This is a genomic window from Aureimonas pseudogalii, assembly GCF_014196835.1.
In the GTDB taxonomy this organism is placed as follows: domain Bacteria; phylum Pseudomonadota; class Alphaproteobacteria; order Rhizobiales; family Rhizobiaceae; genus Aureimonas; species Aureimonas pseudogalii.
On sequence record NZ_JACIEK010000001.1, the window covers coordinates 1,033,979 to 1,087,840 of the forward strand.

Genomic DNA, 53,862 nt, shown 5'->3' on the forward strand with positions numbered 1-53,862 from the left:
GCTCGCGCCCCAGTCGGACGTGCGCGGCGTCGCGGGCGACGTCGGCACGGCGGAGGGCTGCGACGCGATCGTCGCCGCGCTTCCGGCGGTCGACATCCTCGTCAACAATGCCGGCATCTTCGGCCCGCAGGACTTCTTCGAGACGCCCGATGCCGAATGGGAGCGCTTCTTCGCGGTCAACGTGATGTCCGGCGTGCGCCTGTCGCGCGCCTATCTGCCGGGTATGCGGGAGAAGGGCTGGGGCCGCGTGCTCTTCCTGTCTTCGGAGTCGGGTCTCAACATCCCGGCCGACATGATCCACTACGGCGTGACGAAGACCGCCGATCTCGCGCTCTCGCGGGGTCTCGCCAAGCGCATGGCGAGAACGGGCGTGACGGTGAACGCGATCCTCCCCGGTCCGACCCTGTCGGACGGCGTCGCCGAAATGCTGGCGGGCGAAGTCGCGAAATCCGGCCAACCTCTGGAGACGGTCGCGGCCGACTTCGTGAAGGCGCATCGCTCGACCTCGATCATCCAGCGTGCCGCCACCGTCGAGGAGGTCGCCAACCTCTGCGTCTACGTCGCCTCGCCACAGGCGTCCGCCACGACAGGTGCGGCGCTGCGCGTCGATGGCGGCGTGGTCGACACGATCGCCTGACGATCGGTCTCGGGCATCGGCGTGGTGATCACGCCGCATGCCGTTCGGCAGCCGCCTCCGGCTCGTCGGGCGTTGCCACGGCGACTCGGCAAGATCGCATGCGCCACGGCCGGGGCCATATCCGGCATGCCCGCCAAATGCGCTCAACTCGAAACGATGGCTCTGTCCGCTTGCCCCGTTGCGACGGTGCTCGCATCAATCACCGGGAGCCCGTGCTCGGGCGTGTCTCGTGACCAGCCATCGACGACCTTTCCGAACCACGTCGTCCGATCGCGGCCCGGCCATCTTCAGATGCCCGATCCCGACCGGCCGATCAGCGGGCCGAAAGCGGCGCCGGCATCGCCAGAGCGTTGACGGCCATCGCGGCAACCACGCCGCCGAGGTCGGGCGCGAGGATGCCGGCCCGCTCGGCAAAGGCGGCGAAGCGCTCACGGGCCGCCTCGGCGTCGCCTTCGCCGGCCAGCGCGCGCTCGCAAGCGAGAAGCGCCTGCCCGTGCGCCACGCCGCGGCTGCGCGGCGACCAGTCCTGCAGCAGGGAATAGGCCTGCGACACCGTCTCGATCTCCCGGCCGACATTCAGCCCGACATAGATCCCGACGGGATTCACGAAGGTGTTCGCGCTCATATCCAACCCTTTCACGAGAGCCGGTCGCGATCTCGCGTCGGCATGAAACCGAATTTGGAGCGGGAATTCGGCTTTCAAGCGGATCGGTAAGGCGGCCAAATGTTTCAATCGGTTCGCAACCGGGTCGGCCGTCAACCGATGGACGCGGCGTTCTCGTGAACAAGAAAAAGCCCGCTCGGGGGAGGACCGAGCGGGCGAGTCTAAAGCATCAATCTGGGAGGAAACGATGCTAGGACTGTATGCCATGCTGCACCGCCGAAGGCGATGGCCAATTCTGCATAGGAGCTATGCAGGATCGGGCAAACGGCCTTCCGGCCTGCCGTCGGTCGAGCGCTTCGCGCGGTCGATCTCGTCGTCCATCGCGGGATCGTCCGCCTGCTCGTCGGCGACGAGGTCCGGCTTTTCATCGCAGTGGCGAATCTCCTCGATGTCGGGCGTGATCGGGCTGATGCCGGGAATGCTGCTCACGAAGACCTCCTGCGCGCTCGGTGAAATCGCAGGAAGAAGGCTTCGCCCGTCGTCATGGTTCCTCTCCCCCACGCCGACCGAGGCTCAACCCGCGGGCAGCCGCACCCGCCAGAGGAACGCGGCGCTCGCGCCCGGCGCCAGATGCACGAGACCGGGCTTCTCGGTGAAGGGGCCGTCCCAGCCGCGCGGGCTCGCCATGCCGCGCCAGGGCTCGATGCACAGAAAGTCGGCGCCCGTCGGCTTCGACCAGACGCCGAGATCGCCGTAGCCCTCGAACGCGAAATCGAGCGCCGCCACCGATTCGCCGTCCTCACCGAGCGCCTCGTAGCGTAGCGAGCGGCTGGCGAGGGCCGGCATCACCAGCGCGTCGTCGGCGAACAGCGCGGGGTCGAGCGGCAGCACGCGCCCCTCGAACGGCAGGGGCGCGGGATCGCCGAGCAGGCCCTCGACGACCGGGCGCCGGGAACCCCGCTCCGGCCTCTCGAAGACGATGCGGTGCCGCGTCTTCGGCGTGCCGGGTTCGAGCGGCCAGCGAAAGGCCGGGTGGGCGCCGATCGAGAAGGGCAGCACCGCCTCGCCGGGATTGGCGATCGTGGCGCTCACCGTCAGCGTTCCCGGCGCCTCCACCGTGTAGGTCATCTCCAGCCGAAACGGGAAGGGATAGAGCGTGCGCGTCGCCGCGTCGTCCTCCAGCCGCAGCACGGCGCGCGCCGGCGACCGCTCCACCCACTCGAACCGGCGGTCGCGGGCGAATCCGTGCTGGGTCAGCCGGTAATCCTGGCCCTCATGGTGCAGCCGGTCGCCGGCGAGGCGCCCGACGATCGGGAAGAGCACGGGCGCGTGGCGAGGCCATTCGGGGCCGGCCTGCCAGAGGAACTCCTCGTCCGCGCCGTTGCGCAGGCCGACGAGTTCGGCGCCCTCCGTCGAGATCGTCGCCGAGATACCCTCCGCTTCGATGCGGTGGGCTTCGATGTGATGAGCGTCCGTCATGCCTCGTCCCTTCGTCGCCGCCGGCTCGAACCGTTCGCCCGGCGCGCTCGCCGGCTCGGGAACCGGACGTTCCGACCCTTCTCGCGACCACCGCGACGAGACGGTTTGACAGATCCCGCCGCATTCGCGAAGTCGCGGCGCCGGCGATGCGTCATGGCCGGAACTCTCTCGGCCGCCCGACCTTCTCCCTCCATCACGAAGGAGGCGACCCATGTCGAACATCGAGAACCCGGAACTCGATCAGGCCAAGACCGGCGGCGGCATCGGCGACATCAGCCGGCAGCCGCTCGATCCCTCGTCCGAGAACGCCGGCAACGCCGATCCGGTCATCGAGCCGGACGGCGATGAGGACGATGCGCAGCCCTCGGACGGCGGTCTCGCGGTGGACGACGAACCGGCGCCGTCCGGCGAAGACCCGGACGACGAGGCCGACGAGACGCTGGGCACGATCGTCTGAGCTCCGATCTCGGTGCGGGGCGGCCGCGTGCCGATCCCGCACCGCAGGTCTGAACCGCACCGAGCGGGATCGACGCCGAGGCACCATCGCGGCGGCAAAACGGCATGGCTGTCATGCATCGCCAGGCCTGCCTCGGGTCAGCCTCTCGTGACATAAAGCTTCTGCATCGTTTCCTCCCAGATTGATGCTTGAGACTTGCCCGCTCGGTCCTCCCCCGAGCGGGCTTTTTCGTGTCGGCTCAGCCCGCCAGAGCGTAGTCGAACGACAGCTGCTTGCCGGTGCGCCGGCCGTGCCCGAGGGCGGACGCCAGGGTCTCGTCGATCGACAGATCGCCGCGGATCAGGCCATGCGACCAGCGTTGGCGCGACCGGGGCCGGTTCCACGGCGGGCAATCGACGATCGGGTACCAGCAGACTCCGACGATGTCGGCGCCCTTCGAGCGGGCGGTCTCGACTTCGGCGAGGACGTGGCGAAGCCAGTCCCTCTTGTTCCAGCCGGGATATCGACGAGCCTGTTCGCGGTGGCCGTCGTGCCAGCTCGTCTCCGCGACGAGGACGGGCAGCCGGTAGCGCCGGGCCGTCTTCAGCAGCACCTTCGACAGCGTCGTCCGCGCCGTATGCGGGTAGTAGTTGACGCCGATCAGATCGACGCCGCCGCGGGCGACCAGCGCGTCCGTGGCCTCGAACTGGCGCTCGCCGATCCCCGTCAGCGGATCGGTCGTCAGCACGCGAACGTCCGGGTGATGATCGCGGGCGACCTCGATCATCGTCCAGGCCAGCCCGACCGCATCGTCGCGGCTCGTTCCGGCCAGGGCCGGGTAGAGGGAGGGCTCGTTGACGGGACAGATCCACAACGGCCGGTCCCGACGGGCCGCGAGGGCGACGCCGCGTGCATGCCCGACCGGGTCGTGCGGCGGGTCGAAATGGTTGAGGTCCCAGATCACGTCCGCCCGAACGGTCTCCGCGCTGCGCAGGCGTGCCGCCGCGTCGTGCCGCCACGGGAGGCCGTCGCGCACCCGTGTCAGCCCGTGGGCCGCGGCGATCGCGTAATGTTCGACCATCCGATCGGCCGGCATGTGCCGCGTCGTCACGAGGAGATCGTGCCCGTTCCAGCCGAGCCGTCCGCATTCGAAACCTGCGAGGAGTGGGATCATTCCGCCTTATTGCCGCGGACGCTGCAGGGAACAAGAGGCGAACGGCTGCACCCCGCAGATCGAGCGAACCTCTCTCGCCGGGCCCCGAAGCGACGACGCTCGCGCATCTCGGGGATCGTCGTCTCGCGGCGGCAGGTCACGGCAGGCGCGCCTTGCCGCAGCGATCGGGCGCCGGACATCCGATCCGCCTCCAGACAGACCGCTCCTTAACCGATGGTTGACGCCCTTCCCCTACGACATGGCCAGCGTTCAAGGGGGGATGACCGGTGCTTTCGATCGACATCAGCGTGCTCGCCGTACCGTCCTTCGTGATCGACGTGGGCCCGGGCGGATCGCTGACGATCGCCGCGATGAACCGACCGTCGGAAGTCGCGACGGGTCTTTCGGCGACGACGACGGTCGGGCGATCTCCGGCCCAATGCCTGCCGGCGCCGATTGCCGCCTCGCTCGAAGCCCGATACCGGCGATGCATCGAGGCCAAGACCCTTCAGGAATACGACGAGACCTTCGACCAGTCGGCGCCGCAGCGGTGGTGGCGCACGACGCTGACGCCCGTCCTCGATCCGAGGACCGGTGCCGTCGCTCACATCGTCGGCGTCAGCGTCGAGATCACCGAGCGCAAATGCGACGAGGATCGGCTGCGCATCCTGGCGCTGACCGACGGGCTGACGGCACTCGCCAACCGCCGAGGCTTCGAGCGCGCGTTCGCGGACGCGACGTCCCGTCCCCATGACCCGCGCAAGGGGGTCGGCCTCGTCCTCATCGATCTCGACGGCTTCAAGGCGATCAACGACACGTTCGGGCACCGGCGGGGCGACGACGTGCTTCGGCTCGTCGGCCTGCTCCTCGCGCGCTCGGCCGGGCGCCCGCAGAGCGTCGCGCGCATCGGCGGCGACGAGTTCGCGCTCCTGACGTCGTCGTCGAGCGAAGCCGAACTCGCGCGATCCGTCGCCGCCCTGCGCCGGTTCCTCGATCGCCATCTCGCCGACCTCCACGTCTCCACCGGCTTCGGCGCCAGCGTCGGGGCAGCCCTCTGGTCGCGCGGCCAGGCCTTCGAGGACCTCCTCGCCTCGGCGGATGCGGCGATGTATCGCCAGAAGGCGTCGCGCAAGGCGGTGGCAGCCTGAACCGTGCCGGCCCCACGCGGCTCATACGGGAGCGGCAATGCTCGGCGGCTCCAAGTGGATGGCGAGGCTCAGCGAAAGGCCGGACTCCTCAAGCCGACGGCACGAGACGGACGCGACGCCTCCCCCGTCGTCCAGCCCGGGCATGCGCATAGCGCCGCGCCAGCTTCGGCTTATACGGGCTACGCGCAGGAGTGGTGAAGGGGTGCGGAATGGGTGCAAAGCCGGCTGAGGGTATCGTTCGTGGCGCGCCTCTCATCGAGATCTTCCAGGCGGATCGACCGGATCTCTCCATGGTCGCTCCGCTCGTCGGGACGTACGGGGGAACGCGCCCTTCCCCGTTGACGATCGCGCTCTTCGAGCTCGGCACGGATGCAGACCCGGACGTCTTGCCCGATCTGGAGCATGCCACGCCGCTGGCGCGCGCGACGCGAGAGGGCGACACGCTGCTCGACAACATGCCGTTGACCCTGTCGTTCCCGCCCATCGCCGACTCGGCCGGACGCCTCTTCGCCATCCAGGTTTCGTCCGCCGACGAGGCCGTGGGGGCGCCGACGGTCTGGTTGAGCGACGCGGACGAGCGGACGGCCGGGCATCGGCGGTGTTTCGTCGGAACTGAGCCGCAGGGTGCCTTCGGCGCCCATGCGCAGATCGGCTACGCGCCGAAGCTGTCTCGCGATCCGGTTCCGCGTCATCTCCTCTACAGCCCCATCACGCAATGCAATCTGAACTGCGTCCATTGCATCTCGCGCGACACGCGCAAGACCGTCTCCCGGCTGGCGGACGGCATCAAGAACGAGATCGCCGCCTGGGCCGGCAAGGGCTGGATCCGCTCGATCACCACCGACTACAGCGGCGACATCCTGTGGGCGGAAGCCCGGTACGGCGGTGAACTCGACTTCCTCTTCGCCCTCGACGTCCCGCTTTCCATCGATACCAACGGCGCCTACCTTACGCCGGAGGTCAGCCGGCGGCTCATGGACTCGCGCCTGACGACGCTGAACGTCTCGCTCGATACGCCCGACCCCGAGACCTACAAGTGGATCCGCAAGGGTGCCCCGCCCCTTCCCGCCGTCATCGAGAACGTGCGCGCGCTCATAGCGGCGCGCGACGAGGCCGGAGCCCGGGGCCGTGTTCGCCTGTCGCTCAGCTTCACGATCATGCGGAGCACGCTCGACCAGTGGGACGACTTCATTCGGCTGGCGGCCGATCTCGGCATCGAGGTCGTGTGGTCGCGCCACCTGGAAGTCTACACCGGCGATCTCGACGCCCAGTCCCTCTGGCACGATCAGGCCCGGCACAACGCGGCGCAGGCCAAGGCCCAAGCGCTCGCCGCCGACCTCGGCGTGCAGTTGTTCATGCAAGGTCCGTTCGAGACCGTCGCGGCAGCGCCGGGCAAGCGTTGGTGCGACGCCCCGTGGACATCGGCGGTGATCCTCGGCAATGGCGACGTGCAGGTCTGCTGCATGCCCAAGACGAAGATCGGCAATCTGAACGAGACGCCGATGGAGGAACTCTGGGCCGGTCCGCGCTACCAGGCGTTTCGCGGCGCGGTCAACTCGGTGGCGCCGCCGACGGTCTGCCAGGTCTGCCCGATGTTCCGGCAACCGAACAACGAGGACAGCTATTTCCCCTATCGCCGGCTGGCCGATGCGAAGGCGCCCGTGGAATGGGCACTGTAGAGCACTTCCAATGAAAGCCGAGCAGCTTTCACGTCCGGACAATGCGGCAAACGAGGAACTCGTGTCGGCGAGATCGGCGGTGCCGTGACAGGTTCTCTCGATGCTCGATGTCGCGGCAGGCGTGAGCGGATTCGTCGAAGCCGAGAACGCCAGCGAGAGAGACGAGCCGTTGCGCCCCGACTAGCCGCCGGGCCGACCGCGGCGCCAGTAGGCGACGGCGAGGTGTCGGTCGCGGGCCCAGCCCAGCTCGCTTCGAAGATGGCGGCGGATTGCCTTGAAGTCCGCGAACTCGCAACCGGACCAGACGAACGGGTCGGCGCCGACGGCCGGCCAGTCGATGGCGCGCAGGGCGCGGGGAAGAGCGCCGAACGTGCCGGGCTCGGCGCCGAGCCGATGGTGGAAGCGAAGGTCCAGCCCCGCGCGGGAGGTCAGTTCGATCTCGTCCTGAGGTCCGTCCACCTCGGCGATCACGGTGGCGCGGGCGCCTGCCGGCAGCGTTTCGAGGATGCGCGCGATGGCCGGCAGGGCCGTGTCGTCGCCGAGGAAGACGAAGTTGGTCCCGGCCGGCACCTCGCCGCCTCCCGGCCCGGTGATGCCGACCCGGTCGCCCGGCCGAGCGTTGAGAGCGAAGTCGGAGCCCGGCGTCGCCTCGCCGGAATGCACGACGATGTCGATGTCGAGTTCGCCCGCGGCGGGATCGACCCGCCGGATCGTGTAGACGCGCCGCGTCAACGCGTCCTCGCCCGCGGGCCAGACGGGAAGCCCGCTCTCGCCCATCACCGGCCAGACGGGCTCGCGCCCCGCCGGCGGAAAGATCAGGTAGACGTGATGGCCGCCCACGGCGAAATGCCCGAGGTTCTCGCCGCGCATCCGCACGCGGCGCATGTGCGGCGTCAGCGCCAGGGTGTCGAGAACCTCGAGCTCCCGGAACCAGGGCAGCGCGCTTCCCGCCGGCAGGCCGTCGCCGCGCCAGGCGATGTCGAGCGGTTCGCCCTCGTGGAATTCGGCGAGATGCTCGGCGATGCCGATCTTGAGATAGTCGAGATGGATCGGATCGTGCGAGGCGACCTCGACGTGCAGCGCGTCGTCGTGGAGCATGAGGCTTGCGGTTCCGTGCTCGAACGTCACCCGCCCGCGGCCGGGCTCGGAAACGACCTCGCCATGCTCGGCGAAATGCTCGCACAGGAGGCCCAGGAGCCGCTCGGCCCCTCGCACGGAAATGGTGGACTGCGCCTGGAGCATGGGGAGCCTTTTGCCTGCCGTCGGGTCGATCGCGTCATTCCCACAACACCCGGCGAGAGACACGCTACGGCTGCCATAGGATTGTTGACGAATCCGATCAAGTTTGAGACGAGGCCAAGGCGTTCGCTGCGTTTCGAAAGGCCCCGATCATGCTGTCCTCTACCACCGACCGGCTGCGGCTCGTGCGCTCCCTGCTTCTCGGCGGCTCCTGTCTCATGGCGGCCGCGCCGGCGCTGGCGCAGGATACGGTCGTCCTCGACACGGTGACGGTGGACGGCGCCGGCGGCTCGTCCGACCCCGGCACCGGCGAAGGCGGCGGCATCAGGTCGGAAGGGTATGTCGGCCGCGAGGCCCGTGTCGGCACCAAGACCGACACCGATCTGCGCAAGGTTCCGCAGGCGGTCGCGGTGGTGACGCGCCAGGAGCTGGAGGACCGCAACGTCCAGACGCTGGTCGAGGCGGCGCGCTACACGTCGGGCGTTCGCGCCGGGGCCTTCGGCTTCGATCCGGCCTTCGACACGCTGTTCGTGCGCGGCTTCAACGTCGCCAACACCGGCTATTACCGCGACGGTCTGCGCTCGCTCGGCGGCTCCTTCGCCGTCTTCCGCAACGAGCCCTACGGGCTCGAGGGCGTGTCGATCCTCAAGGGGCCGAGTTCGGTGCTCTACGGTTCGTCCGCGCCCGGCGGCATCGTCAATCTCGTCACCAAGCGCCCGACCGACGCGCCGTTCCGCGAGGTCGTCGGCCAGATCGGTACCGACAGCCACTATCAGGCGAATTTCGACGCCTCCGGTCCGCTGGCGGGCAACGACAACGTCCTCTACCGCATCACCGGGATCAAGCGCTCAGCCGACACCGAGTTCGTCGCGGCGCGCGACGACCGCACTTATATCGCCCCCGCCTTCACGCTGCGCTCGGACGACCGCAACACCCAGATCACCGTTCTCGGCGAATACACCGATACGAAGTCGGGCGGCGGGCGCGGCTTCTTCACGACGCCGGATGCGCGCATCACCGACATCGAGCAGGGCGATCCGCGCTTCCGCGACCTCGACCAGGAACAGGGCCGCGTCGGCTACGAGTTCGAGCACCGCTTCGACGAGCATGTGACGGTGCGCCAGAACGTGCGCTACCAGTCGATCGACACCGACATGCGCTTCACCTCGGTGCTTGGGATCAATCCCGACGGCATCTCGGCCAGTCGCAGCGCCGGCGAGATTCTCGACGAGGCCCGGGGCATCGCCGTCGACAACCAGATTCAGGGCAATTTCGACACCGGGGCGGTGGCCCACACGCTGCTCGGCGGCCTCGACTACACCTATTTCGACGGCCAGTATCGCTACGGCGGCACCACCGCGCCCGACCTGAACCTCATCACGCGCAATTACGGGCGCCAGCCGATTCCCGGCCCGACCTCGCACTCGATCGTCAACACCACGACGCATCAGCAGCAGATCGGTCTCTATCTGCAGGATCAGGCCGAGATCGAGCGTTTCGTGCTGACGGTCGGCGGGCGCTACGATTGGCTCGACACCGACACGCTGAACAACAACGACGCCTCCGCCAGCGTGCGCGCAGAGGACCGCAACTTCTCCGGCCGCGTCGGGCTCTCGTATCTCTTCGACAACGGCATCACGCCCTATGCCAACTACTCGACCTCCTTCGCCCCGACGGTCGGCACCGCCTTCGGCGGCACGCCGTTCGACCCGACGGAGGGAGAGCAGGTCGAGGTCGGCGTGAAATACGCGCCGGATTGGATCGGTCTGACGATCGACGCCGCGCTCTTCCGGATCGACCAGAACAACCTTCTCGTCACCGATCCCGTGAACACTGCCGGCTTCTTCCAGGTGCAGACGGGCGCGGTGCGCTCGCAGGGCTTCGAGTTCCAGGCCAACGCCTCGCTGACGGAGGGGCTCAGCCTCGTCGCCGCCTATTCCTATACCGACCTGTCCTTCACCGACGGCGACAATGTCGGCAATCAGGTGGCGGGCATTCCCGAGCATCAGGTGTCGCTCTGGGCCAATTACGAGGTGCAGTCGGGCGCAGCGGAAGGCCTCGGGATCGGCGTCGGCAGCCGCTTCCTCGGTCGCACCGCGGCCGACGACGCCAACACGCGCGAGAACGACGGCCGCATCCTGATCGATGCCGCGCTGTCCTACGAATTCGGCGCGGTGAACCCCAAGCTCGAGGGCGTGCGCGCGCAGATCAACGCCAACAACCTCTTCGACAACCGGGCCTCGCTCTGCAACAACGGCTACTGCTACCGCGAACAGGGGCGCGACGTGATCGGCTCCCTGCGGTTCCGGTTCTGACGCGGATGGGGTCCGGCACGATGAGGGGGCGCCTTGTGGCCCCGACGCGGCGCGGCGTCCTGACGGCGCTCGGGGGCGGCCTGTTCGCGGCCTGCCTCGGCGCGGGCCCGGCGCGCGCCGAGGGCGAGATCCGCATCACCCACGCCTTCGGCGAGACGGTGCTTCCCGGCGCCGCGCGGCGGGTCGTCTCGCTCGGCTTCACCACGCAGGACACGCTTCTGGCGCTTGGCGTCGTTCCGCTCGCCGTGCGCGGCTGGTTCGGCGACCAACCCCACTCGGTCTGGCCCTGGGCGCAGCCCCTCCTCGGCGGCGCCGAGCCGCAGGTGATCTTGGGCGAGGTGGCGATGGAGACCGTCGCCGCGCTGCGGCCCGATCTCGTCGTCGCCATCGGCTCGGGCGTCTCGGAGGCCGAATATGCAGTCCTGTCACAGATCGCGCCGACCCTGATGCACGACGCCCGCCATTCCGGCTACGGCACGCCCTGGGACGAGATGACCCGGACGATCGCACGGGCCGTCGGCCGCGAGGCGCTCGGCGAGGAGCGGATCGCGAGCACAAGCGGGGCGTTTGCAGAGGCGCGGGCCCGCCATCCCGAATGGGCGGCGCGCACGGGCGTCGCGGCCTATCATTTCGGGGGCGACACCGGCGCCTTCGCCAGCGGCGACACGCGCGGCCGCTTCCTCGCCGAGCTCGGCTTCCGCTCGCCCGCGACCATCGAGACGCTCGCCGCCGGCAATTTCTTCGCCGCGCTCTCGCCCGAGGATCTCGCGCCGCTCGACGTCGATCTTCTCGTCTGGGTGTCCTCGCAGGACGCCGTTCCCGATCTCGCGGCGCTGCCGATGCGCAAGCTCCTGACGGCGCATCGCGAGGGGCGCGAGGTGATGGCGGGATCGCTCGTCGCCGCTGCCATGTCCTTTGGCAGCGTCCTCTCGCTGCCCTTCGCCCTTCGCGAACTGGAGGCCGACATCGCGGCGGCTCTCGACGGTACGCCCGCGACGCCGGTCGCCTCGGCCGTTCGGGCCGGCCTCGCGCCTTGAAGGGGGCGATCGCCGCCGCGCTCCTCCTCGCCGCGGCGATGCTCCTGTCGCTCTGCGTCGGCGTGCGCCCGGCGACGCCGCTCGACCTCTGGTGCGCCTTCGCCGCGTTCGACCCCACGGACCCCCTTCACACCGCGATCCGGCTGATCCGCTGGCCCCGGCTCTGCGCCGGGCTCATTGCCGGCGCGGGGCTGGGCATGGCCGGTTCGGTGATGCAGAGCCTGACGCGCAACCCGTTGGCCGATCCCGGGCTCCTTGGCGTCGGGGCGGGCGCCGCGCTTTCGGTGGTCGCCGGCTCGCTCCTCTTCCTGCGGGCCGACAGCGGTTTCCTGTCGCTTCTCGCCTTTCCGGGCGCGGCAATCGCCTCGGTCGCGGTCTTCGCGCTCGGCGGGGGCTTGCGCGGCGACGTCGGCCCGGTGCGGCTCGTGCTGGCGGGGGCCGCCCTCAACGCGTTGCTGCTCTCGGTCGTCTCGGCCGTGGTGCTGACGCGCTCGGACTCGCTCGAGATCTTCCGCTTCTGGGTCAACGGCTCGCTCGCGCAGGCCGGCGAGCGCCCGCTCGGGCCCATGGCGCTCGTCGCGCTCTGCGGCGCGGCGCTCGCCTTCGCGGCCGCGCCGCGGCTGGAGACGCTGGCGCTCGGAAACGCGCTCGCTCGGGGCTTGGGAACGCGCGTTCTCTCCGTTCAGGCAACGGCGCTCGCGGTGGTGACGCTGACGACCGGCGCGGCCGTCGCCGTGGCGGGGCCGATCGCCTTTCTCGGCCTCATGGTGCCCCCGATCGCCCGGCGCCTCGCCGGCCATTCGCTGCGCGGCGAGCTCGCCGTCTCCGCGCTGGTCGGAGGCGGCATCCTCCTCGTCGCCGACACGGCCGGTCGCTTGGTGATCGCGCCGGCGGAGGTGCGCGTCGGGCTGATGACGGCGCTGGTCGGCGGCCCGGTCTTCGTCCTCATCGCGCGCCGCCTGCGCATGGGGCCGCAGACGTGAGAGGGGCCGTCCCGCTCGCCGTGCTCCTCGTCGTCGCGACGCTCCTGTCGCTGGCGGTGGGCGAGGTCGTGCTCGGGCCGCAAGTGCTGTGGCAGGGGCTCTGGAGCGGCGAGGGGCCGGGCGCGCTGACGATCCGCGTCCTCCGGGGGCCGCGCCTCGCCACCGCGCTCGGCGCCGGCGCGGTGCTCGGCCTGTCCGGCGCGATCCTCCAGACCCTCCTGCGCAACCCGCTCGCCGCCCCCGACATTCTCGGCTTCAACGCCGGCGCGGGCCTCGCGGTGGTGGCGGCGATCGCCGCGGGCGCCACCCTGCCGCTTCCGCTCGCGGCGGCCGCGGGCGGCGTCGCCGCAGCGCTTCTCGTGGCCGCGCTGGCGCATCGCCCCGGCCAGCCCGGCTCGACGCTGACGCTGGTGCTCGTCGGGCTCGGCGTCGGCTTCACCGTCGCCGCCGTCGCCTCCTACCTGTCTCTGACCCTGCCGACGAACCAGGCGAGCGAGGCGCAGCGCTGGGTGTCGGGCTCGCTCGCCGCGCGCAACTGGGGCCATGCCGCGCAGGTCTGGTCTCTTGGCGCGGCACTCACGCTGCTTCTGGCGCTCCAGGTTCCCGCCCTGACGCTCCTCGAACTCGGCCGCGACCTCGCCGCCGGGCTTGGTCTCCATGTCGACCGGGCGCGCTGGGGCCTGATGGGAACGGCGGTGCTCCTGGCGGCGACGGGCGTCGCCGTGGCCGGACCCGTCGCCTTCGTGGCGCTGATGGCGATGCCGCTCGGCGTCCGGCTGACGGGCGCGCGCGGCGCCGCCGGCCGCCTCGCCTCCGCCGCCGGGGCCGGGTCGCTGGTGATGGTGCTCGCCGACCTCGCGGCGCGCGCCGCGCTGCCCGGCGTGCAACTGCCGGTCGGCGTCACCGCCGGACTCCTCGGCGCGCCCTACCTTCTCTGGCGGCTGTCGCGCGAAATGGAAAAGGGCGAATTGTGAGCGACCTGACCCTGCGCGCCGAGCGCCTGACGCTCGGCTATCGCGACCGCCGCGTTCTACAGGACCTGACGCTGACCCTGCCGCCGGGCCAGGTGACGACGATCCTCGGGCCCAACGGCTGCGGCAAGTCCACGCTGCTGCGAGCGCTCGCGCGCCTTCTCGCGCCGCTCGCCGGCCGCGTCACGCTCGGCGGCGAGGACGTTCGCACGCAGAACACCCGCGCGCTCGCGCGCCGGCTCGCCATCCTGCCGCAGGCGCCGCTCGCGCCGGACGGCATCACCGTCGGCGAACTCGTCCGGCGCGGCCGCGCACCCTGGCGCGGCGTCCTCGCGGCCTGGAACGCGGCCGACGAGAGGGCCTGCGCCCGCGCGCTCGATGCCGTCGCCATGACGGCGCTCGCGGACCGCCCGCTCGGCGAACTCTCGGGCGGCCAGCGCCAGCGCGCCTGGATCGCCCTCGTGCTGGCGCAGGACACGCCCGTGCTGCTTCTCGACGAGCCGACGACCTGGCTCGACCTGCCGCACCAGATCGAGGTGCTGCGCCTGCTGCGTCGTCGCAACCGGGAGGCGGGCACCACCATCGTCTGCGTGCTCCATGACCTCAACCTCGCCGCGCGCTTTTCGGACCATCTGGTGCTGCTTGGCCCCGACGGCGTCGTCGCGGAAGGGCCGCCGGACGCGGTCGTGACCGAAGCCCACCTCGCCAGCGCCTTCTCGCTGGCGGCGCGCGTCCTGCGCGATCCCGTGTCGGATACGCCGATGGTGGTGCCTCTGTAGAACCCAAGCCCCGTCGCTCGCAGTGGCGTGCGCTCCGCTTGCGGACGGCGAGCGGCGAAGGTCGGGCACGGCGACGGATACGATCGGGCGGTGCCAGCGTTCAGCACCCGACGCCCCGTCCAACGTTCGAGGTTCCCATGCTCGCCTCCTTCCTGATCGGCCTCGTGGCCGGTCAACGCGCGATGACACCGCTCTCGGTTCTCGCGGGCGCGGCCCGCCGCGGCGAGCTACCGGCCGGCGCGCCCCTCGCCGGCCTTCTGGCGAACCCGCTGATCGCGGCGGGCGCCGTCGCCCTCGCCGCCGGCGAGATGGCGGGCGACAAGATGCCCTCCGCCCCCGATCGCACCGTCGCGATCGGACTGCTCGCCCGCAGCGTCACGGCCGGCTTCGCGGGCGCCGTGCTCGCGCCCGCCGATCGCCGTCCCGCCGGCGCGGCCCTTGCGGTCGCGGCGGCCGTCGGCTCGTCGTTCATCGGCCTTGCCCTGCGCCGCCCGGCGATGGATCGCTACGGCCAGGCGACCACCGGCTTCGTCGAAGACGCCATCGTGCTGGCGCTCGCGCAGGCCGTCGTCGCGCAGCGGACCTGATCAGGCGGCCAACGCTCCCTTGATCTGGTCGCGTCCGCAGCGTTTAGCCTCATAGAGGTTGGCATCCGCCCGCTGGACCAGATCCTGCAGGGTCTCGGCGGGGCGCAGGCCCGTCGCCAGCCCGAAGCTGGCCGCCTGACGGCCCTCGATGCCGGTCGGCGTCCAGTCATGGGCCGCCATGGCCGAGCGCAGCGCCGCCGCGACCGATCGCGCGCCGTCGGCGGTCTGGTTCGGCAGGTAGAGGACGAACTCCTCGCCGCCGACGCGGGCGGCAACGCCTTGCGGCGGCAGCACGGCCCGGATCAGCCTGGCGAAGGCGACCAGAACCCGGTCGCCCGCCTCGTGCCCCCAGGTGTCGTTGACGCGCTTGAAATGGTCGAGATCGCAGCTGACGACGCTGACCCGGCCGTTCGCGGACGGCGTCGCGGCCTCCGCCTCCAGCCCCCGGCGGTTGAGCAGCCCGGTGAGCGGATCGGTCTCCGCATCCAGCCGGTAGCGTACGAGCATGTCGGTCGTGACGGCGACCAGCGCCAGCAAAGCGAAGGTAAACCCCGTCAGCATGGCGCTTGCCTGCATCAGGTAGCCGTAGTCGGTGGCGAGGAACGACGAAAAGGTGGCGCCGAACGCGGTCAGGGGAATGCTCGCCGTGCGCATGAGATTGTCGAGAACGGTGACCCAGCTCACCGCGATCATCGCGCGGTCGATCCAGGCCCGGGGCCAAGCCGGCACGAGGACGAGCGCCAGCGCGAGTTGGCCCGCACAGGTGACGTCAGACGCCAGAAGCTCCGCCTGCAGGCTTTGCAGGACGAGCACGCCCGACACCGGAGCCGCGATCGACAGGGCGAGCAGCACGATCCGAGCCCGCCGCAGCGGCGGCCCGCCATATCGGAGACGAATCGCGTCGGCATAATGAAAGAAGGAAACGGCGAACAGGACGTCGGCCGCAACGGCGATCCCCTCGATCGGAACGACGGGCTCGAGTGCGGGAACCGCGAAGGCGCCGGCTGTCAGGCAGAACCCGATTCCCCACGCCCGGGCTTCACGGGCACCTCCCGCGCGGTGAGCCGCCAGAAAAAGCACGCCGAAGCCCATCTGGATGAGGGGAATTGTCCAGGCGAAGCCATCGCCCATTCGCTACGCCTCCCGGTGCCGTGGACGATCCACGGGGGTGCGACGAGCGTATCAGCCCACAGGTTGCCGAAGCGTTGAGCCGCCACCACCGAACGTTGACGGGCCGCTCATGCGACGCTCGTCCGAGCCGGACGACATACACGCGACATTCGCGAGCCGCCCCTGACACCAAGCCGGACACCTGACGAGGGGTATTTTGCAAGATGCTGTAATGGCTGGGGAAAATGGTGCTGCGAGCGGGGATTGAACCCGCGACCTCTCCATTACCAAAATTATCAAGACAGGGTTACAGGGGGTTACAGAGCGATACAAGACGGACAGATTGTCCGTTAAATATCAGCCTCTTGTACGGTACGAGGGGTTACTGGTAGGTATGGACGGTGACAAAAACCGTGCTGCCCATGTGCTGCCCACTGGAGACCCGACCTTGTTCAAAGTGCGTATCACGGACGCTGTCGTCCGCAATACGACCCTGCCCGAAGGCAAGTCAGACATCGTCGTTTGGGACACTGACGTGACGGGCTTCGGGCTTCGGGTCCGGCCTGCCGGAAAGTCCTGGATCCTGGCCTACCGCCCGGCTGGCAGTGGCAGGGCCGGAACGTTCAAGCGAATGAAGCTCGGAACGCCGGCAACCGTGAAGACGGCGACCGAGGCGCGCAATCTCGCGCGAGCCGCACTCGGCCAAATCGCCCGTGGCGACGATCCGCTGGCGGCCCGCAAGGAGGCGCGCGAGGCGGACAGAGCCAAGCTCTCCGATTTGATCGACAGATATGAGGCGGATCTGATCCGGCGGAAATACGTCGGCGCCGAGCTGCACACCCGAAACCTGCGCACCAAGATGAAGCATCTCCTGGCTCGAGACGTCCGAACCATCATGGGCGCCGAATATGCACGCGTGATCGAGAAGCTGGAGGAGGCCGGCAAGGCGGGCGCTGCGAAAGACTTTCGCGCCCGCTGCCGCGCGTTCTTGAGTTGGTGCGTGACGAAGGCGCAGGCCATCCCCACGAACCCGCTGGCCGGACACAGGAAGGAACGGGCGACGCGGGCGGACCGGGTCGCCAAGGCCGAGCACGGCCGCGCGCTGACGGACGCCGAGTTGGCCCGCCTCTGGCTGGCGATGGACCCTGCGACCGTCAACGGCCGGCTAGTGAGGTTTTGGATCCTGACCGGCTGCCGGCGTGGAGAGGGCGCGGGTCTGACGCGCGCCATGATTGATCGAAAGGCCGGACTGATCCGGCTGCCGGCCGCATTCGTGAAGCAGGGCCGAGGTCATGACGTGCCCATCGCTCCGGCGCTGGCACGGCTCCTAGATGAATGTCCAGTCGATGCGCGGTCGGATCTCGTGTTCGCCGCCCCGCGGACCGGCGGGGTGATCTCGGGGTGGACGCAGATCGGCGCGCGGGCAAACAAGGCGGCCGGCGTGTCTTTCGGCATCCACGATTTGCGCAGGACGTTCAGGACCGGTCTGTCGCGGCTGGCGGTCGACACGGAAGTTGCCGAGCGGGCGATCGGCCACGCTCGAGCCGAGCTCTTGCAAATCTACGACAAGGACGGCGCGGAGGATCGCTTGCGGGATGCTTTTGAAAGATGGGCCGCGCATGTCGAGAAGATCGTCGCGGCCGAAGAGGCGCGACGGGCGGCTGACGTCGTTGCGAAGGGTGAGGGTGTGTTCGGATGAGTGAAAAGGCCGCGTTTGGGGACATTGTTGCCGACTACATCAAACCTCAGGATCCCGACGTCGTGATCGCATCGACTGAGGAAGACATCGAGCAGATCCTGGTCTCGCTCGCTAACGCGCATGGCTTGCATGCGGGCGATATGCTCGACGATTATCGCCGAGGAGGTCCGTTGGCGCAGCTCCTACGTAGAATTTGCAATGTGACGGCAGACGAGCGGAGCAAATATTGGACGGCGGTTGATTTGGTCGATCAACTTCGGAGCGAGGGCCTTACGCTGAAAGCAGCAAGTCAGATAGCGGCTGAACGTATTTCCGCTCCTGACGCGGCTGGACGCGTGACGCGAAATGCTACCGCAGGTTCGATCGAACAGTATGCCAAGGAGGCATCTGGTTTGAGAAAAACTAACGCCTTAGTGTCGCTCTTCATGCCGGAAGGCTGGCGTCCTCCTAGGAGACCCAAGGGTAACTCCGGTCGCGATTAAGTTACCTATATACGGGCGTACGGGACGCTCATGTTCACTTTGTCGACTGACAAAGAGGACACTGTGAACATGAGCGATACCCGCCCCAACATTTTCTCACGCTTGGCGAAGGCCGGCGTTCCCGACATCTCAACTTTGCCGGACGAAGCGCTTCTTTCCCGTCGGCAGCTCGCAGGCCTAACTGGCTATACCGAGCAGGCACTCCGGAAGTGGACCAAGCAGGGCCGAGGGCCCAAGACGGTCTATTTGGAAGGTCGACCCCGAACGACCGTTAAGGCCTATCGCGAATGGGTCGCCGGCGCGCAGCAGGTGTCGGCATGAACGCCCGTTCTGAAAGCCCGACACCGGTCCTGGACGCGCTCGAGAACCACGCTGGCGGCCCATTGGACGGCTTTTACGGCGGTACCTTCGGCCGCTTCCTGGCCGACGCCGCAACGCTTCCGATCGTGACGCTGCATCATGATCATTTCGCCTACGGCGATCATGACGACGCGTTCCCCGACATTGATGTCTTACTTCACCAAAAGCCGGTCTGGATCGAGTGCACGACCGGCATCGTAGGCGGCCTTGGTCCGACCAAGGACGGTTCCGTACCCCACCGTTCGACGGGTATTCTCATCGAGCCGTACGGGCACAGCCGCAGGAGCCGCGAGGATCCCTGGTGCAGATCCCTACTCAGCGCGCGTTTCTGCCTAGCCGGCGGCGGACAGCCAATCCTCCTACATGATCGGGTGATCATCGAACCATCGCAGCACGGTCGAGCATTCTGGAAGCCCGACGATGAAGGCCCGACCGATCCGTTGGCTACGGGCCTCGCAGATCACGAACGCGTTCGGTTCGGTCTGGTGCCAGCCGGCGAAGCGTCATCGTCGCAGCTACTGCAGATGGCCTGCGAAGTCGTTATGCTCGAAGGGCGCTACTTCAGGGGTATCCCGACGCCGCAGGTGCAATCCGCCTTCAACAAGTTTCCTCGGTACGCAGCAGCATCCGACGAGGGCGTGGAAGGCCTTCGCCGCGGCCTAATGGCGAGCTGCGTCGAGCGATGGGATCCGTTTGAAGACGCTGATCTGGACGAGGAGCTAGCTCACCTTCAGCGCTGGGCAAACAATGTGCTCCAGCTCGGTCCGGTAATTGCGCTCCAGGCCTTGGCTGAAATCAGCCGATCCGGGAACGACGAATATCCCATGTTGAAGACGGTTCCGCTTCCAAAGCCATACGCCAGAGGTCGAAGAGCGTTCCAGATCATCGACACTAGTGTCCGCCTCTGAGCGGCACGCATGCCAACAACACACGACCCTGAAACAGAAACGGCGCCGGGCGGGTTCGAGCCGCCGGCGCCGCAGAAAGGCATGTGCGATGAGCACTTTAGCGCAGAGTGACCCGTCAGGGAAGCCTTCATCCTCGGTCCCGTTCGGTGACTACCTCGCCAGCGAAACCAACATCTCGTCGCCGGCTGATCCCTTTCAGCACTTCTGGCAACTCGGGTATCGGACGCTGCTGCCGATCATTCCCCCGACCGCCGAACTGCACGAACGCAGCGCCTTCGCCCGCAACCTCGCGCGAGGGCGAGATGATCGCGGCAAGGTGCCAGGCATTCGCGGTCGCGACGGCAAATGGTTTGGCCTGAAGGACTGGCAGACGCGTTCGACGACGGAAGAGGAGCTCGCCGACTGGTCGCAGATGGGGGCCGGTGTTGGATTGGCTGACGACGGTGGTCTCGTCCTCGTCGACATCGACGCCCGCGACGAGGCCACCGCCGATGCGATCGAACAGGACGCGCTCGCGATCTTGGGCCCTGCGCCGTTGCGGGTTGGAGATCGGCCGAAACGCGCGCTCGTCTATCAGAGCGAGACGACGGCCACCTTTCAGGTCGTTACCTTCGAAGGCTCGAAAGGCGAGGACCGCGTCGAGATCCTGGCTAAACCAAAGCAGATGGTCATCCACGGCATTCACCGGAAGACCGGACGGCCGTACGAGTGGACCCGTCCCCTGACAGCTCGTTCCGAACTAACGAAAGTCACGCCCGAGCAGGTCACACAGTTTCTGGAGGAGGTGCGGTCGAAGCTGCCGCGCGCGCGTCGTCATGATGCTGGAGCGGTATCCGATCGCTCCAACGTCGACCAAAGGGGCCTCAAGGGCGACATCGAACGCGTCCGCAAGGCCGTCGCGTCGCTTCCCAATACGCGCGACCTCTTCCCCCACTACAGTGACATGATCCGCGTCGGCGAGGCGATACACGGCGCGACAGTCGACGATCCCGCGGCTGGCGCCGAGATTTTTGACGCGTGGTGCAGCCGTTGGGAAGGCGGCGATTACGATCCGGACCTGACCGACGCACGATGGTCGACGTTTAAGAGCCCGCATTCGGTTGGTGCCGATTACCTCGCGAACTTGGCCGTGAAGCATTCCGGCGGTGTCTTCACCGACGCCGAGCGGTGGTTCGACGTAGAAGCCGGCAAGACCGCCGCGACCGAGAACGAGAAGGCGGCGAGTGCCGCGGCGGCCCGGTTCGCCTTCGAGGACTTCGACGATCTCGCTGCCGACGCGACGGGACAGACGGCCTCGCCGCTCGTCAAAGGCCTCCTCGACCAAGGCGCCATGTCGGTCCTCTACGGCGAGAGCAACAGCGGCAAGACCTTCGTCATGTTGGATCTGGCGTTCCATGTCGCGACCGGCCGACCCTGGTCGGGATTGAAGACGACCCCCATGCTCGTCGTCTATGTCGCCGCGGAAGGCGGACGCGGCTTCGCCAAGCGCGTGGCCGCCCTCAAGAGCCGTTACGGCTGCGTTTCCGCGGTCGATCTCAAGGTGTTGCGCTCGCAAGTCGACCTGCTGCGAGCCGAGGCCGACCTGAAGCCGCTGATCGCAGCGCTGAGAGGTTTGGGCCGGCCGATCGGCTTCCTCGTCATCGACACGCTCTCGCGCGCCATGGCAGGCGGCGACGAGAACTCGTCGGTCGATATGGGCGCGACGGTCAAGCATCTCGACGCGCTTCGCGCAGCGACGGGAGCCCATCTCGCGGTCGTCCACCATTCCGGCAAGAACCCTGCGAAGGGTGCGCGCGGCCACTCCCTCTTGCGGGCGGCCACCGACACCGAGATCGAGATCGCCGACGGCGAGATCATCGTCACGAAGCAGCGCGACCTCGAGCGAAGCTTCCGCAAGTCCTTCGTCCTCGATGGCGTTACGCTTGGCGTCGATGACGATGGCGACCCTGTGACATCCGCCACCGTCCGCGTCCTGGATCGGCCCGACGATGATCAGGCCCAGGCGCCGACGGCCGAAGAGATCGAACGTCGCGAGCGAGTGGCGAGGGCTGCTTGCCGGGCCATGAAAGGCCAGACGACGGCGAAGCTCGCCGGGCTTGTTTCCGCTCTCACGGTCGAGCTGAAACGGGAGCGGGTCGTCAGCGGAGCGTCGCTGCCGACAGTGCGAGCGCTTCTTGTCGCTGCCCTCGGCGACGGGGTCGAAGTCGAATGTAACGGACAAGTTGTCCGAATGGAGATCCGACAGGACGGTTCGGGTCCGAAAGCTCCATGGCTGATCGTCGCTTCCAGAGTGCCAAGGGAAACGAAAATCAGCATCGACGAGAGCAGTTCGGACAATCTGTCTGGTGAGTTTTCGGCCGATGAAAGGCTTAAAAGCAGCGGGGTCTTTGCATGACTTACATCGTTGATAATAAAGAGTTTTTTGGAACAAAAAATCCGATGAAAGCGATGAAAGCTGGCCTTTCACTTTTTTCAGAAAAATTCATCAACGAAATCAACGATGTAAGCTTGAAAGCTTTGAAAGCCCCTACGGGGAGCTGCCGCCGCTTTCATCGGCGGGCGGCAGTTCCCGGATCGCGTTGGGGTCGGACGGAAGCAAGGCCAAACGCGATACCTCACGAGAGCCGTTTCAGAAAGCTGGGCTCGTGAGCACCGGCGGGCAGAAAAACCGAACGGATGGTCGGTCGACGGCAGAGGCGAAGGCTCGAGCCCGCGAGATCATCAAAGATTTTAACCGGCGCCGGCACCTCGCGCCGACATGCGGGGCCACCTGTCGGACGACCGGCGAACCCTGCCAGAATTTGGCGATGTCGAACGGCCGGTGTCGGCTCCATGGTGGCGCGACGACGAAGGCCGCAGGATGGCATCGCCCGCGCTGGCCCGATGGAACGGCACACGATGCCGTCGATCGAGCCGACCGGAAAACGGCGGACCTTCAGAAGCGAGCCCGCAAGCAGAAGCAGCGGGTCGCGCAAATGTCGCCTGAGGAGCGAACCGCACACAAGGCTTGGCAGGTCGCCCATGCGCCTGGCAACCCCGCAGAGCGCGCCCGGCGTCGCGCTGAGCGAAAGGCCGCGGCGGACGCGCGCCGGCTCCTGACAGGCAGAGGAGAGCCGAAACCCGTCAATGCCGAGCAGCGGGCCCTCCTCGACGCCGTCGCGGCCGGCGAGGCGCGTTTGACCGAGCTGCGGCATGAGGCCGAGCTTGCCGAGCATTGGGGTAAAGGGGTGTTCGGATGATCAATGACGACGATGACGCGAGCTTGGCCGCGCTGCGCAAGAGGGCCGAGCGCCGAGCGATCGAAAAGGGTCTTGAAATGCTCGACGATCCCAAGGTCAAGGACACGGCACGCGCCTCGGTCGTCCGCGCATTTCTCGGCGACGCCATCCAGCGCCGAGGCGAGGATGACGCGAACCTCGAGCCTCACGAGATGTCTGCCGCACAGGTCGAAGCGGGCGCGCGGAGGGCTCTGGTTCAGCTCGAATTGATCCGTCGCGAGGCCGACGACGCCGAGATCGTCCCGGCGCCCCGCGGCGTCTTCGATTAGGCCGCCTTTTTCTGCATGAGACGGTAGACGCTGGCACGCCCGATGCCGAGGCTTCTGGCGATCTCCGTCGCGCCTGCACCCGCGGCCATCATCTCGCGGACACGGGCAACGTCGATCGACGGTTTGCGGCCCTTATAGACGCCTTCGGCCTTCGCCCTGGCGATGCCCTCCATCTGCCGCTCACGACGGATCGCCGTTTCGAACTCGGCGAACACGCCGAGCATCTGGAGGAAGGCACGGCCGGCGGCGGTGGCCGTGTCGACCGGCTGCTCCGTCGCCCTGAGCGCGATCCCCTGCGCCTCGAGCGTGCGGACGATCGCGGCGAGATCTGCGATGGAGCGCGCCAGACGGTCGATGCGGGTTACGACGATCGTGTCGCCCTCATGCGCGAAGTCGATCAGGGTCTGGAGGGCGTCGCGGCCTTTGGTCGTCGTGCCAGTTTTCTTTTCGGATCTGACGACGGTGCAGCCGGCAGCGCGCAGGGCCTCCTCTTGGATCGCGAGATCCTGATCCGAGGTCGAGACGCGAGCGTATCCGTAGAGGTGGCCGGTCTTTGTGCTCTTCGTCATGCCATCACCCTCTGTATCGTCTCGTTAGCCTCTAGACCCTTTTCCCGTATCGTCTCGAAAGCGCAAACGCAACCCATATGAGACGCTAAAACTGTCTCAACAGCCCGCCTCGCTGGCGTATACCCATATGAGGCACCTACGCTTGACCCACGCAGTTCCGTGTGTATCTATACACACATGAACAGCCGAGCCGTCATCGCTGCGCTAGAAGCCGACGGCTGGTTCGAGGTGAACCGGGTCGGGAGCCACGCGCAGTTCAAGCATCCGGCCAAGCCGGGCCGCGTGACGGTCCCGCATCCGAAGCGGGATCTGCCGATCGGCACGCTCCGCAGTATCGAGAAGCAGTCCGGCATCAAACTGAGGTAACCATGTCCAGCTATATCGCGCTCATCCACAAGGACGCCGACAGCGACTACGGCGTGTCCTTCCCCGATCTTCCCGGCTGCGTCACTGCCGGCACTGATCTCGACGATGCGCGCGCCATGGCAGCCGAAGCCCTGGCTCTGCATCTGGCCGGCATGGCCGAGGAAGGGGAGGCCATTCCCGAGCCCTCGTCGCTCGAGACAGTGATGGCCGATCCCGAGAACCGGGACGGGGTTGCTATCCTTGTGCAGGCCCCGGCTCGGGCGCGGAAGATCGTGCGCGTGAATATCACCCTCGCCGAGGACGAGCTTGCCGCGATCGACGCCAAGGCCGAGGCGGCCGGCATGACGCGCTCGGGCTTCCTAGCGCGTGCGGCGCGCGCCCTCGAGGCAGCCTGAGACACCGGCCCGCACCCCGCCACCTGGCCGATCCGCCCCCTGCCGGGTAGTCCGAACGCTCTGGTGGTGGCGGCATCGGACCCGCGAAGAAATTTGCGCCGGTCAGAAACTTTGGGCTCATCGAAAATATTCCGCGAGCCGAACCGTCCATAACCCCCTGTATACTTCTGTAGCTCATCGCAAAAACGGCCTCAAAACTCGCCATTCGCCGCATCCGATGCTACATTTAGGCCTAAGAAGCGTGCGCCTGTTCTTCTCTCGACTGGCCGCGCGATAAGGGCTTTGAGGGCAGACGGATGATCGAAGCCAGTCACACATCCGAAGACGCATCGTCGTCCGCGAAGGACAGCTTCCTGAGCGTGACCGCCCTGCTGGGGTTCGGTCCGCCCATTCCGGCTGGCAGCTCGCCCGACCTTGCACTGGAGTGGGCCGGCTTGTGCTTCCGAACTGCCGCCGCAGGTGAGGACGTCGCCAGCAACGTCGTCCGCGGCCTTCGCACTCTTCTCAGTGCGCTTCCCCGCGGCGATCTCGGCAAGGCCTCCGGATCGCTTCTCGGCGAAGTCGATGCGGCCGTCTGCGCCGCGATCCCGGTGCTGCTCCAGAAGCTCCCGCGCGGCGTATCCGACTTCTCGAGCTGCATGGGCATGGCGTCGGCGGCTTGGATCCTTCGCGCATTGCGGGATCCCCCGAAGGGCGAGCTGACCGGTGCGTGGTCGGCCTACTTCGCAGAGCGCCTGGATTACGTCGCTCTTCTCGCTGACGAGCTCGACGCCGCCGTTCGGCGCCAGCGCATCAACGACGGCGGCGATCTCGTGCAGCGGACGCTCCAACTCCAGCGCGCCGAGGCGGCCACCGCCGACGGCGCCGCGTCGCACTGAGGAGGCCGACGATGCCGATAAAATCCAATCGCTTCTACAACGATCCGAACATCGGGGCCGCTTTCGAGAACATCGCGTCGATCTTCGCGCCGCCGAGCGCGCAGGACACGTACGCTTACGCCAAGGCCAAGGCCGAGCGTGAGGAAGCCGCCCGCGCCGAAGAGGCCTTCCGCCAGATGACGGCCGAAGGCGCGGCGCCCGAGCAAGTCGATCGCTTCGGCGTCGCGATCGGCCGGTTCAATCCGACGCAGAGCTACCGGGCGCTCGAGATGGGCGACGCGACGTTGCGCCGGGATCAGGACATCCAAAGCGGCGATCGGCGTTACAGCGCCGACAAGACGTCGCTCTCGGCTCTCTACGGTCACGATCGGACGTACCAGTCCTCCGTCGAGAACAACGTCCGAGACAATGCCCGCTCGATGGCGACCAACGAGGCGGACAACGCTCGCTCGCTCGCAACGAACGGTGCCGACAATGCGCGAGCCATCGAAGATCGCCGGATGCAGGAGGAAGGAGCTCTCGCGCGCTTCTACGCCGCGCCCGTCACCGTGAAGCAGGGCGAACGCGCGTTCCTACCGGGTCAGACGGCCGCCGCGACGGGTCTGCCGGCGCAGCTTCAGGGCAGCGAAGCGCCCCTGTCGACCGACGAGGTCGCTGCGCTGGCGATGCAGTCGATGCCCTCGGCGGATCGTGAGCAGTTCGTTCGTGACAAGTTCGCCCCGACCGACAGTCAGGTTCAGGGACAGGAGCGGCGCGAGCTTCGGTCGAGCGGCTTCCTGTCCGATGATGACCTGAAGGCCACCATCATGGGCAGCGTCCCGGTCGAGGAGGCAATCGGCCCGAACGGCCAACCGCAGTTCGTCCGCCGCACCGACGCGGTCGGGATGCGCCCGGCGCCGAAGGCACCGATGGTCAACGTCAACACGGGCGAGGCCGCGGACGGCAAGCTCCGCGGCAAGCTCGACGAGAGCGAGGGCAAGCGGCTCTCCGACCTCCAGGCCTCGGCGGTGACGTCGGCGGGCCTGCGACAGGATCTCGGTCTGATGGATCAGCTCATCGACCAGGCCCCGCAGGGTCCGCTCGTCGGGCGTCTCGCCACGCTGTTCCCCGGCGTCTCCAATGCGGGCACGGCCTTCCAGTCGCTCGTCGAGCGGGCCGCACCGGGCCTGCGCGTCGAAGGCTCCGGCGCCACATCCGACATCGAGTTCCGCGGCATGCTGAACAGCCTGCCGCAGCTCCGCAACCGCCCGGAGGCGAACCGCCTCATCGCCGGTATGATGAAGGCCAAGGCCGACATCAACATCCGCCGCGGCGATCTGGTGACGGCCTACCAGAACGGCGACATCGATGCCTCGCAGATGCGCCGGCAGCTCGCCGACCTGAACCGGCAGAGCATCGTGTCGCCCGAGCTGACGGCGATGATCGAAGCCGTCGGCGGCGGTGCGGCGCCGGTGTCCGCGACCGACACCGGATCTGCCGCTCCCTCGCCCGGCTCGATCGTCGACGGGCATCGGTTCCGCGGCGGCGATCCCTCCGATGCCGCCAACTGGGAGGCGCTGTGATGGCCGGTCCCTGGGAGAAGTACCAGAAGCCGGCGGCGACCGAGGCAGCACCGTCCGCGGGACCGTCCGCCGGTCCGTGGACGCGCTACGCGCCGGAGGCCCGCTCGGCCCCGAGCTTCGTCACGCCCGAACCGCCGCCCGGCGTCGTCGTCCATGGTGGTGATGGCCGGTCCTACGTTGCGGACAAGCCAGCGATCGGCGTCCAGCGGACCGCTGCGGCCGGCTCGCGCGATGAAGCGATCCAGATGCAGGCTCTCCAGGGCCGCGGCGCCACAGACGGTATCGTCGGCGACGTGACGCGCGCGGCGCAGCCGTTCGCGCAGGGGCAGAGCCTCAACTTCGGCGACGAGTTCGTGTCGACCGTCCTGGCGGCGATCGAGGGCGTCCAGGGCCGATCGACGAAGGACGCCTTCGACTACGGGCAGGAATTCCAACGCCAGGAGCTCGAGCGCCGGCGCGCCGAAGCCCCGCTGACGTCCATGGCGTCGGAGCTGGCCGGCGGCGTCGCGACGGGCATCGCCGCGGCCCCGAAGGTCTTCGCGTCCGGTGCCGGGCTCGGCGCCAACGTGCTGCGCGGCGGCCTGACCGGTGCCGCGGCCGGCGGGGCCTCCGGGTTCGGCGGTGGCTCCGGGCTCGAGGACCGCGCGTCCGACGCGCTCACCGGCGCCGGCATCGGCGCGGGCGTCGGTGTGGCCGCTCCGCTCGCCGGCGCCGCGGTCGGTGCGGGTGTGCGAGCCTACGGCGCACGCAACGCAGCGCGCGAGATCCTGGAGCCCGTCGGCATCGGCCGGCGCGCCGCGGACCAGATCGAGACCGAACTGACGCGCGACGGCATGAGCGCGGCCGACGCCCGCACGCGTGCGAGCCAGATGGGGCCCGACGCCATGCTGCTCGACGTCGGCCAGAACGTCGGCGAAGGCGCCGAGGCGGTGGCGAACCTGCCGGGCGCCGGCAACGGGACCGTACGCGACCGGCTCGGCGCGCGCGGCCGCGGTGCGCCCGACCGCATCACCGCCGCCGCAGACGCCGCGATCGGCCCTCAGGGCAACATGGCCGAGACGGTGGACGACCTCATCGCCAGCCGCTCGGCGGCGAGCCGCCCGCTCTACGACCGAGCGCTCGGCCAGCCCATCGAATGGAACGACCGGCTCCAGTCCTTCATCGACGATCCCGTCGTTCGCAAGGGCCTGCGCGAGGGCGTCGACATCCAGCGGCTCGAGGCGCTGGCCCGCAACGAGCCGTTCAACCCGCTCGACTTCGCGGTGACGGGCTTCGACGAGGCCGGCGACCCGATCATCACGGGCGTCCCGAACATGCGGACCCTGAACGTCGCCAAGAAGGGGATCGACAACATCCTCGAGAGCTACCGCGACCCGACGTCGGGCCGGCTGAACCTCGACGAGCGCGGCCGCGCCATCACGGAGGTCCAGCGGGCCTTCGTCGACCAGCTCGACGCCTCCAACCCAGACTACGCCGCCGCGCGCGCTGCGTGGGCCGGGCCGACGCGGGTCCGCAATGCCTTGGCGCTCGGGCAAGGCACGTTCGATCGATCGGTCCGGCCCGATCAGCTTCGCCAGCGGCTCGCGGCGATGTCCGACGACGAGCGCGACGCCTTCCGCATCGGCGCTCGCGACCAGCTCGACGAGGTGATGGGAACGGCCCGGCGCGATGCCGCCGCGGCGCGCGGCATGTTCGAAACCGGGTGGAACCGCGAGAAGCTCGGGCTCGTGCTCGGCGGCGACGACCAAGCCGCCGCCTTCCTCGACACGCTCGGCAACGAGACGGCCTTCGCCAACCGGGCGAACACCATCACAGGCAACACGGCCACCGCCCGCCGGATCGAGCGGCAGAAGGAATACAACGGCACGCGGTCTGCGGCGCGCGAGACCTTCGACCCGACGAGCGGCATGTGGGGCGATGCGAAGCGCGTCGCCGCCCGCGGCTTGGACGCCCTTCTGGACGGTCGCAACGTCCGCAGCGCCGAACAGATGCGCGGCGAGTTCGGCGACGCCGTCTCCCGCCAAGGCACCGATCGCGACGCGCTCGTCGACGCGATCATGGGCTACGGCCAGCGCAAGACCGCGGCGGCGGACCGCGCGGTGCCCTACGAAGACATGATCCGCGCCATCATGGCAGGCGGCGGTTTGGCGATGACGGGCGATCGCTAACACGGAAGTGTGGCGCTAGCAGGCATGGATGGCTCCCGGGGCGGCATGGGCTTCGTGAGGCCGGGAAGCTCTCGATTGATCAAGCCGGCATGGCTGCCATGCATCGCCGGGCCTGCCTCGGGTCAGCCTTCCATGGCATAAGAGCTTTGCATCGTTTCCTCCCAGATTGATGCTTTCTACTCGCCCGCTCGGTCCTCCCCCGAGCAGGCTTTTTCGTGTGCGCGCGGCTTCGGTCGCCCGACCAAGCCGCTCCAATTGCAGAATGTGGTTCGATCTCGTATGGGGCACCTCCGTTCAAGAGAGGCGCCCGCATGTCAATTGCTTACCCGTCGGGCAGCACTCAACGCGACGCCTCCGCAGCTCTGCACGCGCGGATCAACGGCATCGACATGTTCCGCTTCCTAGCGGTCGTCGGAGTGGTCTTCATCCATGCCAGCGATAAGACGACGATCGGGAATGCGCTGGATCTCGCGTCCCGGTTCGGCGTGCCATTCTTCTTCGTCGTTGCCGGGTACTTCGCGGGGTTGAAGCCGAAGCTGTCGTTTCTAAGCGAGGTGCGACATGTCGGCAAGCGCATCATCGGGCCATATCTCGTGTGGCTTGCGCTCTATGCGGTTTATTCAGGATACGACTTCTCGAATTTGCTCAGCATCCGGGGCTTGGCACTCCTGTTCGTTTATGCCGGACCTGGGTGGCACCTATGGTTTCTGACGTCGTTGGCGTTCAGCGTGATGATGCTGGCGATCCTTCGCCGCCTGTGTGAGCTTCGAACCCTCGTAGGGCTAGCGATCGTCGTCTACATTGCCGGGCTGGCGATCGGACCTTATGCACGTATTGTCTTCTCGATCGCTAACCTCAGCATTCACCCCCGCAACGGGCTGTTTCTGGGATTTCCGTTCATGGTTATGGGGTACTGGGTCGGTCGGAACAGGTGGAACGGACGGCCGTTCTCGACCGGCGCATTGCTATATTTCGGCGGCTTCATGCTGACGATCGGCGAAGTCTACGGGCTGTCCAGGCTGCCTGGAGGTGTGAACTACGATGTCCTTCTCGGGACGGTACCGATGGCGGCAGGCGCCTTTATCATGGCCCTTCGGCTGCCTGACATTCCGATGACGCGTCACGTATCCAACCTCGGTCGCTACAGCTTGGGGATCTTCGCCAGCCATCTCGCCATCATGTTTGAGGTTCAGCGGTTGTTGGCGGGAACGACGATTTACACGGAGTTGGTCGTCGTCATCCTGACCGTTGCGGTGGCAAGCCTTTGCGCGCTCATCTTGGGACAGTTTCGACTGACCCGACCGCTGGTGCGCTAGATCAGCGGCTTGCCGCTATGGGAATGCGGTGGCCTCGATCCTTCCTGTACCGCTTCCCGCGCCAGCATAGCGGGCGGTTTGGCGATGACTGGTGATCGCTGACGTAGAAATGGAGCCCCGCGCGAACCAAGCCTTCAACGTGCTCGACGAGCTCGAGGACGAACACGCCGACCAGGATCCGACGGTTCGGGCAGCGATGGCGCGTTGAGCGGACCGCTCGGGTGCCGCGGTGACGTCGAAGATCAGAGACGCTTTTGGCGTCCAACAGAACGCAACCGATGCATTCTCGAATTGCTCGATCACGTCCATTACTCTCCGGTAATATTTCAATCGGACACGATAAGAATATGACCGACGAGCACAACGAAAAATCACTGCGGATCCAGCAGACCGCGGGGATCGTATCGGCCTACGTGAGCAACAACCACGTGCCGCGCGACGAGCTGGCGGCGCTGATCTCGACGGTGTTTGCGGCTCTTTCGCTCGAGACGACGGCAGAGCCGATCGAGGTCGAAGCCGCACAACTCGTTCCTGCCGTGTCGGTCAAGAAGTCGGTGACGCCCGACTATCTGGTCTGCCTGGAGGACGGAAAGCGGTTCAAGTCGCTGAAGCGCCACCTGATGACGCATTACGACCTAACGCCGAAGGAATACCGCCAGAAGTGGGGCCTACCGGACGATTACCCGATGGTGGCGGCGAGCTACGCGGCCAAGCGTTCCGAGCTCGCCAAGTCGTTCGGCCTCGGTCGCAAGGCAGCAAGTGCGCCGGAACCGGCGTCGGTCGCGGAGGAGACCGCGCCCAAGCGCCGGGCGTCCCGCAAGGCCAGCAGCGAGGTCGATGCCGAAGCGGCCTGATCGGATCAGGTGCGGCCTCGTCGATTACGAAGTGGTGAGGCAGCATCGGGCGTCCTCGACTGACGCCACATGCTTGCTTTTCGATCCTCGCCGGTGACCTTCTTCGGTCAGCCTTGAGATCGCTATATGACACCGCATCGATCACGGCAGGAATATTTCGCTTCAAAAACTTTCAATGGTAGTCTAGTATTTTAATTTTGGCATCGCCCTTACCATGTATTCGTCGAACAATGGAACAGTGAATGCCGTATCTCCGTGGGCGGGTGAATAAATCATACCCTTTTTAATCAGAGATGCTCTTGTTGGAGCTACACTATTGGATTTGACGCCAAGCGTCTCCGCAATGTCTCCAGACCTATGCGGGCCGTCTCCAAATTTTGCAAGCGCTCGCATATATTTCTTCTCTGAGGGAGTGCATCTGTCAAATCGAACTTTGAAAAAGCTTTCATCTAAAGTTGAAATTGCATTGTTGTGTGCAATTGATACATCCCGTGCTCTTATGACTTTTCCGCTCGCAACGTTCCATGCTTCATATGCCCATTGCTGCAGGAAATATGGGTATCGTCCTGTAACGCTTAAGATTTGCTCGACTGCCGCTGGTTCGTAGGATACTCCTTCGTTTTTTGCTGGGTTTACAATCGCTTCGATCGCGAAATTATGCGCTAGGGCACCGATTTCAGGATATTTAAAAAGACGTTCAGCGTACGATTTAGAGTTGCCAGCTAAACCCAATATCTGCGGTAAGCCAGCTCCGATTAACACAATTGGCAGGTTCCCCTGCGAGGTACGGTGAAACGACATTATCAACGCACTGAATTCTTCGTGTGAAAGATATTGCAGTTCGTCTATTATTATAGCCACAGGTGTCTTAGCGTCTTTTGCTGCTTCCCCTAGCACAAGCAACAATTCAGGCAAGTCGGCCTCTATGCTCCCGCTATCCGCAGTACCTGTTTCAGGCTCAATAGTAAGTCCGACCTCTACATCATTTACGGAGACACGCAGCCCATTCAAGAAACTTTTCAGTACCCGAAGCCCCCTGCGTGCCTTATCCTTTGCGTTTTCGACTGTGCTCAACTTGAACAACGTCTGCCGTATACCAGGGACAAGCAGTTCTGGCAGCGTTTTACCCTCGTGCGCTTCAACCGAAATTGTTCTAAACCCCTCCTTTTCAGCTATTTCTTTTACTTTGACGAGGAGAACGGTTTTCCCTACACCCCGCAGGCCGACTAAAATGGGGCTTTGGACCGATCGACCCAACCTAATGCGTTGTAGTGCTACCCTTGTTGCGTCTATAACGTCGCTTCGACCCGCCAACTCAGGCGGCGGGCTTCCAGCTCCAGGAGCATAAGGATTTTTAACCGGATCCATGGTTGCACCATACCTAGTTTATGCGTTTATAGCGACTTTCAGCTATAAACGCATAAACTAGGTATGGCATTCAAGCTCTTTCGTAGCTCACGGTGCACCGTCTGAGATGTTTGAGTGCCCTGGCCAGCGCCTTGCCGCCAAAGCGACGGTAAGCTCGTTCATAGTCGCTGCCGACGTCGCATAGATCCCTGAGCACGACGCTGCACTTCGTACCGAGCCAACTTCGTTACCGCACGTAGCGCGTCGTGCTCTCTTCCCCGCATGTGCAACCTCTACTCGATCACCAAGGGCCAGACGGCGATCCGCGAGTTCACACGCTCGATGCGCGACACGACCGGCAACCTACCGTCGATGCCCGGCGTCTTTCCCGACACGACGGCGCCGATCGCGCGCATGGGCCAGTGCATCCGAAGGCGATGCCGGTGATCCTGACAGACGTCGAGGAGATGGACGTGTGGATGCGAGCGCCGTGGACCGAAGCCGCAGCGTTGCAAAAGCCCCTGCTGGATGGGGTGCTGACGATTGTAGCCAGGGGCGATAGGAAGGACGACGTCGAATGATGGACGGTGAAGAGGTCTACCGGACGCGGCTTGCAGAAGCTCTTGCGGCTGCGGAGCGCGAGACGCTGGAGCATGCGAAACGAAAACACCTGACCGCTGCGGCGGCTTGGCAGACCCTCATCGATCTCGATATCGAACGTCGTGCTGAAAACGATTGACCGTTGACGCTCAAAGCAGATCTAGACCTTACGCTATTCCAACACCTGACGATCACCAAGACGTTGGGACGGTTCCAAACTTGCTTAACCGTTCGGTAACGTCAGTCCCCCTTAAGTCCGATACCGGGCGGGAGACGGGACATAATGCTGGTGGATATTCAGACGATCGGCGTGCCCGCATTCGTCGTCGGCGTCGACGCGGACGGCAGCTTGCGAATGAAGTCGATCAACAAGGCCGATGAAGAAGCTACCGGCCTGCGCCTCTCAGACGTCGCCGACCGTCTTCTCGCCGACTGTCTGCCCACATCGATCGTGCCGCAGGTGACGGCCCGCTACAACGAATGCATCCAGAAGCGGACGCTGCACGAATACGATGAGCGACTGGAGATACCGGGCAACACGCGCTGGTGGCGGACGACGCTGACGCCGATCATCGATGCCACGTCCGGACGCGTCGTTGAGCTCGTCGGCGTCGCGATCGAGATCACCGAACGCAAGAGATCGGAAGATCTGCTTGCGGAAGTCGCGTTCCAAGATCCGCTGACGAGCATTGCCAACCGACGCCGGCTGGAGATCGACGTCGACGACGCAATGTCGGCGGCGTTGTACACAGGACGACGTTTTGGCTTGGTGCAGATCGACCTCGACGGCTTCAAGCCAATCAACGACAGGTACGGACATCGCAAAGGCGACGACGTGTTGCGTCACGTCGCCTCTTTGCTGAAGCTGATTGCTCGAAAAGACGAGACGGTCGCTCGCATTGGCGGCGACGAGTTCGCAATGCTGATCGGCGCCTCGACCGACCGGGAGTTTACAGCGAAGGTCGACGCGCTTCGTCGCTTTCTCGATCGCAGCATGAGCATCGCCGAGATGGAGGTGAACGTCGGCGCGAGCGTCGGAGCAGCTATGTGGACGGGCGTCGAGACGTTCGAAGAGCTGTTGGCCGTTGCTGACGGGGAGATGTACCGACAGAAAGGGTGCCGTCGGAGCAGAGCCGCCTGAATATCGACTTCGTAGTTCAGCCGATCCTTGTCTGAAGGCTGGGAACCGGGTTGACGATCACCTGATCGGCAAATGGGTCGCCATCCATCGGCCTTCCAAAACTCTCGATGATGTTCAGCAGCTCGACTGCATCCGCGGCATCCACGTGGGACATCCTGCTGAGGACCTTGTCGCGGACCTTCGCCGGCAGATCCGTGTCGATGTCGACGACACTCCACGTTCCGAACTCGTCGGAGAGTAGCCAGAAACGATCCACCTCGAAGCCTCCACGCAAACCGTAAGGGCAACAGAGCATTAACAAATGATATAATCTAGAGTTATCACTGGTGTACCGCGGACTATCGTTGACATCCTTCCGACGCACTAACCTTCACTGCCTGCTTCGCTCATAGAGGTTTCGGCTAGCGCCGGACCTCGACCGCCACAACCCTCGTTGCCGTTCGCATCACCAGGTCCGCGATCTCCAGGATCGCCCGTTCGCGATCTGCGGCGACGATCGGATGCGGATCCGCAAGCGCTTCGAGGAAGGCTGGCGCCGCGGTCTCGGGATCGTCGTGCGCTGCGATCGGTGCGCGAAGAAGATGACATACCTTTGCCGTGACTTCGAAGGCTACATCGCCCCTAGCGCCGACATTTAAGAACTGACGTGGCGGTGCTCGTGGTGCAGATTGATCTCGACATGGGTCCGCTACACGATGACTGGCGTCAACAACCGCGAAGGCTTGGCTCAGTGGACGCCGCCGCCCTGGATGAAGCGACGGTGGTCGGCCGGCATCGACGAAATCGAGGCCAGGACACGATCATAGCTCGACGTCTCGGACCGAGCACCTGATCCGTCTGACGCGTTCCCTTGCATCTCTGATCTCAGACAGCGGGATCATCCGCAAATCTCCCTGCCGCGATCGGCAGGTCACGTAGGGTTCCCGATCGGGATGAGCCGATGCGGAGGTCAGACCGTGAGCGAGGAGGTTTCGTATCTCGGCAACGCTACGCAGAAGCGCAGCGATCTCGACCATATCATCGTCGGTTCGGCGGGAATGTCCGGCGAGCATCAGGTGCCACTTCGCTAGGCTCGTCATCGATGCTGGCGCCACGAACCTTGCAGTCCTGCCGTCGAGATCGGCTTCGAGAAAGCCCCACTCAAGAAGCATCCCGCCGATAGAGGCCATGAGATCGCGGAAGTCTGCACTACATTCGGACACGTGCCACCGGCGGGAGAGACGATCATATGATCGACGAAGAAACATACACGATTTCGGAGCCCGTCATCGACGCGATCGAAGGGGGCATGCCGGCAATCCATGCCTTCCGGCAGCATGACGGCCGATCGGCCTATGACGTCGCGACGGCCGCGGGGATCACCGAAGAGCGAATGGCGATCTTGGAGCGGGGATCCGACAACGCGACGAACGCCGAGCTCGACGCCTTAAACGAGGTTCTGGACGTACCGCGGGATCTGCTGATTGACGAATAGGTCGGCGCGGGTGGGCCCCTAGCCTGTCACGCAGCAGGCGACATACTTCGAATAAGCCCATCCTTCGGCGCCGTCGTCGAGCCGCACACGAAGCCAGTTTCCAGACTGGTTCAGAACCTGAAGTCGCGTTCCCGGCCCCATCTTTCTCAGACGCTTCGACTTCACGTTCGGTGCGGCCTTCAGCGCCAACCAGTTATCACCGCTCGGATCGAGCCCGTCCACGTAATGTGATGCGGGCTTCGAAGGAGCCGCAAGGGGCGCCGAGGGGACCGGAGCAGCCGTCGCCTCATCCATGGGGGCTTCGCCGAGGTCCAGAAGGCTCACGTCGATACCTACCCGCTCTGCGTCAGCCGCCGTAAGCCAGGTCATCTCGGCTGGTCCGGCTCCGGCGATGTAGGCGACCGCTCGCGTCGGAAGGCCGAGACGGGTCAGATAAGCGCCCATCAGCGCGTTGCCGAACCCGGTCTCTTGGGCTCGCCCGTCATCATCGAGACGGTAAGCCAAATGGAAGCCGACGCGAGCATCCACCGACATGAACCGCTGTGTGCCCCCAAGCCAGGCCAGGGCACAGGCCGATGCGCACATCGTATCCGGCGCTACGCCAGTTCCCAGCGCCTTCATTCGAATGGTCTCTCCGATGGCAATCCCGTCCATCAGCGAGCCGCCGGGGCTTCTCAGCAGCACCGCCCCTTTTGAAAAGGGCTGAATGATTGCATCGAACCTCTTCGCGTCGCCGACCTTGATCTCGCCGTCGATGACGACAAGTGCCGCGTCGTTTCCGAGGGACTGAGCGCTGAACTCCGCTGCGCTTGCGCCGCTAACGATAACGCAACCTAGCAACGCCATCCCATAAGCGGACAGCTTCCGGGCATAACGCAGCCGGACATTCAGAACGCCGAGCGCGGACGATGATGTCTGGAGACCGGAGCGGTTCAACTGGCTTTCTCCACCTTCCGAAGCCGCACGCCGGCCCCGCCGCCGTTCTCGGCAATGAACTCCACGCCGGCTGCCTCAAGGGCTGTCTGGATCGCTTCGAGAACATCGGGACTTCCGGCGTACCGTTCGTTCTCGAAGTTGGTGATGGTGTTGCGATGGACCTTCGCCGCCTCGGCTAGATCCTGAAGCGACCAGCGTAAAGCGGCGCGCGCCATTCTGACTTGTGCAGGCTTCACAACCCATTAACCTTGTGCTATCTGAACAAGTGCAGATTACACAATCAGTGCTCAGGGAGCAATGAACATGAAAAACGGCCACATCCAGCCGACCGGCGAAGCTTTATCCCATCAAGCCGCAGTCGACCCGCTGCTGACGCTCGTGCGCGCCTTTCGCGCTGAAGCCGCGCGCATCGACGCGGACGAGACCGCCAGCGACGCGCATCATACCTGGCTCTACGATCGGCTCATGAACGACACGCCGGAGTGCTGGACGGCCGAGGGCGCCGTCGAGGCCCTGCGGCTCGTCGCCGACGATCTCGAGCACAGCTACGACGGCTTCCATGCTGCGGTGCTGGCGTCGGTGCAGACGTTCCTGTCGCGCCGGACCTGACAGATCCAGTTCAGACGGAAAGAGGGAGGGCTGCCGAGTGCGGCCCCTTTCACGTTTTAGATCTGAAAGGCTAACCCGACGGCGAGGCGGCCTCGTCCGCATCGGGGTCGCGGCCGTGGCTGCGATCGAGCATGCGCATGATCGGCGTCACCGTGATGCCGTGCATCAGGATCGAGATCAGGATGATCAGCCCGACGATCGCCCAAAGGCGGTCGCCGCCCTCGACGTCCGGCATGTGGTTCAGCCCGTAGGCGAGGTAGTAGACCGAGCCGATACCGCGGATGCCGAAGAAGGCCAGGGTCAGCCGCTCCGTCCAATCGGCCCTGTGTCCCATGAGGCCGATCAGTCCCGTGAGAGGTCGCACGACGAGGAGGGTGACGACGGCTGCTCCAGCGTCGATCCAGCGCAATGGCGCGAGCAGGCCGCTTACGAGCGCGCCGCCGAAGACGAGGAGCAGCACCATCATCGCGATCCGCTCGATCTGCTCGGTCAGTTCATGCATCTCGAGCTGGAAGTCGTGGTCCCGGTGCGCGTGACGGAAAGTGAGCGCCGTGACAAATACGGCGAGGAAGCCATAGCAGTGGATGAGCTCGGTCAGGCCGTAGGAGACGAAGGTCGCCGACAGAGCGATTAGGCCGTCTCCGGTCTTCGCCAGCTTGGTCTTGGCGGGTACATGAAAGGTCAGCCAGCCGAAGGCACGTCCGATGACATAGCCAGCGGCCACCCCGGCCCCGATCTCCCACAGGACGTTGTAGGTGATCCACTCCGCGAACCACGGCTTGCCTGTCGATGCCGCCAGCGAAAGCGCGATGGCGAGGTGCACGAACGGGAACGCGAAGCCGTCGTTCATGCCGGCTTCCGAAGTGAGGCCGAAGCGGACCTCGTCCTCCTCGCCCGACTTCGGCGGCCCGACCTGGACGTCGGCCGCTAGGACCGGGTCCGTCGGCGCCAGCGCTGCGCCGAGAAGCAGCGCCACTGTCCACGACAGGCCCATCCACCAGCCCGCCAGGAGGGTGATGGCCGCGATGCTGAGCGGCATGGTCACGGCGATCAGGCGCCAGGTGATGCCCCAGTTCCGGAAGCTGAAGATGCGATCGAGCTTCAGCCCGGCGCCCATAAGCGCGATGATGACGACGAATTCGGAGAAGCGCTCGGTGATCTCGGGATAGTTCATCGGCAGCGGCTCAAGCGTCACCTGCGGCAGCGAGAAGATCGCGGCGCCGAGCCCAATGCAGACGATCGGCAGGGAAAGCGGCAGGCGTCGCAATGCGAGCGGCAACCAGGCGACCAATGCGATGAGAAGGCCGGCCCCGGTCAGAAGCAGGATGTACGGGTCCGGGCTGAAGTCCATGCCGATGTCCCTACCGTTCTCCTGCCGTTCAGGAGGCCATGAGCGGCGACGTTTCGTAGCGGGCGAGGAGATCAGCGGGATCGTCATAGATCGCGACGGCGCCGGCCGCGGTCAGCACGTCGTCGGCGAACCCGCCGCTCCGCACCGCGATGGTGCGCAGCCCGAGCTTGGCCGCGGCCCTGATGTCGTAGGGGCTGTCTCCGATATCGAACAGGATCGCTTTGATGGTCATAGATTTCCTTGGGGGTTATAGGCCCAAGTCCACCAGCAAGCGCATGTTCCGTTTGGGATCTGTCGTCAGCTACTCACGTCGCCTGAAGGGCGCGACGCCGCCGGTCTCTCCGTCACGGTGGCGCCGGCCCTGCCCCGCTCTGCTCTGCCCCGCCCTGTCCTGCCCTGCGATGGCGCAGCCCGTCGTTGCGCTGCGGGCCTGACCTAGCCAATTATCTCACGAAAGAAGCGTGCCCGGTCGTCATACGGCGGCGGACAGTTTGTCCGGCGCTTGTCCGAACCGGCTGACATACAGCCAAAATTGGCAACCACAGCCGTGCTGCCCGCGTGCTGCCCACGTGACCATGACGATCGCCCCATCAGAAGCGGAAGCTGCAACACGCTGATTTTACTAGGGAAAATGGTGCTGCGAGCGGGGATTGAACCCGCGACCTCTCCATTACCAATGGACTTCCAAAACACGGAACCCTTGTCGCATAGGGCTTTGCGCTTGGGAACAGGACAGAAACATTCGGATCGAAACTGTCATATCTGTCAGGTTCTAGTCAGGCGCTAAACGCAAAAAGGCGCCCCGCCACGGCCGAAGCCATGACGAGGCGTTGAGACTCGTTTCGAGTTGTTGAGAGTTCGATCACCGCCGCTGACGGCCCATCTCGTTCCGGTGCTCTTCGATCTCCTTCTCATGCGACTGCACCGCGCGGGTGTGCTCCTCCATCGCTTCAACCATCCGATCGACGGCCGCGATCACGTCTCGCCCCGTGGCTCGGGTTTCGGCCAAGGCCAGGCTATGCCCCTCCACGGCGCCCGACAGCCCTTTGATGGACGAACTGTCCACGAGCGCCCCTGCGATCTCCATGTGGGTCGATGAGGCGGCGTTCTGCGGAGCGGGTGCCTTCTTCCCCGACCGAATGCCGAAGGCCGCCAGGAAGCCCGTCAGCAGGATGATGATGGCGTTGGCGATCTTCTCGAAGTCCAGTCCTGCGATCCACTCCATTCCTCAACGCTCCGCAGCATTCTTTCCCACGTCCGACCAGGACCGGAAGACATTCCAGAGCTCAAGAACCACCATCGTGGACCAGCCGATGAAACCGGAGAATGCACCTCCGGCAGTGAGGAAGGCCATCAGGAACCCAAGGGAGACCTGAGACCAGATGCCGACGCCGACCAGAGAGGCGAAGGCGCGGATGTGGGGCGAGAAGGCGAACCCTTCGAACGTCCCGTTGATGGTGAGCGCCGCGAGGCGGAGCACGGCACACAGGCCGATGACGGCGCTCCACGTCCCTTCGTCGCCCCACGCCGCGATGAAGGCGAAGGACGGCGATTTGCCGAACATGGTGGGGTCGAGTTGCAGACCGAACCAGAGGCCCACGGCGGGCCAGACCATGACCCATTCGGAAACCCGGATCGGGAAGTGATCCGCGACGCCGCGGTAGACGCGGACGATGATCATACGTGCCGCCCCTCGCGATAGGCCTGCACCTGCTCTTGGACGAAGCGCGCCCCGTAGTAGGCGCCGATCCCGGCCAAGACAGCGCCGACGATCCAAGGGGCTGCCCCGCCTAGAGCCGCCCAGATCATCTTGCCGGTGGTGATATGGCCCACCACGTCATCGACAGAGACCGTGCCATCCACCACGCCGCCCACGATCGATGCTCCGGCTGCGATGAGGCCGCCTGTCTTGAGTGCCTGCCCCTGCTGGATCGACGGGGCGTCCTTAAGCGTCTTAGCGGTCGCCTCGGCGCGTTCTGGCGCCACGGGGCGCTGCGGGGCCTTGATGAGATCGGACAGGAGCGCGTCGCTGATCTCGCCCGTCAGAGCGAGCGTGTTGTCGGCCTGGAAGGCGAGGATGGCGTTGCGGGTGCGCGCGCCCATCTTGCCGTCCACGTTGCCGACCTCGGGGTAGCCGCGCTCGCGGAGAAGCTGCTGCACCTTCTCGATGAGGTCTTTGGGGGGTGGCGGCGTCATCGCCCCTTTTGACAGCGAAACCGCTGCCACATAGGGCTTTGAGGTGGCGGTCTGATCGGCGCCTGCGAACACCGTCAGCGCCTTCGCATACAGCGCTTCGACCTCGGCGAGCCCGATTGCCCCGCCGTTGATCGCCTTGCGGCATGCCTTCACGTCGCCCCGATCCGCCATGGCGTTGCATCCCCGCTTGGCCCATTCGCGCACCGCCGTGGAGAAAGCCGTAGCGGGATCGCGCAGCGCATCCGGGTTGTCGCCGAAGCCGAGCGCGGTGTAGTTCTCGCGCCCGGTGGTCTGCATCATGCCGGAGCCGCGGAACATCCAGCCGTCGTTCGACCCGGAGCGGTTCCCCATCCGGCCGTTGTAGACCTTGTTCGCGAGCTTCTGCGGCTGGCGCACGAAGGGCTGCGCCGCGGCGTCCGTCTTGAACCGTGACGGCCATACCGCCCGGATGCGGGCCGCGCTCGTGTAGTTCAGACTTTCGACAATGAGCCGGAGCCCGCCCGTCTCGACGCCGACGTTGGCGAAGAACAGCGCCATCCGCTGCTTGGTGGTGATCCCTGCGGCTTCGGCCTGGGGCCAGCCGTCGATCACGGCCGCCACCAGTTCGGGCTTGGCGTTCGGGAACAGCTTCTTAAGTTGGGCTGCGGTGACGGGCATGTGGACCTCGCATGAAAAAGGCGCCCCGATGTGGAGCGCCTTGGATGGAATGGGGTGGTGGTGGTTGGTTAGGTCAGGCTGTCCAGCAGCAACTCGATTTCCCAATCGTCCGCGCAGCAGCCGTTCCACGAGGTGCGCCGCAAATGTGCAATCCGCGCCGCGTTCTCCTCCAGCGTCAAAGGCTTGAACCGGAGAAGATCGGTAAGCGCCTGTCGTTCGGCCTGCGTCGCTGCCTGATAACGGGCTTCGCGATCTGCCGCATCTGCCGGCGCGCTTCCCTTGGGGTAGTCGTTGTCCTCCGCAGCCTGAACCCACGCTGCGAAGAGTGAGCCGTGACGATCGGCCGTCATCTGCATCATGGAGATACCTGCGGTCAGGCCGCCAGCAGACGTTGCGAGTGCGTAGGCGCCGAAGCTGTGGCCGAGAAAGCCACGGCGTGATAGAGTGGTGGAAGCCATCTGTCGGTTCTCCAAAATGGGTGGGTGGCGACAGGCCCGGCGGGATTGCAGTCCCGGCCGGGCCATTTTCATTCAGTTGAGCGGCTGGTTCAGCAACTCGGCGATCTTCACCAAGCCCTTCGCCGTCACCATGCACCGCGTCGAAACGCGCTCGCGGCGCTCGCTGTCGAGATACAGGTGGTCGTCGTGTTCCAAATATCCGGCGCGGCGCTTGTCGTCATAGGCGAGCCAGTTCTTGTTCCCTGGCCGCTTGAAGATCCACTTCCGTCCGTCGAGGAACCGGATGAAGTCGTCTCTGCGCATGTTGAGGGTCTTCGCCGCGTCCGTCAGGCACATGGAGCCTGTCGCAGCTTCAAGCCGCTCCAGCTTCTTCACTTGAACCGACTGCTCGGCGATGATCTCGTCCTTCTTAGCGTTCTCGGCCTGAAGGTGGTTCACCACGCCGAGCATGACGGCCGGGTCGGAATAGTCGATCATGGCTGGACGCGGCTGAAGAAGTTCCGCCTCCATCGCCTCAAAGGCATCGATGTATCGGAGCTTCCAGCGGAGCGCCTTCTTGCCCGTGAAGCCCATCGACAGGATCGTGAAACCGCGGCGGTCCATCTCAAAGCAGCGATGCTGCTGCGAACCGGTAGCTGGCAGGGTGTAGAACCCTTCCCCAAAATTGGGGAGGCCCTCTCCGATCAGCTTGTCGATATCGCGGATCACATGATCGTGGCGCTTCTCGAAGAAGGAGGCCACGTCCCGGCTGTTGGCGAAGACTTCCCCGTTCCGCTGGAAGACGATCGGCTCCTGCTCAAACGGGACGCCATTGCCCTGCACGGGGGCAAGGCTCATATTTGGGTTGCTCATGACGGTTCCTTTTCAACCGCTGTGGACGTTGCCAGCGGACACCAATCCGCCGGTGTGCTCGGAAGCGGCGGGGCTGTTGGCCTTGGAACCTTGCCCCGTCGCTTCCCTCGCCATCCGCTCTCGGATGGTCTGCACGATCACGTAATTCTGTGATCGATCGTCTCGTCTCGCCACATCCTCAATCCATCGTTTGATGTCGGCCGGAAGGCGGACACCAAAGGGGGGGATGTTGCGGATTGCCTCAGTCACTTGGCCTCCTTACACCACAATTGCACCACAGCTTCATAGGTGCACTCGTGGGGCATAGAAGTCAAGCGTATAATGGTGCATGCGTGGGTCATGGCACGAGATGACCCCTACTTCCGTCTTCGGATACCCGAGCCGCTGCTTGAAAGGATTAAGTCCTCGGCGGAGGAGAGCCATCGATCCGCGACGGCAGAAATCCTTGCCCGTTTGGAAGACAGCTACGGACCTGACGACTATGCCTCTAAGGCTGGCACCGTTTATCGAGCGGAAGCGGAGGAGTGGCAGGTGTTTTCGAAGCGAGTTCTCGGAGAGCTTCAGGAGATGAAGAAAGCATTGGAGGACCGGGCGGGTGTCCTCAAAAGTGAGGAGACCCCATTCACAGACCAGTCCGGTCAATCAGAATGACCAGCCTCCTCATAGCCCTTCTCCTGTCCGCTTCTCCCGCGCTGGCAGCTTCCGACTGCGGCACCTACACGCTGGAAAGCCGCCCTCCCGGTGAACGTGTCGCCACCATCGAAGATGAGCGCGTGCTGACGATCAAAGAGGCTGGCGAGGTCGAGACCTACGATCTCGTCTCTGCCGGGACAGGCCTGCCCTACATGGAAGGTCAGCCCGCGAACGGCGCCGAAGGTGATCCGGTCGAAGTGCTGGAGCACAAGGGCGATCTGATCGTGAACTCGATGGTCTTCGTGCCGTTCTGTGGTGCGGCGAACTAGGCGAAAGGCTCGCACTAGAATGGTCGGCCAGTCTCCAGATTGATTTCAATGGAGGCGCCGTCATGCCCGAGAACGAACACCCGAGCGGTGCGAAGATACTCTTGCCACCGCTCGATGACGTTGGGAGCGCTATAGCCCCTGTACTTTTCAGCGATCATGTCGGGCCCCACGGCGGGCATGGCGGTATCGGCGGATTTGTGCTGGAGACCGTCCGGCATGTGACTGCCGCAGACGGGACAGTTAGCGCCTCGCGTGTTGTCGTCGCTCATGTGAGAATGCCCCTTGTATCAATTGTTACGCTGCGTGACGTTTTGAACGCCATATTGCTCCAAGCGGCACCGCCTGCGTCTGAAGCCTCGAATTAAGCTATCTGACCCGATCGGCTTCGGTGACGGACAACGAGTTTGTCGCAGACCGCAGATCAATCCGTTCTACAAGCGCTATGCTGGCCGGGTCGTCTGCCACGTGAAGCAGAATATCTAGCAGGTTCAGGATCGCCCCCTCGGCGGCATCGCGAGGGCCCAGCGTCTCGAAGCCGCTTAGAGCCTCATACGCCCAGAAGCGCACCTTGTTGGCGTCCATTAGTTGGCCTTCTGTGCATGCGGATCGGGGAGGCGACGCTCCTCCCGCCAGTCCAGAAGCTCCCTGACGAGGGCCAGGGTTTCGTCGGCGAGTTCCTTCTGACGCGGAAGTCGGCTGGCGATCCTGAGCGCGTCGGAGAGGATGGCGTCGCGCCCCTGCCACGCGGTCTCGGCGCGGTCGAATTCGTCCCACTTGGCTTCGGTGTCGTCGCTCATCGTGTTCTCCTTGACTCTCACTCATGAGTTGTGGGGTTCTGTCATCGCTCACACTGGAGGATGACATGCTCAGGACTCTCACGCTCGCTGCCCTGATGGCCGTGCCCGCAATGCTCTCATCGGCGCCGGCTATGGCCCAAACCTGCAGAACCGACGCATTTGGCAACACGCGCTGCAGCGACGGCGGCGGATACCGGACCGATAGCTTCGGCAACACTCAGGGCACCGGCACGTACAGTGGCGGCGGGTATCGCACCGACAGCTTCGGGAACACGCGTGGTACGGGATCGAACAGCGGTGGCGGCTACAGAACGGATAGCTTCGGCAACATCCAAGGCACCGGCTCTAATTCCGGTGGGGGCTATCGTGTGGACAGTTTCGGCACCATCCGTGGGACTGGATCGAATACCGGCACTTCATGCCGGCAGGACGCCTTCGGGAACCTGCGCTGCTGACGCCCTTACCAGCGCGCTAATGCGCTGGGACTACCCTTGTGCGCCGTGGGGCTCATCGGCATTATGGCGGCAATGACCGAACCTAACCTCTTCTGGCCGATCTTCACCGCCGTTCTCGCGGCACTCATGCTGGCCGGAATGTTTTTCGGTGCGCTGATCTCGTACATGCGCTTAGAACGGGAAGGCCGGGAGCACCAAGCGACGTTCAACTACTGGATCGGGATGCTCCTCCCCATCGCCTTTCTCGTGATGGGTGTTCTAACGGTGATCCCGCGGGGCTAATCGCGACCAACGAACGGCTGCCCCAGAAGGATCGACAGGGGAAGACGAGAACGGTCGTTAAGCATCTGCCCTCGCTGCACACCGATAGCCGCCGGCCCTAGCCCTTGGCGACCAAGTTTGACGACATCTGGCACGGTTTGACCGCCACCGCGGATGATATCAGACAGCGCAGCGATGTTTCGCGTGGTAGCGCCATCGGCGAACCGCTTGGCTCCAACGCCTGCGACCATCGCGGGGATCGTAACCGCAGGAACCGCCGCCGTTCCGCCCACACCAAGTGCTGCCATCAGGCCATTGCCTTGGGGCGAAAGCTTGCCAACGAGACGAGCGGCATTCTGCGTCGGCGTCCCGCGGACAACTTGCTCCATAGCGGCCCTCTCGGCTTTGGAATAGCCAGCGGACCGCTTGGGATTGTCGAGGATGGCGCGGATGTTCTGTCGCATTGCATTGTCGGCGTTGCCGCCCGATCCGGTCGAAGCCGCTCGCCGTTCGGCTTTGGCGGTTGCCTCTTCGACAGCTTCCAGACGGCGCATGCGACCCCAATAATCGCGAGCCTGTCGAAGGGCCTTCGATCCTTGGTCCGCATTGCCCGTCATCACCTCGTCGGCCGGGATATCGTCGAGGTAGCTGTCGATCTTGTCGATGATCTTCGCACCCAGAGCCCGTTCAGAAGGCTCGGAACTCTGTGCAGCCCCGCGAGCGACACGACGCAGAACGTCCATGCCCTTAAGGGTGACGGGGTTCTCTGACAGAGTGCCGAGGCGGTTCAGAACAACACCAACGCGAGGCTGCAGGGCGGGGTCATATCCGAAATCTGCGAGATCATCGGTGATGTCGGCTGTCAGGCGCTGGATACCCTTAGGGGCAACCACGACGCCAGCGGCCTCCGCATCGTCAAACGCCTGTTTCGATAGCGCCCTGAGCCCTTCCCGTGTCGGGAGAGCTTCACGCGCGGCGCGGTTCATGATCGTGCGTCCCACGGCATTCCCGACTGCCGCACCAGCGAGACCGAGGGCGCCGCCGGTCAGAGCGTTGTCGCGCCGATTTTCAAAGCCTCCCTCACCGGACCCGAAACCATACACGCCGCCAGCAGCAGCACCTTGAGCCAACATCCCAGGCAGAGATTTGGCACCCACGCTAGGCAGAGCCGCAGTGGCGGCGATGGAGCCGACAGCCGAAGCCACCGGATGCTCCTGCTGCGCATAGTCCATCAACTCTCGACGAGAGCGCAGTCCGCGATCGTAGCCGTCACGAATGCGGTCCATCAGCGATTTGCCGGCGTCCGCTCCGTTGTAGGCGCCAATCACCGCTTCGATCGGAACGCCCATAGCCGCGCCTAGCTCGTCACCGAACCCAAAGGTCAGCACGTCGCCACCGGCCATGACGCTGGAACTGAGCGCATCAGGCTTCGTCGGATCTGGCTGCGGCGAGGCCGATGCTACCGCAGGGGTCGGTGCAGGGGCGGCAGCGGGGGCAACGTCGGCCGGTGCGGCGGAGGGTGACTGCGCACCAAGAGACCGCTGGATGGCCGCGCTGATATCGGCGTCTGACATATCGGCGGGGAATTCGACCTCGCCCATGCCCGGCACTTCGATGATCTGAGCCATTATTCGATCGTCCCGGTGGCTGGGTTGAACTTACGGCGAGGTGACGGCGCCGCCGAAGCGGCTGCTGGCGGCGGTGCGGCGGGAGGGCTTGAGCCGCCGCCATTGGCCTGCGCTCGTGCGAGGCCCTGACGCACGATCTTCTCGTAGTCGTCGAGAGCCGACTTGAACGCTTCTTCCGACGTGGAAGTGTTCATGCGAGTGATCGCGCTGGTGGCCGCCTGACCTTCGTTATTCGACAGCGCGCCGAGGCCCTTCATCTGCTGGATAGCCTGCAGGAAGGCTCCGCTTTTGGCCTGCTCGACCTTGTTCGCGAAGTCATACCCACCCGACCCCGGGATGGAATTTGCAAGCGACGAAAAACCGACGCCACGCTCAAGGTACGGGTCATTGCGGATGCTATTGATCAGATCAAGCGCGTTCTGTGCGTTCGTCGCATCACTTGACGCAGAAGCTGCACGTTCGGCTCCAACACGGCCTTCAACGGTGCCCGCAGCGGTGTCAGCTGCTTCCTGCCGGTTTTGCTTCGGCGTGCGAGAGATGACGTTGCCCGCCTGGTCCAGCAGGATTATCTCGGTGCCCGTATCGACGCTCCGTGTCGGCGGTGCGAACGACTGGCCTTCCGGCAGAGAGATGGGCTTGAACGTGCCCTTATTTCCAATTTGGCCGTAGCTGATGGTGCCATCCGGGTTTTCGGTCGCGACGGGGTTTCCGAAGAAGCTTTCATCTGATCCGCCAGCTTCGGCCTTCCGACGCTCGCCCGCAATGCGGAGCCCTTCAGTGATGGGGAGGCCCGCATCCACCTGTTCCGCAAGATCGGGATAGGTGGATTTCAGCCAAGCCTTTGTCTTGTTCTCGCCCTGCCCTGCAATGGCGACGTTGGCCGCTGATGGGTTGAACGAATACGCCCTAGCCTCCTCGGCATTCAGGCCTTGCGATCGAAGCGCAAGCTCAAGCGCACTGCGCTGGCTTTCTTGGTCGGCTCGATCCTGATCAATCTGATTTTGCTTCAGGCGCCGATTTTGGTTGGCATCCATCGCTACGCCAAACCCAGAAAGGGGCGCATTGCTCGGGCTTTCGAGAAGGGACCGGCCAAGGGACGAGAGGATGTCGCCAAAGGCGTCAGACTGCACGAAGCCGCCCAACCCGCCCAAGCCGCCGGGATTGCTGGTAGGCATGGAGCCTCCTGTCGTCAGTGTATCGTTTCCAGACCCGCCAGCGAGCGTGGCGTCGCCGCCGCCGTCTGCCATCTGCGTAGGTGCTGGCGCGCCGCCATAAGCAGCCACGAGCCAATCAGGGGCGTTTGCGCTCTTGCCGCCTGCACCCCAAACACCCGGGGAGCCAAATCCGATGTGCATGCTGGCCGGAGCCATGTAATCGTCACCGGCGCCGATGCCGGTGATCCCGTTCGCCTTACCGCGACGGACGATCTCTTCGAAGATGGGCCGATCCTCGGGGTTGGCCCAATCCAAGCGGCGTCCATCGCGAGAAAAGAACACGTCGGCAGCGTTGCCATGGTCGTGCCGGACAGACCCGACGCGAGCGCCGCCGCTACCTTTCGCAGGCTGACCACCGGAAAAGACCTCGGCTTGAATTCCGAGTTCAGGGAGGAACGCTAGGGCTTGCGTCAACTCCGGGCTCAAAGGCAGATTGCGCGTTGCCCCTTGGTTCAAATATTTCAGATAATCGGTCGCCATGGCTACTTCAGCACCTTGCTGATGAGCGACCCGCCGAGGCTACCGCCACCCGGCATAGCCGCACCAAGGATGCTGCCGCCGACGCCGAGCACCTGCTGCAGGAAGCCGGGTGAATTGTCTGGCTGTGTGCCCGTCGCGGTGCCAGTCGTGTTGTAGACCTGCGGGGTGGCAGCGAGAAGCCGCTGCAACGCCGTCCACGGGCTATCGAGCGCCGACTGTGCGAAGAGCTGCTGCTGGTTGCCCGTGCCGAGAAGCGCCTGTAGCGCCGAGTTCTGGCGATCCGTCTGGCCGTTGCGCATGGCCTCCGCGACCTGTGCCGCCTGCAGGCCATAGCCGAGGTTGGCGGAGCTGGCGTCCTGCTGATAGCCCGCGTTCGTGAGTGCGACCTGCTGGCGACGATCAGCGTCCGCCTGTGCCGCCTGCTGCTGACGGGCTGCGTTGCTCTCGCCGGTCTGCTGGCGCATCTGGGTGTTCGCCATCGCGGTGGCCGTCGCGGTGTCAAAGCCCTGCGCGAGAAGCTGGGCCGTCGTCGCCTGCAGGTTTTCGTCAAAATCGTCCTGCGCTTTGCCGCGGGCCAGAACCTCACGACCGCCACCGAACGCTCCCGCCGCTGCATACTTGGCGCCGATGTCCGCGTTGGTCTGGCGAAGCTCGCCGCGGGCCTTGTTCGCAGCCTGCGTCACCACGCCGTTGATGAACGGATTGAGGAACGCCTGATAATCGCCGCCGCCAAGCTGTGCCGCAGTGGCCGAGGACGCCCCCGTAGAGCCCGGAGCGCCCACCTGCGCGGCAGTCATGCTCGCGCCGGTCGGAACGCCCGTAGCGGAGCCGGTGAACGCGCCCTGCGCCATCTGGCGGGCGAGATCGAACGCTTTGGTCTGGTCCGGGTTCAGACCCGCGACGGAATAGGCTGGCGTCTGCAGGAATGGGTTCGTCATCCCCGCCGCCGAGGTATAGCCGTTCTGGCCGGCAGCCTGCGTCCACGGTGCGTAGGTGGTGGACGTGTTCTGCGTTGTGGTCTGGGTCTTATCGCCGCCCTTGCTCATGTCAGATCCTTCGTCATTGTGGTGACAAGCTCTCGATAGCCGTCAAATCCGCGAAGCCAGCCACGACGGCCAACGATCATGATGCGAGCCGCGCCGATGGACCGCGCCCACCGCTCGACGCAGCCCTCAAGGTGCCGGACACCATCCAGCACCCCGCCAGCGAGCCAGCCGTGAACCTCGACGAGACCCGTGTCGGGATACCGCTCGACGCTGGTCACGACGGCCGAGTGCTGGTTCGTCCAAAGCTGGCTGTCGCCGTTCGCAATCCGAGACCAGACGCCATCCATCGTGTGCGTCGGGCCATACTGCTCCACGGCCCTCGCCAGCCACGGCCACACGCGACGGAAGTCACGGCGCGTCGAATGAAGCGAGCGCACCACCTGCGGCCCGTATTCGCGATCATCCCACACGGCCATCATCGGCGCGCCCCCGTCTTGTCGATATCAAGGCGCTGTGTGCCCCACCGGACGAACTGCGAGTTAGTGCCTGCCATCCATTCGATCTGGCACTGACGGCCAAGCTGGCGCATCGGAACGTCCGTGCGCGTCGGGGTGATCTCGTACTGCTTGGTGGAGACGGTCGGCCCACGCGGCCACTGCGAGAACGTGAACTTCACCAGCACATTGCCGGCCTGATCTTCGAAGTCGTGGACGTAGCGCTTGATCGTGAACAGGTTCTCGCCGTCCTCGATGTCCACCATGCCAGAGAGAAGCCGCCACATGATCGGGCCGCCGTTGGCCGTGCGACCGCGCTCGTGGAAATAGATCCGACCGTCCGTCGAAAAACCGAGTGGATTGGCGTAGACGCCCGCGGTGATCCACGAGGTGCGAGCCATCGTGCCCTTGGACCAGATACCCGTTTCCCAATTGAATGAGACGTAGCGGGAGCACTCGTTGCCGTCCCGACGATCGGGGTAGAACCACCAGATCTCGTTGAACTCGGCGTTGACCGAGGCGAAGACCTTCTCCTCCTGCGAGGGCGAGAAATTGTCCCACGCCTCACGACGCACGCCGCAGGGAATGATCTGGGGCTCACCGCCCGTGTAGGCGTAGAACTGACCATTCCTGCCCCACCAGTAGACGCGGCCCTGATGCTCCACCGCAGCGTTCTTGCCGAGGAGACCGCAGCCCGTGCCCGCCAGCGCGAAGTTGAACACGTCGTCGGAGGAGCCAGTGAAGCGCATCGTGTAGAGCGCGCTGTCGGTCCAGATGAGGTTCTGGCCGCGCGTCGCGAGCGCCCCGATGATGCGGGAGCCGCTTGCGAGAAGGTAGTCGCCCGCGAGATTGTCGTCGTCGGGTATCCACTGCGTGTTGTCCTCCTGCGCGGACCAACGGACCTGCAGGGGGTTGAAGTCGCCGTCGAGTTCGATCGTGCCGTAGCAGACGACGATGCGGTTTGGATCGACGAACATGCCGGTGGAATACTGCGGCGCGCCGTTGATGCGGTAGGCGACGGGCACGACGCGGATCTGAAAATTGTCCACGGAGCCGGCGAACGTCGCATCCTTGGCAATACCGGCGAGGGTCGGACGGGATGGCGCCTTGAACTTGCGAACGTAGGTGCCGCTTTTGGCGATGGGCTCGCCGATCGTGACGGTGCCGGTCGCGGTGTCCTCGGACTGCACCTGAAACCGCGCGGCCCCGGCGGTGCGAACGATGTCGAATGTCACCTCGTAGACGACGCCGCCAGACAGAACGCCTGCCACGTTGCGGGAAATGGCGCTTTCGGTCCCGGCCGCAGCGTTTGCCTTACCGCCCGAGATCGTCCAGCCAATGCCGAGGTTCCAGCCGGTAGCCGATGCGAAATCGCTGTTGGGGATAAGCTGGTTGTATGCTGGGAGAGGCTGCCATTCGTAGAGAGCGCCATTCCGGGGCACGGCGAGGAGGTTGGAGCCCCAGTTGTCCAGGCTCCAGACGCGGGGGTTGATGTCGCCGCCCGATGCCTGACCATAGAGGCCCGTGCCATAGGTGCCGGTGCCCCAGCCTGTGCCGCCCACGCCATCGATGAGGCCCATGGCGAGCGGAGCCGTGAACTCCAGCGTGCCGCCGCCTGTGGCCGTCGAGGTCGCAGCGGAGGGCGCCTTGATCGTGTAGGTGTCGATCGTCGGGACCGTCAGGACCGTGAACGAGCCGTTAAGCGTCAGCCCGCCCACCGCATCCGCCAGCCGGAAGCTCACCACGTCGCCCACAGTTAGGCCGTGGTCAAGATCGGTCACGAGGACGGCGTCGGAGCCGGACGTGACGGAGAACGGATTGACGAGCGTTCCCGCCGCCTTCTCCGGGGTGATGTCCTTGATGGCGCCGCCAAAGAAACTGTAGAGCTTGGAGGCTGTCCCGAACGCCACCACACGATCGCCCGTGAGAGCCGCCCATGCGTGCGCGCCGCGCGCCGGATGCTGGAACGTGCCGCCACCCGCTGCCTCCCATCCGCCGATGGTCTGCGGACGATCGCGGACGAACCGGATGTTGTCCGCGTCGGCATAGGTGCTCTCGGACGCCAGCGCCGTGTCGTCCGTGACGATGCCGGGCTGAAACTCCAGCTTCGCCAGCATCAGAACGTCTGGTTGAAGGGGTTGGAGACGCCCCACGGGAGGGGCTGGCCGTTGGAGGCGCCCTGCCCCACCGCGCCGCCGTTGGGCCGATAGACCGGAGATGCACCGGACATGCCGCCGAGGCCACCGAGGGAGCCGAACTGATCCAGCGCCGTGTTGATGCCCTCGAAGCCCGTCCTCAACTGGCCGTCGAGGAAGCCGGTGGAGTTGAACAGCGCCTCGCGCGTCAGACCGCCATCGTACTTCACGGTGCGGTTCGTGATCATGTCTGGCGTGGCGTTGCCGCCGTTCGTCAGATAGCTGACCAGATCATTGCCGCTCATCATAGTGCTGTTCGAAGGTCGAAAGAAGCCCTGCGTTTGGGAAGTTGCTAGGCCCATATTGGTCTGCGGGGCCTGATAGGGGCTCCAAGAGAACGGGGTCGTAGCCATTTGGCGGCTCCATAGAAAAAGGCGCCACGCGGGCGCCTGATGGTCGAACAGAGGGTGGTTTAGAGAGGGCTAGACGATCTGGGATGCTGCGCGGAACAGGTTGTCGATCGTCGCATCATCGAGGCCGAGCGTGCGGCCGAGGCCGGCGACAAGCGGGTGGTCGCGGCGGAGGCTGGTCGCATATTCCCACTCGATCAGTGCCGCCTCGCCCGCATCCCCCGGTAGCGCTGCCATAGCGTCCGTCGCACGTTTCAGAAGCCCGGCACGGAGGAGCGCTAAGCGCGCCTGGCGCATCGTGACCGTCTCCGGCACAGATGGCGCGGGCTCTACCGAAGCGGCGAAGACATCGGATGATGTATCGTAGCGCCAACCGATGCCGACGCCCGAGCGGTCGGGCCGTTGGATCGAGCCTGCGGGAGGTTGGAACGAGTTCGTGTTCCCGTCCCACACGATCCGGTTCGTAACGACGCCATTTTGGATGATAAGCCAGATGTTGTTCATGATCGGCTCCTAGAAGTGCGTCACGATGACGATGCGGCCGGGGCCGCCGTTGCCGCCCTTGCCGGAAAGGTTGCCGTTGAGAGAACCGCCACCACCGCCACCACCGGAGCCGACCGAGCCATTCGCGCCGTCGCCAGCGGTTCCATCTGAACTACTCCATCCGCCTGGGCCGCTCACTCCGATCGTGGAGAAGTCCAGTCTCGTCGGCTGCGTTGGCCCGATAGCGTTGGTCTTTGTCGCGCCCGCGCTCCGCTGCCCAGCGATTGCGATATTCTTGCTTGTCAAAGGCACTAGAGTATTGGCTGCGACGAGCTGCACGATACCGCCGTCATAGTTGCCGGGAGTGGTCGTCTGCCCCGCCCCAGACCCGCCAGAGTGAGATCGAGCCAAATTCGCCGCAGAAGCTGCAACCGAGCCGCCTGTAGCGCTCGACGCTGCGTACGTCAGAGCGCTCGCTGTGCCCCCTGCGCCCGCTGCTCCCACTGCTGATACGCCGGACGATCCTTGCCCACCCGAAGCAGCCAGAAAGAATGCGTCATCCACGCCGCCGAACTGAGCATTGCCTGCGTTCGTCCCTGCGTTGCCGGTCGCATTATCGGATGTAACCGAGGCGCCACCCGATCCTGCGGCGCCAAGCGTGACTGGAACTGTGGC

The 53,862-nt window shown here is 65.4% G+C and carries 64 protein-coding genes and 1 pseudogene (2 of these 65 only partly in view); 34 read left to right on the forward strand and 31 right to left on the reverse strand.

Features of this window, described 5'->3' with window-relative positions; all coding sequences use genetic code 11:
* Positions 1 to 637: the 3' portion of an SDR family NAD(P)-dependent oxidoreductase gene (locus GGR04_RS04745; protein ID WP_183198352.1), read on the forward strand. Its footprint begins 158 nt before the window's first position; 637 of the gene's 795 nt are visible here — the last part of the coding sequence; its start codon lies beyond the left edge, outside the window; the stop codon is at positions 635 to 637.
* 313 nt (positions 638 to 950) lie between these two features.
* On the opposite strand, the gene GGR04_RS04750 is transcribed toward GGR04_RS04745, so the two are convergent.
* The 3 genes from GGR04_RS04750 to GGR04_RS04760 all read right to left on the reverse strand — a co-directional run bounded on the left by GGR04_RS04750 (position 951) and on the right by GGR04_RS04760 (position 2,720).
* A complete protein-coding gene (locus tag GGR04_RS04750; RefSeq protein ID WP_183198354.1) occupies positions 951 to 1,262 on the reverse strand; it encodes a DUF982 domain-containing protein in 312 nt (103 codons plus the stop codon).
* 285 nt (positions 1,263 to 1,547) lie between these two features.
* The gene (locus tag GGR04_RS04755; RefSeq protein WP_183198356.1) at positions 1,548 to 1,730 is read right to left on the reverse strand and encodes a hypothetical protein; all 183 of its coding nucleotides are present in this window, start codon (positions 1,728 to 1,730) and stop codon (positions 1,548 to 1,550) included.
* An 84-nt stretch (positions 1,731 to 1,814) separates the two neighbouring features.
* Positions 1,815 to 2,720, reverse strand: a complete 906-nt coding sequence (locus GGR04_RS04760; RefSeq protein WP_183198358.1) for an aldose 1-epimerase family protein — start codon at positions 2,718 to 2,720, stop codon at positions 1,815 to 1,817.
* Between the two features lie 211 nt (positions 2,721 to 2,931).
* On the opposite strand from GGR04_RS04760, the gene GGR04_RS04765 reads away from it, so the two are divergent.
* Complete coding sequence (locus GGR04_RS04765) at positions 2,932 to 3,177, forward strand: hypothetical protein (RefSeq protein WP_183198360.1); 246 nt, start codon at positions 2,932 to 2,934, stop codon at positions 3,175 to 3,177.
* 238 nt (positions 3,178 to 3,415) lie between these two features.
* Here the strand turns inward: GGR04_RS04765 and GGR04_RS04770 are convergent, their stop codons facing one another.
* On the reverse strand, positions 3,416 to 4,330 hold the full coding sequence (locus tag GGR04_RS04770) for a glycoside hydrolase family protein (RefSeq protein ID WP_183198362.1): 915 nt from the start codon (positions 4,328 to 4,330) through the stop codon (positions 3,416 to 3,418).
* Between the two features lie 266 nt (positions 4,331 to 4,596).
* Here GGR04_RS04770 and GGR04_RS04775 point away from each other — a divergent pair, with 266 nt between their 5' ends.
* On the forward strand, positions 4,597 to 5,457 hold the full coding sequence (locus GGR04_RS04775) for a sensor domain-containing diguanylate cyclase (RefSeq protein WP_183198364.1): 861 nt from the start codon (positions 4,597 to 4,599) through the stop codon (positions 5,455 to 5,457).
* A 290-nt stretch (positions 5,458 to 5,747) separates the two neighbouring features.
* On the forward strand, positions 5,748 to 7,136 hold the full coding sequence (locus GGR04_RS04780; RefSeq protein ID WP_183198366.1) for a radical SAM/SPASM domain-containing protein: 1,389 nt from the start codon (positions 5,748 to 5,750) through the stop codon (positions 7,134 to 7,136).
* A 180-nt stretch (positions 7,137 to 7,316) separates the two neighbouring features.
* Here the strand turns inward: GGR04_RS04780 and GGR04_RS04785 are convergent, their stop codons facing one another.
* Positions 7,317 to 8,378 carry a siderophore-interacting protein gene (locus GGR04_RS04785; RefSeq protein WP_183198368.1) on the reverse strand — a complete coding sequence of 354 codons (1,062 nt, stop codon included), beginning with the start codon at positions 8,376 to 8,378 and terminating at the stop codon, positions 7,317 to 7,319.
* Positions 8,379 to 8,527: 149 nt separating this feature from the next.
* Between GGR04_RS04785 and GGR04_RS04790 the strand changes: the two genes are divergently transcribed.
* The 6 genes from GGR04_RS04790 (at position 8,528) to GGR04_RS04815 (ending at position 15,047) form a co-directional block, all read left to right on the forward strand.
* On the forward strand, positions 8,528 to 10,690 hold the full coding sequence (locus GGR04_RS04790) for a TonB-dependent siderophore receptor (protein ID WP_246392668.1): 2,163 nt from the start codon (positions 8,528 to 8,530) through the stop codon (positions 10,688 to 10,690).
* A 20-nt stretch (positions 10,691 to 10,710) separates the two neighbouring features.
* A complete protein-coding gene (locus GGR04_RS04795; protein WP_183198369.1) occupies positions 10,711 to 11,727 on the forward strand; it encodes an iron-siderophore ABC transporter substrate-binding protein in 1,017 nt (338 codons plus the stop codon).
* Positions 11,724 to 12,710 (forward strand): FecCD family ABC transporter permease, encoded by a 987-nt coding sequence (locus GGR04_RS04800; RefSeq protein ID WP_210291619.1) that lies wholly within the window; start codon positions 11,724 to 11,726, stop codon positions 12,708 to 12,710. Before GGR04_RS04795 ends, GGR04_RS04800 begins: the two co-directional genes overlap by 4 nt.
* Positions 12,707 to 13,684 carry a FecCD family ABC transporter permease gene (locus tag GGR04_RS04805; protein WP_183198371.1) on the forward strand — a complete coding sequence of 326 codons (978 nt, stop codon included), beginning with the start codon at positions 12,707 to 12,709 and terminating at the stop codon, positions 13,682 to 13,684. Before GGR04_RS04800 ends, GGR04_RS04805 begins: the two co-directional genes overlap by 4 nt.
* A complete protein-coding gene (locus GGR04_RS04810; RefSeq protein WP_312857398.1) occupies positions 13,681 to 14,460 on the forward strand; it encodes an ABC transporter ATP-binding protein in 780 nt (259 codons plus the stop codon). The genes GGR04_RS04805 and GGR04_RS04810 overlap by 4 nt, the downstream gene beginning before the upstream one ends.
* A 137-nt stretch (positions 14,461 to 14,597) precedes the next feature.
* Complete coding sequence (locus tag GGR04_RS04815) at positions 14,598 to 15,047, forward strand: DUF4126 domain-containing protein (RefSeq protein WP_183198373.1); 450 nt, start codon at positions 14,598 to 14,600, stop codon at positions 15,045 to 15,047.
* On the opposite strand, the gene GGR04_RS04820 is transcribed toward GGR04_RS04815, so the two are convergent.
* Entirely contained in the window at positions 15,048 to 16,178 is a 1,131-nt protein-coding gene (locus GGR04_RS04820; protein WP_183198375.1) for a GGDEF domain-containing protein, read from the reverse strand. It lies immediately after the preceding gene.
* 322 nt (positions 16,179 to 16,500) lie between these two features.
* Here GGR04_RS04820 and GGR04_RS04825 point away from each other — a divergent pair, with 322 nt between their 5' ends.
* From GGR04_RS04825 to GGR04_RS04850, 6 genes are all read left to right on the forward strand, one after another.
* A complete protein-coding gene (locus GGR04_RS04825; RefSeq protein WP_183198377.1) occupies positions 16,501 to 17,856 on the forward strand; it encodes a tyrosine-type recombinase/integrase in 1,356 nt (451 codons plus the stop codon).
* On the forward strand, positions 17,853 to 18,338 hold the full coding sequence (locus tag GGR04_RS04830; protein WP_183198379.1) for a hypothetical protein: 486 nt from the start codon (positions 17,853 to 17,855) through the stop codon (positions 18,336 to 18,338). The genes GGR04_RS04825 and GGR04_RS04830 overlap by 4 nt, the downstream gene beginning before the upstream one ends.
* A gap of 69 nt (positions 18,339 to 18,407) precedes the next feature.
* Positions 18,408 to 18,659, forward strand: coding sequence for a helix-turn-helix transcriptional regulator (locus tag GGR04_RS04835; protein ID WP_183198381.1), 252 nt, complete (start codon positions 18,408 to 18,410; stop codon positions 18,657 to 18,659).
* Entirely contained in the window at positions 18,656 to 19,606 is a 951-nt protein-coding gene (locus GGR04_RS04840; RefSeq protein WP_183198383.1) for a hypothetical protein, read from the forward strand. Before GGR04_RS04835 ends, GGR04_RS04840 begins: the two co-directional genes overlap by 4 nt.
* Before the next feature lie 88 nt (positions 19,607 to 19,694).
* The gene (locus GGR04_RS04845; protein ID WP_183198385.1) at positions 19,695 to 22,001 is read left to right on the forward strand and encodes an AAA family ATPase; all 2,307 of its coding nucleotides are present in this window, start codon (positions 19,695 to 19,697) and stop codon (positions 21,999 to 22,001) included.
* Positions 21,998 to 22,255, forward strand: coding sequence for a hypothetical protein (locus GGR04_RS04850; protein ID WP_183198388.1), 258 nt, complete (start codon positions 21,998 to 22,000; stop codon positions 22,253 to 22,255). The genes GGR04_RS04845 and GGR04_RS04850 overlap by 4 nt, the downstream gene beginning before the upstream one ends.
* Here the strand turns inward: GGR04_RS04850 and GGR04_RS04855 are convergent.
* The gene (locus GGR04_RS04855) at positions 22,222 to 22,821 is read right to left on the reverse strand and encodes a hypothetical protein (RefSeq protein WP_183198390.1); all 600 of its coding nucleotides are present in this window, start codon (positions 22,819 to 22,821) and stop codon (positions 22,222 to 22,224) included. The genes GGR04_RS04850 and GGR04_RS04855 overlap by 34 nt on opposite strands.
* Positions 22,822 to 22,841: 20 nt before the next feature.
* Here GGR04_RS04855 and GGR04_RS04860 point away from each other — a divergent pair, with 20 nt between their 5' ends.
* A complete protein-coding gene (locus tag GGR04_RS04860) occupies positions 22,842 to 23,153 on the forward strand; it encodes a hypothetical protein (RefSeq protein ID WP_183198392.1) in 312 nt (103 codons plus the stop codon).
* Here GGR04_RS04860 and GGR04_RS04865 read toward each other — a convergent pair.
* The gene (locus GGR04_RS04865) at positions 23,150 to 23,722 is read right to left on the reverse strand and encodes a recombinase family protein (protein WP_183198394.1); all 573 of its coding nucleotides are present in this window, start codon (positions 23,720 to 23,722) and stop codon (positions 23,150 to 23,152) included. The genes GGR04_RS04860 and GGR04_RS04865 overlap by 4 nt on opposite strands.
* Positions 23,723 to 23,899: 177 nt before the next feature.
* On the opposite strand from GGR04_RS04865, the gene GGR04_RS04870 reads away from it, so the two are divergent.
* From GGR04_RS04870 to GGR04_RS04900, 7 genes are all read left to right on the forward strand, one after another.
* The gene (locus GGR04_RS04870) at positions 23,900 to 24,088 is read left to right on the forward strand and encodes a type II toxin-antitoxin system HicA family toxin (protein ID WP_183198397.1); all 189 of its coding nucleotides are present in this window, start codon (positions 23,900 to 23,902) and stop codon (positions 24,086 to 24,088) included.
* A gap of 2 nt (positions 24,089 to 24,090) precedes the next feature.
* Entirely contained in the window at positions 24,091 to 24,483 is a 393-nt protein-coding gene (locus GGR04_RS04875; RefSeq protein ID WP_183198398.1) for a type II toxin-antitoxin system HicB family antitoxin, read from the forward strand.
* 359 nt (positions 24,484 to 24,842) lie between these two features.
* Positions 24,843 to 25,361: a hypothetical protein gene (locus tag GGR04_RS04880; RefSeq protein WP_183198400.1), complete on the forward strand. Its 519-nt coding sequence runs from the start codon at positions 24,843 to 24,845 to the stop codon at positions 25,359 to 25,361.
* A gap of 11 nt (positions 25,362 to 25,372) precedes the next feature.
* Entirely contained in the window at positions 25,373 to 26,923 is a 1,551-nt protein-coding gene (locus GGR04_RS04885; RefSeq protein ID WP_183198402.1) for a hypothetical protein, read from the forward strand.
* Entirely contained in the window at positions 26,923 to 29,091 is a 2,169-nt protein-coding gene (locus tag GGR04_RS04890) for a hypothetical protein (RefSeq protein ID WP_183198404.1), read from the forward strand. Before GGR04_RS04885 ends, GGR04_RS04890 begins: the two co-directional genes overlap by 1 nt.
* A gap of 311 nt (positions 29,092 to 29,402) precedes the next feature.
* Positions 29,403 to 30,407: an acyltransferase gene (locus GGR04_RS04895; protein WP_183198406.1), complete on the forward strand. Its 1,005-nt coding sequence runs from the start codon at positions 29,403 to 29,405 to the stop codon at positions 30,405 to 30,407.
* A gap of 347 nt (positions 30,408 to 30,754) precedes the next feature.
* Positions 30,755 to 31,261, forward strand: a complete 507-nt coding sequence (locus GGR04_RS04900) for a Ros/MucR family transcriptional regulator (protein WP_183198408.1) — start codon at positions 30,755 to 30,757, stop codon at positions 31,259 to 31,261.
* Positions 31,262 to 31,444: 183 nt separating this feature from the next.
* Here GGR04_RS04900 and GGR04_RS04905 read toward each other — a convergent pair whose 3' ends face one another.
* Entirely contained in the window at positions 31,445 to 32,629 is a 1,185-nt protein-coding gene (locus GGR04_RS04905; protein ID WP_183198410.1) for an ATP-binding protein, read from the reverse strand.
* 261 nt (positions 32,630 to 32,890) lie between these two features.
* Between GGR04_RS04905 and GGR04_RS24530 the strand changes: the two genes are divergently transcribed.
* From GGR04_RS24530 to GGR04_RS04920, 4 genes and pseudogenes are all read left to right on the forward strand, one after another.
* Positions 32,891 to 33,055 (forward strand): hypothetical protein, encoded by a 165-nt coding sequence (locus tag GGR04_RS24530; RefSeq protein WP_376769828.1) that lies wholly within the window; start codon positions 32,891 to 32,893, stop codon positions 33,053 to 33,055.
* Positions 33,028 to 33,189, forward strand: a pseudogene (locus GGR04_RS24535) (SOS response-associated peptidase); the annotation flags it as partial. The gene GGR04_RS24530 and the pseudogene GGR04_RS24535, both read left to right, overlap by 28 nt.
* The gene (locus GGR04_RS04915) at positions 33,186 to 33,347 is read left to right on the forward strand and encodes a hypothetical protein (protein WP_183198412.1); all 162 of its coding nucleotides are present in this window, start codon (positions 33,186 to 33,188) and stop codon (positions 33,345 to 33,347) included. The pseudogene GGR04_RS24535 and the gene GGR04_RS04915, both read left to right, overlap by 4 nt.
* Before the next feature lie 150 nt (positions 33,348 to 33,497).
* Positions 33,498 to 34,349, forward strand: coding sequence for a sensor domain-containing diguanylate cyclase (locus GGR04_RS04920; RefSeq protein WP_210291620.1), 852 nt, complete (start codon positions 33,498 to 33,500; stop codon positions 34,347 to 34,349).
* 16 nt (positions 34,350 to 34,365) lie between these two features.
* On the opposite strand, the gene GGR04_RS04925 is transcribed toward GGR04_RS04920, so the two are convergent.
* Positions 34,366 to 34,605, reverse strand: a complete 240-nt coding sequence (locus GGR04_RS04925; RefSeq protein WP_183198416.1) for a hypothetical protein — start codon at positions 34,603 to 34,605, stop codon at positions 34,366 to 34,368.
* 972 nt (positions 34,606 to 35,577) lie between these two features.
* On the opposite strand from GGR04_RS04925, the gene GGR04_RS04930 reads away from it, so the two are divergent.
* Entirely contained in the window at positions 35,578 to 35,823 is a 246-nt protein-coding gene (locus GGR04_RS04930; protein ID WP_183198418.1) for a helix-turn-helix domain-containing protein, read from the forward strand.
* 18 nt (positions 35,824 to 35,841) lie between these two features.
* On the opposite strand, the gene GGR04_RS04935 is transcribed toward GGR04_RS04930, so the two are convergent.
* Both GGR04_RS04935 and GGR04_RS04940 read right to left on the reverse strand, forming a co-directional pair.
* The gene (locus GGR04_RS04935) at positions 35,842 to 36,759 is read right to left on the reverse strand and encodes an SH3 domain-containing protein (protein ID WP_183198420.1); all 918 of its coding nucleotides are present in this window, start codon (positions 36,757 to 36,759) and stop codon (positions 35,842 to 35,844) included.
* Entirely contained in the window at positions 36,756 to 36,974 is a 219-nt protein-coding gene (locus tag GGR04_RS04940) for a helix-turn-helix domain-containing protein (protein WP_183198422.1), read from the reverse strand. Before GGR04_RS04940 ends, GGR04_RS04935 begins: the two co-directional genes overlap by 4 nt.
* Positions 36,975 to 37,062: 88 nt before the next feature.
* Between GGR04_RS04940 and GGR04_RS04945 the strand changes: the two genes are divergently transcribed.
* Entirely contained in the window at positions 37,063 to 37,368 is a 306-nt protein-coding gene (locus GGR04_RS04945) for a hypothetical protein (RefSeq protein ID WP_183198424.1), read from the forward strand.
* A gap of 70 nt (positions 37,369 to 37,438) precedes the next feature.
* Here GGR04_RS04945 and GGR04_RS04950 read toward each other — a convergent pair whose 3' ends face one another.
* The 8 genes from GGR04_RS04950 to GGR04_RS04985 all read right to left on the reverse strand — a co-directional run bounded on the left by GGR04_RS04950 (position 37,439) and on the right by GGR04_RS04985 (position 43,131).
* Positions 37,439 to 38,719, reverse strand: a complete 1,281-nt coding sequence (locus GGR04_RS04950) for a cation:proton antiporter (RefSeq protein ID WP_183198427.1) — start codon at positions 38,717 to 38,719, stop codon at positions 37,439 to 37,441.
* 28 nt (positions 38,720 to 38,747) lie between these two features.
* Positions 38,748 to 38,951, reverse strand: coding sequence for an HAD family hydrolase (locus tag GGR04_RS04955; protein ID WP_183198429.1), 204 nt, complete (start codon positions 38,949 to 38,951; stop codon positions 38,748 to 38,750).
* 630 nt (positions 38,952 to 39,581) lie between these two features.
* The gene (locus tag GGR04_RS04960) at positions 39,582 to 39,944 is read right to left on the reverse strand and encodes a hypothetical protein (protein WP_183198431.1); all 363 of its coding nucleotides are present in this window, start codon (positions 39,942 to 39,944) and stop codon (positions 39,582 to 39,584) included.
* Positions 39,945 to 39,947: 3 nt separating this feature from the next.
* A complete protein-coding gene (locus GGR04_RS04965; protein ID WP_210291621.1) occupies positions 39,948 to 40,400 on the reverse strand; it encodes a hypothetical protein in 453 nt (150 codons plus the stop codon).
* Complete coding sequence (locus tag GGR04_RS04970; RefSeq protein ID WP_183198435.1) at positions 40,397 to 41,701, reverse strand: peptidoglycan-binding protein; 1,305 nt, start codon at positions 41,699 to 41,701, stop codon at positions 40,397 to 40,399. Before GGR04_RS04970 ends, GGR04_RS04965 begins: the two co-directional genes overlap by 4 nt.
* The gene (locus tag GGR04_RS04975; protein ID WP_183198437.1) at positions 41,641 to 42,030 is read right to left on the reverse strand and encodes a hypothetical protein; all 390 of its coding nucleotides are present in this window, start codon (positions 42,028 to 42,030) and stop codon (positions 41,641 to 41,643) included. Before GGR04_RS04975 ends, GGR04_RS04970 begins: the two co-directional genes overlap by 61 nt.
* Positions 42,031 to 42,102: 72 nt before the next feature.
* Positions 42,103 to 42,882: a Rha family transcriptional regulator gene (locus tag GGR04_RS04980; RefSeq protein WP_246392669.1), complete on the reverse strand. Its 780-nt coding sequence runs from the start codon at positions 42,880 to 42,882 to the stop codon at positions 42,103 to 42,105.
* A gap of 12 nt (positions 42,883 to 42,894) precedes the next feature.
* A complete protein-coding gene (locus tag GGR04_RS04985; RefSeq protein WP_183198441.1) occupies positions 42,895 to 43,131 on the reverse strand; it encodes an Arc family DNA-binding protein in 237 nt (78 codons plus the stop codon).
* A gap of 90 nt (positions 43,132 to 43,221) precedes the next feature.
* Between GGR04_RS04985 and GGR04_RS04990 the strand changes: the two genes are divergently transcribed.
* Both GGR04_RS04990 and GGR04_RS04995 read left to right on the forward strand, forming a co-directional pair.
* Positions 43,222 to 43,533 (forward strand): Arc family DNA-binding protein, encoded by a 312-nt coding sequence (locus tag GGR04_RS04990; RefSeq protein WP_183199023.1) that lies wholly within the window; start codon positions 43,222 to 43,224, stop codon positions 43,531 to 43,533.
* Positions 43,530 to 43,844, forward strand: a complete 315-nt coding sequence (locus tag GGR04_RS04995) for a hypothetical protein (protein ID WP_183198443.1) — start codon at positions 43,530 to 43,532, stop codon at positions 43,842 to 43,844. Before GGR04_RS04990 ends, GGR04_RS04995 begins: the two co-directional genes overlap by 4 nt.
* Before the next feature lie 14 nt (positions 43,845 to 43,858).
* Here the strand turns inward: GGR04_RS04995 and GGR04_RS05000 are convergent, their stop codons facing one another.
* The 3 genes from GGR04_RS05000 to GGR04_RS05010 all read right to left on the reverse strand — a co-directional run bounded on the left by GGR04_RS05000 (position 43,859) and on the right by GGR04_RS05010 (position 44,641).
* Entirely contained in the window at positions 43,859 to 44,113 is a 255-nt protein-coding gene (locus GGR04_RS05000) for a hypothetical protein (protein WP_183198445.1), read from the reverse strand.
* 97 nt (positions 44,114 to 44,210) lie between these two features.
* Positions 44,211 to 44,426, reverse strand: coding sequence for a hypothetical protein (locus GGR04_RS05005; RefSeq protein WP_183198447.1), 216 nt, complete (start codon positions 44,424 to 44,426; stop codon positions 44,211 to 44,213).
* Positions 44,426 to 44,641, reverse strand: a complete 216-nt coding sequence (locus GGR04_RS05010; RefSeq protein ID WP_183198449.1) for a hypothetical protein — start codon at positions 44,639 to 44,641, stop codon at positions 44,426 to 44,428. The genes GGR04_RS05005 and GGR04_RS05010 overlap by 1 nt, the downstream gene beginning before the upstream one ends.
* Before the next feature lie 65 nt (positions 44,642 to 44,706).
* Here GGR04_RS05010 and GGR04_RS05015 point away from each other — a divergent pair, with 65 nt between their 5' ends.
* Both GGR04_RS05015 and GGR04_RS05020 read left to right on the forward strand, forming a co-directional pair.
* A complete protein-coding gene (locus GGR04_RS05015) occupies positions 44,707 to 45,096 on the forward strand; it encodes a hypothetical protein (protein ID WP_210291622.1) in 390 nt (129 codons plus the stop codon).
* Between the two features lie 36 nt (positions 45,097 to 45,132).
* Complete coding sequence (locus GGR04_RS05020) at positions 45,133 to 45,378, forward strand: hypothetical protein (RefSeq protein ID WP_210291623.1); 246 nt, start codon at positions 45,133 to 45,135, stop codon at positions 45,376 to 45,378.
* On the opposite strand, the gene GGR04_RS05025 is transcribed toward GGR04_RS05020, so the two are convergent.
* From GGR04_RS05025 to GGR04_RS05060, 8 genes are all read right to left on the reverse strand, one after another.
* On the reverse strand, positions 45,375 to 46,985 hold the full coding sequence (locus GGR04_RS05025; protein WP_183198453.1) for a hypothetical protein: 1,611 nt from the start codon (positions 46,983 to 46,985) through the stop codon (positions 45,375 to 45,377). The genes GGR04_RS05020 and GGR04_RS05025 overlap by 4 nt on opposite strands.
* The gene (locus tag GGR04_RS05030) at positions 46,985 to 48,679 is read right to left on the reverse strand and encodes a hypothetical protein (RefSeq protein WP_183198455.1); all 1,695 of its coding nucleotides are present in this window, start codon (positions 48,677 to 48,679) and stop codon (positions 46,985 to 46,987) included. Before GGR04_RS05030 ends, GGR04_RS05025 begins: the two co-directional genes overlap by 1 nt.
* A 2-nt stretch (positions 48,680 to 48,681) precedes the next feature.
* Entirely contained in the window at positions 48,682 to 49,725 is a 1,044-nt protein-coding gene (locus GGR04_RS05035) for a hypothetical protein (protein ID WP_183198456.1), read from the reverse strand.
* Positions 49,722 to 50,144 carry a hypothetical protein gene (locus GGR04_RS05040; protein WP_183198458.1) on the reverse strand — a complete coding sequence of 141 codons (423 nt, stop codon included), beginning with the start codon at positions 50,142 to 50,144 and terminating at the stop codon, positions 49,722 to 49,724. Before GGR04_RS05040 ends, GGR04_RS05035 begins: the two co-directional genes overlap by 4 nt.
* Entirely contained in the window at positions 50,141 to 52,276 is a 2,136-nt protein-coding gene (locus GGR04_RS05045) for a hypothetical protein (protein WP_183198460.1), read from the reverse strand. Before GGR04_RS05045 ends, GGR04_RS05040 begins: the two co-directional genes overlap by 4 nt.
* Positions 52,276 to 52,599: a hypothetical protein gene (locus GGR04_RS05050; RefSeq protein ID WP_183198461.1), complete on the reverse strand. Its 324-nt coding sequence runs from the start codon at positions 52,597 to 52,599 to the stop codon at positions 52,276 to 52,278. The genes GGR04_RS05045 and GGR04_RS05050 overlap by 1 nt, the downstream gene beginning before the upstream one ends.
* A gap of 177 nt (positions 52,600 to 52,776) precedes the next feature.
* Positions 52,777 to 53,208 carry a hypothetical protein gene (locus tag GGR04_RS05055; RefSeq protein ID WP_183198463.1) on the reverse strand — a complete coding sequence of 144 codons (432 nt, stop codon included), beginning with the start codon at positions 53,206 to 53,208 and terminating at the stop codon, positions 52,777 to 52,779.
* 9 nt (positions 53,209 to 53,217) lie between these two features.
* Positions 53,218 to 53,862 carry the 3' end of a glycine-rich domain-containing protein gene (locus GGR04_RS05060; protein WP_183198465.1) on the reverse strand. The gene runs 1,476 nt beyond the window's last position, so the window shows 645 of its 2,121 coding nt (coding positions 1,477-2,121); the start codon falls outside the window, past its right edge — the gene reads right to left on this strand; it ends in the stop codon at positions 53,218 to 53,220.

Bases quoted from the DNA above. Each gene is read 5' to 3' on its own strand.
- GGR04_RS04795 (WP_183198369.1), top strand. From the start codon at position 10,711: ATGAGGGGGCGCCTTGTGGCCCCGACGCGGCGCGGCGTCCTGACGGCG.
- GGR04_RS05040 (WP_183198458.1), bottom strand. From the start codon at position 50,144: ATGATGGCCGTGTGGGATGATCGCGAATACGGGCCGCAGGTGGTGCGC.
- GGR04_RS04960 (WP_183198431.1), bottom strand. From the start codon at position 39,944: ATGGAGTGGATCGCAGGACTGGACTTCGAGAAGATCGCCAACGCCATC.
- GGR04_RS04750 (WP_183198354.1), bottom strand. From the start codon at position 1,262: ATGAGCGCGAACACCTTCGTGAATCCCGTCGGGATCTATGTCGGGCTG.
- GGR04_RS04940 (WP_183198422.1), bottom strand. From the start codon at position 36,974: ATGGCGCGCGCCGCTTTACGCTGGTCGCTTCAGGATCTAGCCGAGGCG.
- GGR04_RS04765 (WP_183198360.1), top strand. From the start codon at position 2,932: ATGTCGAACATCGAGAACCCGGAACTCGATCAGGCCAAGACCGGCGGC.
- GGR04_RS04790 (WP_246392668.1), top strand. From the start codon at position 8,528: ATGCTGTCCTCTACCACCGACCGGCTGCGGCTCGTGCGCTCCCTGCTT.
- GGR04_RS04835 (WP_183198381.1), top strand. From the start codon at position 18,408: ATGAGCGATACCCGCCCCAACATTTTCTCACGCTTGGCGAAGGCCGGC.
- GGR04_RS04980 (WP_246392669.1), bottom strand. From the start codon at position 42,882: ATGAGCAACCCAAATATGAGCCTTGCCCCCGTGCAGGGCAATGGCGTC.
- GGR04_RS04965 (WP_210291621.1), bottom strand. From the start codon at position 40,400: ATGATCATCGTCCGCGTCTACCGCGGCGTCGCGGATCACTTCCCGATC.
- GGR04_RS04780 (WP_183198366.1), top strand. From the start codon at position 5,748: ATGGTCGCTCCGCTCGTCGGGACGTACGGGGGAACGCGCCCTTCCCCG.
- GGR04_RS04885 (WP_183198402.1), top strand. From the start codon at position 25,373: ATGCCGATAAAATCCAATCGCTTCTACAACGATCCGAACATCGGGGCC.
- GGR04_RS05015 (WP_210291622.1), top strand. From the start codon at position 44,707: ATGCTCAGGACTCTCACGCTCGCTGCCCTGATGGCCGTGCCCGCAATG.
- GGR04_RS05050 (WP_183198461.1), bottom strand. From the start codon at position 52,599: ATGAGCGGCAATGATCTGGTCAGCTATCTGACGAACGGCGGCAACGCC.
- GGR04_RS04995 (WP_183198443.1), top strand. From the start codon at position 43,530: ATGACCAGCCTCCTCATAGCCCTTCTCCTGTCCGCTTCTCCCGCGCTG.
- GGR04_RS04875 (WP_183198398.1), top strand. From the start codon at position 24,091: ATGTCCAGCTATATCGCGCTCATCCACAAGGACGCCGACAGCGACTAC.
- GGR04_RS05055 (WP_183198463.1), bottom strand. From the start codon at position 53,208: ATGAACAACATCTGGCTTATCATCCAAAATGGCGTCGTTACGAACCGG.
- GGR04_RS05005 (WP_183198447.1), bottom strand. From the start codon at position 44,426: ATGGACGCCAACAAGGTGCGCTTCTGGGCGTATGAGGCTCTAAGCGGC.
- GGR04_RS04945 (WP_183198424.1), top strand. From the start codon at position 37,063: ATGAAAAACGGCCACATCCAGCCGACCGGCGAAGCTTTATCCCATCAA.
- GGR04_RS04930 (WP_183198418.1), top strand. From the start codon at position 35,578: ATGATCGACGAAGAAACATACACGATTTCGGAGCCCGTCATCGACGCG.
- GGR04_RS05035 (WP_183198456.1), bottom strand. From the start codon at position 49,725: ATGAGCAAGGGCGGCGATAAGACCCAGACCACAACGCAGAACACGTCC.
- GGR04_RS04855 (WP_183198390.1), bottom strand. From the start codon at position 22,821: ATGCTCGGCAAGCTCGGCCTCATGCCGCAGCTCGGTCAAACGCGCCTC.
- GGR04_RS04820 (WP_183198375.1), bottom strand. From the start codon at position 16,178: ATGGGCGATGGCTTCGCCTGGACAATTCCCCTCATCCAGATGGGCTTC.
- GGR04_RS24530 (WP_376769828.1), top strand. From the start codon at position 32,891: ATGTGCAACCTCTACTCGATCACCAAGGGCCAGACGGCGATCCGCGAG.
- GGR04_RS05045 (WP_183198460.1), bottom strand. From the start codon at position 52,276: ATGCTGGCGAAGCTGGAGTTTCAGCCCGGCATCGTCACGGACGACACG.
- GGR04_RS04900 (WP_183198408.1), top strand. From the start codon at position 30,755: ATGACCGACGAGCACAACGAAAAATCACTGCGGATCCAGCAGACCGCG.
- GGR04_RS04915 (WP_183198412.1), top strand. From the start codon at position 33,186: ATGATGGACGGTGAAGAGGTCTACCGGACGCGGCTTGCAGAAGCTCTT.
- GGR04_RS05030 (WP_183198455.1), bottom strand. From the start codon at position 48,679: ATGGCGACCGATTATCTGAAATATTTGAACCAAGGGGCAACGCGCAAT.
- GGR04_RS04845 (WP_183198385.1), top strand. From the start codon at position 19,695: ATGAGCACTTTAGCGCAGAGTGACCCGTCAGGGAAGCCTTCATCCTCG.
- GGR04_RS04865 (WP_183198394.1), bottom strand. From the start codon at position 23,722: ATGACGAAGAGCACAAAGACCGGCCACCTCTACGGATACGCTCGCGTC.
- GGR04_RS04990 (WP_183199023.1), top strand. From the start codon at position 43,222: ATGGCACGAGATGACCCCTACTTCCGTCTTCGGATACCCGAGCCGCTG.
- GGR04_RS04760 (WP_183198358.1), bottom strand. From the start codon at position 2,720: ATGACGGACGCTCATCACATCGAAGCCCACCGCATCGAAGCGGAGGGT.
- GGR04_RS04840 (WP_183198383.1), top strand. From the start codon at position 18,656: ATGAACGCCCGTTCTGAAAGCCCGACACCGGTCCTGGACGCGCTCGAG.
- GGR04_RS05010 (WP_183198449.1), bottom strand. From the start codon at position 44,641: ATGAGCGACGACACCGAAGCCAAGTGGGACGAATTCGACCGCGCCGAG.
- GGR04_RS04770 (WP_183198362.1), bottom strand. From the start codon at position 4,330: ATGATCCCACTCCTCGCAGGTTTCGAATGCGGACGGCTCGGCTGGAAC.
- GGR04_RS04830 (WP_183198379.1), top strand. From the start codon at position 17,853: ATGAGTGAAAAGGCCGCGTTTGGGGACATTGTTGCCGACTACATCAAA.
- GGR04_RS04905 (WP_183198410.1), bottom strand. From the start codon at position 32,629: ATGGATCCGGTTAAAAATCCTTATGCTCCTGGAGCTGGAAGCCCGCCG.
- GGR04_RS04785 (WP_183198368.1), bottom strand. From the start codon at position 8,378: ATGCTCCAGGCGCAGTCCACCATTTCCGTGCGAGGGGCCGAGCGGCTC.
- GGR04_RS04950 (WP_183198427.1), bottom strand. From the start codon at position 38,719: ATGGACTTCAGCCCGGACCCGTACATCCTGCTTCTGACCGGGGCCGGC.
- GGR04_RS04975 (WP_183198437.1), bottom strand. From the start codon at position 42,030: ATGGCTTCCACCACTCTATCACGCCGTGGCTTTCTCGGCCACAGCTTC.
- GGR04_RS04890 (WP_183198404.1), top strand. From the start codon at position 26,923: ATGGCCGGTCCCTGGGAGAAGTACCAGAAGCCGGCGGCGACCGAGGCA.
- GGR04_RS05000 (WP_183198445.1), bottom strand. From the start codon at position 44,113: ATGAGCGACGACAACACGCGAGGCGCTAACTGTCCCGTCTGCGGCAGT.
- GGR04_RS04955 (WP_183198429.1), bottom strand. From the start codon at position 38,951: ATGACCATCAAAGCGATCCTGTTCGATATCGGAGACAGCCCCTACGAC.
- GGR04_RS04870 (WP_183198397.1), top strand. From the start codon at position 23,900: ATGAACAGCCGAGCCGTCATCGCTGCGCTAGAAGCCGACGGCTGGTTC.
- GGR04_RS04815 (WP_183198373.1), top strand. From the start codon at position 14,598: ATGCTCGCCTCCTTCCTGATCGGCCTCGTGGCCGGTCAACGCGCGATG.
- GGR04_RS04860 (WP_183198392.1), top strand. From the start codon at position 22,842: ATGATCAATGACGACGATGACGCGAGCTTGGCCGCGCTGCGCAAGAGG.
- GGR04_RS04895 (WP_183198406.1), top strand. From the start codon at position 29,403: ATGTCAATTGCTTACCCGTCGGGCAGCACTCAACGCGACGCCTCCGCA.
- GGR04_RS05025 (WP_183198453.1), bottom strand. From the start codon at position 46,985: ATGGCTCAGATCATCGAAGTGCCGGGCATGGGCGAGGTCGAATTCCCC.
- GGR04_RS04850 (WP_183198388.1), top strand. From the start codon at position 21,998: ATGACTTACATCGTTGATAATAAAGAGTTTTTTGGAACAAAAAATCCG.